Source organism: Algoriphagus sp. SE2, from assembly GCF_039563885.1.
Lineage (GTDB): Bacteria > Bacteroidota > Bacteroidia > Cytophagales > Cyclobacteriaceae > Algoriphagus.
Window position 1 is genome coordinate 1 of record NZ_JBCLWJ010000021.1, and the last position, 57,256, is coordinate 57,256.

Annotated in this window: 33 protein-coding genes; 22 read left to right on the forward strand and 11 right to left on the reverse strand. The window is 33.4% G+C overall.

What is annotated here, in order from left to right; genetic code table 11:
• Positions 1-69 precede the first annotated feature (69 nt).
• From AAGF08_RS18385 to AAGF08_RS18405, 5 genes are all read right to left on the reverse strand, one after another.
• Complete coding sequence (locus AAGF08_RS18385) at positions 70-696, reverse strand: phosphoribosyltransferase family protein (RefSeq protein WP_343512840.1); 627 nt, start codon at positions 694-696, stop codon at positions 70-72.
• A 2-nt stretch (positions 697-698) separates the two neighbouring features.
• Positions 699-1,343 (reverse strand): alpha/beta hydrolase, encoded by a 645-nt coding sequence (locus tag AAGF08_RS18390; RefSeq protein WP_343512841.1) that lies wholly within the window; start codon positions 1,341-1,343, stop codon positions 699-701.
• Between the two features lie 264 nt (positions 1,344-1,607).
• Positions 1,608-1,979, reverse strand: a complete 372-nt coding sequence (locus AAGF08_RS18395) for a VOC family protein (RefSeq protein ID WP_343512842.1) — start codon at positions 1,977-1,979, stop codon at positions 1,608-1,610.
• Between the two features lie 144 nt (positions 1,980-2,123).
• Complete coding sequence (locus AAGF08_RS18400) at positions 2,124-3,254, reverse strand: amidohydrolase family protein (protein WP_343512843.1); 1,131 nt, start codon at positions 3,252-3,254, stop codon at positions 2,124-2,126.
• 9 nt (positions 3,255-3,263) lie between these two features.
• Positions 3,264-3,809, reverse strand: coding sequence for a DUF2911 domain-containing protein (locus AAGF08_RS18405; protein ID WP_343512844.1), 546 nt, complete (start codon positions 3,807-3,809; stop codon positions 3,264-3,266).
• A gap of 303 nt (positions 3,810-4,112) precedes the next feature.
• On the opposite strand from AAGF08_RS18405, the gene AAGF08_RS18410 reads away from it, so the two are divergent.
• Positions 4,113-5,900, forward strand: coding sequence for a glycoside hydrolase family 9 protein (locus tag AAGF08_RS18410; protein WP_343512845.1), 1,788 nt, complete (start codon positions 4,113-4,115; stop codon positions 5,898-5,900).
• On the forward strand, positions 5,893-6,618 hold the full coding sequence (locus tag AAGF08_RS18415; protein ID WP_343512846.1) for a polysaccharide deacetylase family protein: 726 nt from the start codon (positions 5,893-5,895) through the stop codon (positions 6,616-6,618). The genes AAGF08_RS18410 and AAGF08_RS18415 overlap by 8 nt, the downstream gene beginning before the upstream one ends.
• A 26-nt stretch (positions 6,619-6,644) precedes the next feature.
• Here AAGF08_RS18415 and AAGF08_RS18420 read toward each other — a convergent pair whose 3' ends face one another.
• Genes AAGF08_RS18420 through AAGF08_RS18430 form a run of 3 tightly spaced genes read right to left on the reverse strand, consistent with a single transcriptional unit; the run spans position 6,645 to position 11,265 of the window.
• Complete coding sequence (locus tag AAGF08_RS18420) at positions 6,645-9,422, reverse strand: glycosyl hydrolase (RefSeq protein ID WP_343512847.1); 2,778 nt, start codon at positions 9,420-9,422, stop codon at positions 6,645-6,647.
• Between the two features lie 10 nt (positions 9,423-9,432).
• Positions 9,433-9,750: an L-rhamnose mutarotase gene (gene rhaM, locus AAGF08_RS18425; protein WP_343512848.1), complete on the reverse strand. Its 318-nt coding sequence runs from the start codon at positions 9,748-9,750 to the stop codon at positions 9,433-9,435.
• Between the two features lie 3 nt (positions 9,751-9,753).
• Positions 9,754-11,265, reverse strand: coding sequence for a rhamnogalacturonan acetylesterase (locus tag AAGF08_RS18430; RefSeq protein ID WP_343512850.1), 1,512 nt, complete (start codon positions 11,263-11,265; stop codon positions 9,754-9,756).
• Positions 11,266-11,560: 295 nt separating this feature from the next.
• On the opposite strand from AAGF08_RS18430, the gene AAGF08_RS18435 reads away from it, so the two are divergent.
• Complete coding sequence (locus tag AAGF08_RS18435) at positions 11,561-14,290, forward strand: hypothetical protein (RefSeq protein WP_343512851.1); 2,730 nt, start codon at positions 11,561-11,563, stop codon at positions 14,288-14,290.
• Between the two features lie 464 nt (positions 14,291-14,754).
• On the opposite strand, the gene AAGF08_RS18440 is transcribed toward AAGF08_RS18435, so the two are convergent.
• Together AAGF08_RS18440 and AAGF08_RS18445 are read right to left on the reverse strand one after the other, a co-directional pair.
• Positions 14,755-15,444: a sugar transferase gene (locus tag AAGF08_RS18440; protein ID WP_343512853.1), complete on the reverse strand. Its 690-nt coding sequence runs from the start codon at positions 15,442-15,444 to the stop codon at positions 14,755-14,757.
• Positions 15,445-15,456: 12 nt separating this feature from the next.
• Entirely contained in the window at positions 15,457-16,194 is a 738-nt protein-coding gene (locus AAGF08_RS18445; protein ID WP_343512855.1) for a WecB/TagA/CpsF family glycosyltransferase, read from the reverse strand.
• Between the two features lie 955 nt (positions 16,195-17,149).
• On the opposite strand from AAGF08_RS18445, the gene AAGF08_RS18450 reads away from it, so the two are divergent.
• The 17 genes from AAGF08_RS18450 (at position 17,150) to AAGF08_RS18530 (ending at position 49,468) form a co-directional block, all read left to right on the forward strand.
• Positions 17,150-18,109, forward strand: coding sequence for a GDP-L-fucose synthase (locus tag AAGF08_RS18450; protein WP_343512857.1), 960 nt, complete (start codon positions 17,150-17,152; stop codon positions 18,107-18,109).
• A gap of 262 nt (positions 18,110-18,371) precedes the next feature.
• A complete protein-coding gene (locus tag AAGF08_RS18455) occupies positions 18,372-20,270 on the forward strand; it encodes a non-ribosomal peptide synthetase (protein ID WP_343512858.1) in 1,899 nt (632 codons plus the stop codon).
• Between the two features lie 33 nt (positions 20,271-20,303).
• Entirely contained in the window at positions 20,304-24,290 is a 3,987-nt protein-coding gene (locus AAGF08_RS18460) for an amino acid adenylation domain-containing protein (RefSeq protein ID WP_343512859.1), read from the forward strand.
• A 4-nt stretch (positions 24,291-24,294) separates the two neighbouring features.
• Positions 24,295-25,035, forward strand: a complete 741-nt coding sequence (locus AAGF08_RS18465; protein ID WP_343512860.1) for a 4'-phosphopantetheinyl transferase superfamily protein — start codon at positions 24,295-24,297, stop codon at positions 25,033-25,035.
• Positions 25,036-25,119: 84 nt separating this feature from the next.
• Positions 25,120-26,028 (forward strand): alpha-1,2-fucosyltransferase, encoded by a 909-nt coding sequence (locus AAGF08_RS18470; RefSeq protein WP_343512861.1) that lies wholly within the window; start codon positions 25,120-25,122, stop codon positions 26,026-26,028.
• 387 nt (positions 26,029-26,415) lie between these two features.
• Positions 26,416-27,429 (forward strand): sugar phosphate nucleotidyltransferase, encoded by a 1,014-nt coding sequence (locus tag AAGF08_RS18475; protein ID WP_343512862.1) that lies wholly within the window; start codon positions 26,416-26,418, stop codon positions 27,427-27,429.
• 20 nt (positions 27,430-27,449) lie between these two features.
• Positions 27,450-33,806, forward strand: a complete 6,357-nt coding sequence (locus tag AAGF08_RS18480; protein WP_343512863.1) for an amino acid adenylation domain-containing protein — start codon at positions 27,450-27,452, stop codon at positions 33,804-33,806.
• A complete protein-coding gene (locus tag AAGF08_RS18485; RefSeq protein WP_343512864.1) occupies positions 33,803-37,849 on the forward strand; it encodes an amino acid adenylation domain-containing protein in 4,047 nt (1,348 codons plus the stop codon). Before AAGF08_RS18480 ends, AAGF08_RS18485 begins: the two co-directional genes overlap by 4 nt.
• Before the next feature lie 43 nt (positions 37,850-37,892).
• A complete protein-coding gene (locus tag AAGF08_RS18490; protein WP_343512865.1) occupies positions 37,893-38,705 on the forward strand; it encodes a polysaccharide biosynthesis/export family protein in 813 nt (270 codons plus the stop codon).
• 46 nt (positions 38,706-38,751) lie between these two features.
• Positions 38,752-41,079 carry a polysaccharide biosynthesis tyrosine autokinase gene (locus AAGF08_RS18495; RefSeq protein ID WP_343512866.1) on the forward strand — a complete coding sequence of 776 codons (2,328 nt, stop codon included), beginning with the start codon at positions 38,752-38,754 and terminating at the stop codon, positions 41,077-41,079.
• Positions 41,080-41,102: 23 nt separating this feature from the next.
• Positions 41,103-42,470 (forward strand): oligosaccharide flippase family protein, encoded by a 1,368-nt coding sequence (locus AAGF08_RS18500; protein WP_343512868.1) that lies wholly within the window; start codon positions 41,103-41,105, stop codon positions 42,468-42,470.
• A gap of 11 nt (positions 42,471-42,481) precedes the next feature.
• Entirely contained in the window at positions 42,482-43,369 is an 888-nt protein-coding gene (locus tag AAGF08_RS18505) for an alpha-1,2-fucosyltransferase (protein WP_343512869.1), read from the forward strand.
• A 99-nt stretch (positions 43,370-43,468) separates the two neighbouring features.
• Entirely contained in the window at positions 43,469-44,620 is a 1,152-nt protein-coding gene (locus AAGF08_RS18510; protein WP_343512870.1) for a glycosyltransferase, read from the forward strand.
• Positions 44,613-45,953: a hypothetical protein gene (locus tag AAGF08_RS18515; protein WP_343512871.1), complete on the forward strand. Its 1,341-nt coding sequence runs from the start codon at positions 44,613-44,615 to the stop codon at positions 45,951-45,953. The genes AAGF08_RS18510 and AAGF08_RS18515 overlap by 8 nt, the downstream gene beginning before the upstream one ends.
• Complete coding sequence (locus AAGF08_RS18520; RefSeq protein ID WP_343512873.1) at positions 45,946-47,268, forward strand: hypothetical protein; 1,323 nt, start codon at positions 45,946-45,948, stop codon at positions 47,266-47,268. The genes AAGF08_RS18515 and AAGF08_RS18520 overlap by 8 nt, the downstream gene beginning before the upstream one ends.
• A gap of 219 nt (positions 47,269-47,487) precedes the next feature.
• Positions 47,488-48,435 (forward strand): glycosyltransferase, encoded by a 948-nt coding sequence (locus AAGF08_RS18525; RefSeq protein ID WP_343512874.1) that lies wholly within the window; start codon positions 47,488-47,490, stop codon positions 48,433-48,435.
• 10 nt (positions 48,436-48,445) lie between these two features.
• The gene (locus AAGF08_RS18530; RefSeq protein WP_343512875.1) at positions 48,446-49,468 is read left to right on the forward strand and encodes a glycosyltransferase; all 1,023 of its coding nucleotides are present in this window, start codon (positions 48,446-48,448) and stop codon (positions 49,466-49,468) included.
• A 64-nt stretch (positions 49,469-49,532) separates the two neighbouring features.
• Here the strand turns inward: AAGF08_RS18530 and AAGF08_RS18535 are convergent, their stop codons facing one another.
• Complete coding sequence (locus tag AAGF08_RS18535; protein ID WP_343512876.1) at positions 49,533-50,621, reverse strand: glycosyltransferase family 4 protein; 1,089 nt, start codon at positions 50,619-50,621, stop codon at positions 49,533-49,535.
• Between the two features lie 501 nt (positions 50,622-51,122).
• Here AAGF08_RS18535 and AAGF08_RS18540 point away from each other — a divergent pair.
• Positions 51,123-53,597 (forward strand): right-handed parallel beta-helix repeat-containing protein, encoded by a 2,475-nt coding sequence (locus AAGF08_RS18540; RefSeq protein ID WP_343512877.1) that lies wholly within the window; start codon positions 51,123-51,125, stop codon positions 53,595-53,597.
• A 950-nt stretch (positions 53,598-54,547) separates the two neighbouring features.
• The coding region (locus AAGF08_RS18545) for a right-handed parallel beta-helix repeat-containing protein (protein ID WP_343512878.1) at positions 54,548-57,256 on the forward strand (2,709 nt) is incomplete at its 3' end.

The window sequence follows — 57,256 nt, forward strand, 5'->3', positions numbered from 1 at the left end:
TTTTAAATAAGGAGAGGCTTTTTTTGTTTTCAAACCTGAATTATAAGAATACTTAATTCATGGCAATTATTAATTTGCTAATTCTAGGAAATCCTTCACTTGCTCATCATCTACTTCGCTAAAATCCTCATAAAACTGACCAACTGCCCGAAAGTCATTTGGTACTATCAAACAAATGACTTCATCCACAAAAGGTGAATTTTGTAAGTTCTGAAAGGCGTCAGGGGGAGATACAGGAATTGCTATTACAATTTTTTTAGGCTTTTCTTCTCGTAGCATTTCAATAATTGATAATACTGTATTTCCAGTAGCGACTCCATCATCGACTACTAATAGAATTTTGCCATGAAGATTCATCTCTTCTTTATCTCCGCAAAATTTTTGAAACCGTTGCCTAAGATTTTCTTTTATTTTTTTGGTTTCTTCTTCAATATAATCATCAGGAATATCATTGGCTGCAGGGCTGAGAATTCTATTTTTGAGAGTTACAGCACCTATTGCATATTCCTTGTGAAAAGGATGTCCGATTTTTTTTGAGAGCACAATCTCCAATGGTAGGTTTAAAGATTTTGCAATGATATAACCGATGGGTACACCTCCCCTTGGGATGGCTAGGACAACAGCATCTTTGTCTTTATAATCCATTAATTTTTCGACTAATAATAATGCGGCTTCCTTTCTATTCTTAAACTTCATCTTTATTTTTTATTAGTGAAATAATTATCAAACCAATCAATGGTCAATTGTGCAACCTCTTTGAGTTTTCCGGGTTCGCTAAATAGGTGAGTGGCTCCTTCAATAATTTTTAATTTTTTAATGCAATCTAGACGATCAAATGCTTTTTGATTTAATTCAATGACCTCATAATCATTTCCTCCAACAATAAAGAGCGTTGGAACTTCTATTTTTTTTAAAACGGACAAAGCTAAATCTGGTCTTCCTCCTCTAGAAACTATAGCCCCTATCTTTTTCCCTAAAGTTGCTGCTGCAAATAATGAGGAAGCTGCACCTGTGCTGGCTCCAAAATATCCTAAGGGAACCTTTGAAAGATTCTCTTTTTCTATCAGATACTCAGTGACGTCAACCAAACGTCGCGTCAATAAATCTATGTCAAACCTATTTTCATAAATCAGATCTTCTTTTTCTGTAAGGAGATCAAACAATAATGAAGAATAACCGGCCTCCAGTAAAAGATCTGCCACGAAATTATTTCTGGTACTTAGCCTACTACTTCCGCTGCCATGGCAAAAAATAATCATCCCATTTGGGTTTTCGGTTTCCCTTAAAATTCCTTTCAAATTGAGGTCTCTCAAAAGAATTTCTATTTCTGTTTTATTTTTCATTCGACTTAAAAAAATGGATAAACCTTATTCCTCCTTTAGTCTGAGAGCTAATAAAAATAAGACTTCATATTGATAATAAACATGATTTTTATCAATATGAAATCACATAAAACTACGAATCATAGTAAAAAAAATGACGGAAAGTAGGTGTTTAGAGAATATCAAAATAGAAACTAAAAAGCTCAAGGATATTATGAAGAGCTTTTTGGCGGCTTTATAATTCCGTGGATGAGGCTATGAAAAAACAGTCAAATCCCAAGCTATTTAGACATGTTGATCAATCAAAATTGTATTTCCATCAGGATCGAATAAAACAATATTGGCTGGCCCTGAAGTAGTGTCATCCGCTTCGCTTTCAAGTTTTATTCCGTTTGCTTTTAGTGATTTTTGTATTTCTCTCACATCATCAAATTCTTCCAGTGGGTTGGCATTTTCGTCCCATCCTGGATTGAAAGTAAGGATATTGTGAGTAAACATCCCATGAAATAGACCAATCAGGGAATTACCATTTTTCATGATCAAATAGTTCTTATCCATGTCACCTCCAAAATGGGAAAAACCCAATTTCTCGTAAAATTCTTTTGAGGCTTTTAAATCTTTAACAGTTAGGCTGATAGAAAATGCTCCGAGTTCCATAAGTATTTTGATTAATGAAAAATTTGTTCTGGTTTAAGAAGGTGTTTTTTACCCTCTCGAACATTTAAAATACTTTTTTTGAGAGAAATACTCAAATGGTTTGATGAGGTAAAAATAAGAGGTTGATAATTTTAATCTTTGATTTCAATCCTCTAATGGGAATAGACTCTTATCAATTCCCGGAATAATTGAAAGGGCATTTTCAAAATACACCTTCCGGAGGATTGAATCAGGAAGTCCCAAACCATACATTTTCCAATGAGCATGACGCTTTCGGTAATAATCAAAATACTCATCCTCCGTTTCTAATACCCGGAAATAAGTGTAGTATTCTTCCATTTTGTAGGTATCTTTTCCAAAAAGGATACGATCCTGATAATCTATAAAAAAAGAACGCGCAGCTTTTGGCTGCCTTCCTAATTCTGCTAAAACAGCCCCAATCTCCGTGTACATATTTGGAAATTCATCCATAAGTTCGCCGAGCTTTTTAAGATTATTCCCATACCATCCTAAATGAGCATTGATGAATATGGTTTCTGAATGTTTTCTGAAAACTGCGTGTTGCTCCGCCATGATAGAATCAAAAGAAGGAAGTTTCTCTGGATTTCTATATCGACTTGGGTATTGCTTCAATTCTAGCCAACGTTCATTGTACTTGTCTTTGGGTTTCCAAAAAGAATTTGGCTCACCAGAATGAATTAATACAGGAATTCCAAGTTCGCCACATTTAGCCCAGATGGGATCAAGTCTAGAATCATTTACCGGAATTCTATTTCCATTATTATCGGTGTCATTTAAACCAAGTTCTTTGTAAACTTTCAGACCTTTTACTCCTTGTTTTACACCTTCCTCTAACATCCTCAATGGCGTTTCTGGCCAGTCAGGGTCATCGAGATTTTCGAAGTTGAGATTTAAAAATACTACGAATCGGTTAGGGTAATTATTATTTACATTATCCAAAGACCATTCTAAAACTTTGCCACGGAAACCGCTCAAATTGACCATTAGGCCCATATTTAACGAGTCCATTTCAACAATCAATTTTTCTAGATCCTGTACAGGCATAATCCAATGGTGATTATGCACGTCGATGAAAGGGAATTTGGCTTTTGTGAGGCGATGTTCGGGTACTACCAAAGTGGATACCGGTTCGTAATTTTCAACATCCATGACGTTTAGACGGTATTGAATTAGGCCGATGATCCAATAAGTAATTCCAAGAAAAATGAGTATCCCTATAGGTAGGAATACCCATTTTTTTGTTGAAAAAGCCATTATGATTGCTTATTTGGCACTGATTGGAACCTGAATTAGAGTCATGTCCCAAGCCATATTCATTAGGATATTAGCCCCATCTGCTTCGAAACTGATAGTGAATTGTTCAACTTCAGAATCCGGTTTGGCTACTGGGATGTCCACCTTAGCTACATCTAACTCATAATTAGGTTCTGTTACACCGAAATAAACATCGATTTCACTGTTTAAGGAAATTTCGAAAGTATCTGCTCCTGGAACAGCATACATCCTGTATGTTCCGGCTGGAACACTTTTGCCTGCAAATAGAACATCTTGGTTAAACATAATTTCTGTAGCAGCATTTGCACCAAGTCTCCAATATTTTCCATATGGCTGTAGTGCACCTTCTGATTCGGGACCAAATATCAATCTTCCTTTTTTAGAGGGTTGTGAATATTCAACTGTAATATCAAGACCTCCATTGCTAAATGAGGTTGAAGTTGGAGGGCTGACTGGAAAAAGCATTCCATACCCAATAAATGCGATAAAGGCAATTAATAAAATACCTAAACCCAAAAGGATTTTTTTAAACATAAAAGTTGTGGTTAGTTGAAAATGAATAAGTTAAAAATAAGTGAAATCCGAGGAGGAAGCAATAAGGTTAGGGTTTCAAAATTTTAAGAGAGATGCTTTATTTCAATTCTTATTTAACTTTAATACGATTATTTTAGCTTAAAGTATTGAAAGAGACATCAGGAGAAATTTAAATGTTATTTTTAGTTAAGAGTGTTTTTAAATTAATTTGAAAAAATTAAATTCTTTAAAAATTCAAATATCCGTACTTTAAATTTCAATTCATCCAATTGTCAAAATAATTCACTCTTTGATTCTTTTTGTATGGTAAATATTCAATTTTTCAGTTTTTTCCTTGGTTTGTTTTTAAGTCTTTTTTCGATAAATCTCAAAGCGAAAAACGATACTGAAATAAGGGTGAATTTGGCGGCATATCCAGTGGAAATGCCCAAAAAAGCCTTGGTTTTAAGTAAGTCTGACTTGGGTGATATTGTCCTTTTTCTGAAAAATAAAGAGGGAGGTCTTATTCAGAAGTATGATGGCAAATTACTGAAAGAGTCATGGGAGCCATTTTCATTTTACTATGAGATTGATTTCTCTGATTTGAAAGAGGAGGGAGATTATTTTTTGGAGATCCCTAATTCCAATATCAAAAGCAATATATTTTCAATAGGAGCCTATCCAGCATGGCAAGAAGATGTAGTTTCTTTTATCAGAACTCAGCGATGTGGTTTTAATCCTTTTCTTGAAGAATATTGCCATCAGGAGGATGGGCTAAGCTTTTTTGGAATTTGGTCAGATTCCACAAAAATAGATGCAAGAGGAGGTTGGCATGATGCAGGAGATCAATTGAAGTACTTGATTACCAGTAGTAATACTACAGCAAGGTTGCTGATGACTTTTCAAATGAAGCCTGAAAGTTTTACAGATCAGGTCAATGAAATGGGGTTGGAGGGCAAAAATGGATTACCGGATATCTTAGATGAAGCTAAATGGGGCTTAGATTGGATTCTGAAATTACACCCGGGACCAAATGAGCTTTACCATCAGGTGGCAGATGACAGAGATCATAGAGGGTTCAAACTTCCCCATGAAGATAATGCAGATTATGGCTGGGGAGCAAATAGGTATAGACCTGTTTATTTTGCCACTGGAAAGCCACAAGGGCTTTCAAAATATCAAAGTGAAGCGACTGGGATTGGGAATTTAGCAGGTCGGTCTGCTGCAACCTTGGCCTTGGGATATCAGGTTTTTATCTGTTTTGAAGATTATCATGAATTTGCTGAGCAATGCTTAAAAGCTTCAATTGAACTTTATCATATGGGGAAAAACCAAGAAGGATACCAGCAAGGAAACAGTTTTAGTGCTCCCTATAGATATGAAGAAAATACTTGGGCTGATGATATGGAATGGGCTGCTGCTGAGTTATTTAAGGTTTCCAAGGAAAAGCAATATTTGGAAGATGCCAGGAGGTATGCTTCGATTATAAAAGAATGGTCTTGGATGGAACGGGATTCTGCAAGCCATTATGAAATGTATCCTTTTATGAACATGGGACATTATGCACTTTGGCAAGTTGGAAAGGAGGAGGATAAAAAGCGGATGATCGAATATTATGGGCATAACCTAGAGCAAATTCAAAAGAGAGCAGATCGAAACCCTTATGGAGTAGGACATTTGTTTATTTGGTGTTCGAATAACCTGGCAGCGGCTGTTTCAACTCAAGCGATGCTGTATGAAGAAATGACAGGCTCAAAGAAATACAGACCTCTTTTAATCAATCATATGAATTGGCTCCTAGGTCTCAATCCATGGAATACCAGCATGATTACAGGTTTACCAGAAAACGCAGACTTTCCGCTGGATGTACATATGCCATTTTGGAGGCTATTAAATGTTTCAATCAAAGGAAGTTTAGTGGATGGTCCCATATGGTCCATCATCCATGAAAATATGTTGGGAATAGAATTATCTGAACCAGACGAATATGCACATTTGCAGCCAAAACATATCAAATACATGGACGATTGGATGGACTATAGTACCAACGAACCAACTTTAGATGGTTCTGCAGAACTGTTAATGATTCTGACGTATTTGAATAATGACTAGGCTATTCTTTATTTCCTTTTTTGTAGCAATTTCATTTAATCTTAATGCACAAGAAATTTTTGATAGTCAGGGGGCTTTGATCCGATCTGATCAAAGTAAGAAAAGTATTTATTTAATTTTTTCAGGGCACGACTATTTTGAAGGGTTTGAGCATGTCCTTTCTGTTTTAGAAAACAAAAATATTAAGGGGTCATTTTTCCTTACAGGTGATTTTGTTAGGGCACACCCTGATCTGACGAAACGCATCAAGTTAGAAGGACACTTTGTTGGGGCGCATTCTGATAAGCATTTGCTGTATAATTCATGGGAGAACCGAGATAGCTTACTCTATTCGCAAGATGCGATTCAAAAAGATATCTCAGATAATCTGAAAGTACTTGAGGATCTTGGGATAGAACCTAATTATTTTTTACCTCCTTATGAATGGTATAATCAAAAAGTAGTGGAATTAGCTAAGGAGTTGGGTCAGGAAACTATCAACTTTAGTCCAGGATCTCGATCGAATGCAGACTACACTTTTCCTGAAATGAATAATTATATAAGTTCTGAGGAAATCTTGAAAAGTATTTATTCTTATGAATCAAAGTTTGGAATGAATGGGTTTCATTTATTGATTCATCCTGGTACTTCACCCAAAAGAAAGGATAAATTTTATTTCAAATTAGAAAGCCTACTTGAACAATTAATGAAAAATGGATATCGTTTCGAGAGGTTTTAGATTAATAAAAACTGTTTTTTTAGAATTTAATCATATTCACTAATAGTAACTTTCCCCCCGATCCCTGATGCCATTGTTTTCCAATTGCTCGCATCAAAAGGTTTGTAGTCAATATTGACAAAGTTGATTTCATGGTAGTTTCTCCATTCTATCCCATTTCTGTCCAAATATCGGATGCTGTTGGCCATCAGGTTTGCCACTTCTATTTTGATAGTGTTTTGGCCGTTTTTGAGTTGATGCGTAATATCCAGCTGGTAAGGAATACTCCAGACAGCACCTGCGTACTCCCCATTGATCCAGATTTTAGCACTTTCATAGACTTTTTCAAAACTCATTAAATATTGCTTGCCTTCAGTTTTGCTTAGGTTAAATTCAGAGGAATAGATAGCCTGCCCCGAGAAGTCATCCGCTTTTTCATTTTCTCGATCAGTCCAAGGTCCTATCATTTCCATTTGTATTGTTTCCGGTAATGTGGGTTGACCCTGAACAAAGGACAGTTTCCAGCTAGAGGAAATATCTAAGGAATTAGAAGATTTGCTGTAATCTGGCCATCCAGGAATATCCAGATTTGTCTTATCATTGAAAACCTTAATAAATACGGATTCACCGGATTTTAAATAAACTGGAATTGAAGTTTTTCCTTCTGAAAGCTGGGCATTCAGTTTTCCTCTTTTTCCAGTCAAAGGATCTAAAATCATCACCGATTCTGATTCTTTATTCAACAGAATTCTTTGCTGAATATCCGAAGCGCTGTGATTGACTAAGAAGTAATAGGTGCCATCTTCCGCTTTTCTTCGGATAAAACCCAAGCCGGAATCAACCAAGGTTTCCCTTTCAATTTTCATTGCCTCCAATGCATTTAGAATATCACCTGACAGAATTACAGAACCATTTCCATGTGCTGATTTCCCATTTTCAAAATTCAGGCTGTTCCAAAGTTGGTTTAACTCTGCCTGAAATGCCGCAGGTTCAGCATGGTGTCCAGGAATGGATTTGGGTTTGCTCTGAAAAATCACAGAGGCACCATTTTCAGCCAGCTTCAAAATGTTCTTGAGTGTTTCAATAGGCATGAATTCCGTTTCAGGAATGATTAAAACTTTCGCAGAATTGCTTTCTGAAGTTTTGATTTCTCCATTTTCAACTTTGGAATTGGCTATCATGTCATCAGAAATAAAATCCAAAGAATAGCCCGATTCCATCAGGTATTTAGATTGTTTGTAGAATTCGGTTGGGTGTAACCATTCGTCGACCGCATGCACGGTAATCATTTCCATTTTACCTTTTGGTTCTGCCCACACATCGTAAACTGGCCAATAAATCAGCAATTCATTGTCGGGTTTTCCACTTTGTAAAATTGACTGGGATCTTGAAATAAATTTATTGAACTCGTCAAAATGTGGCCAGAGACTGTTTTGTTGAGTCAAATTCAAAGAAGCATAAAACAACCAGCCGGGATAAGGTACATCTTCCGGACTATAAGTAACGCCATGGTAAAAAACATGATTTACGCCAGCCAGAAATGCCTGCTCAACTTCTGGTTTCATCTGAGGAAAAGAGGATTTAAAATGCTCTCCAAGCCAGGTGAATGTCTCGGAGGAAACAAGATTTTTTCCCGTCAGATGGGCTGCTGAAGAAGCAAACTTCAACATTATTGGATCAGGATCAACATTTCTAATATCGGCACTGTCCCTTCGTAATCCTGGAATCGGGAAGTAGCTAGATCCAAAAGTTTCACATTCAGGAATGTCTACCTCTGCATAGAGATCCAATAAATTACCGGGTGAACCATGCGCTTGATTTTTGGTAATCTTAGATTGACTATGTGCCCATTCTGTCCAATTTTTTGTGAAATTGGTTATAAGCAAATCATTAATGGTTTCTCGATAATCAGACTTGATTCGTCTGACTATTTCTGAATTCTCTTCACTTTCAAAATAGGGTAAGTAATTCTTTAAATCATACCCTCTCAATTTTTCAAATTCTTCAAAAAAATCTTCGGTGAAATCTGCTCCATACACCTCAAAACTGTCATTGTAGAAAGCTCGGAAACCATAGTTCTTTCCATTGAAAGCATTTTGAAAATAGGAATCATAGGAATCTACAGCAGTCTTGCTAAAGTGATCTAAAGTAAAGCCAACTCCTCCGGGAGCCGCTCTCTTAACTTTTTGACCAGTTTTATCGAGAAAAATAGCATTGATGTCCCAATTGCCAGGCTCATTCCATTCTAACTTGCCATCCTCGCTGAGAAACTCTGTGATGTCTTTTGCTTCAAGATTTTCGTCATAAGCCATAACCGCAATTAACTTCCCAACAGGTTGATTTTCATTCCTTCTTTGAAAAACAATAGGCGTGTTGAAAGGCTTGCCATCTTCCTTTTTATAATCTTGGATTTTCATGCTGGTTGCCGCATATTCCAAACTTACTTGAGGACCTCCAAAAGGCCAGCCAGTTCCTTGAGTCAAATCAACACCCATACCTATAGAATCAGCTTTATCAATCGTGAAATCCAACATTTCAAGCCATTCATCAGATAAATAATCAATATATCTGTCTTCATAGCCTTTGGCACCATAAATCGGTGCGATTTCTACTCCGCCAAGTCCTGCTTCCTCATATTTCTCTAATAAGGAAGTAATATTTTTTTTATCAACTGCGTTTCCCATCCACCACCATCGAGTCCAAGGTTTGGCCGTCTTCGTGATTTCTGGCCATTCAGTAGATCCTTTTGAAGGTTTTTCCTCGGAATTACATGACAAAAAGAAAATGGAAAAGAATAATAAAATCAGACAGGTTTTGAGATTCATAGCAATGGTTTTATTGCAAATTAAAAACGTTTTCTAACGGAGAAGTAATAGGAGAATTGTCTTCATTTGTTTCCATGATGTCAGCCATATACTTCCACCATCGTTTGACAATTTCTGTATCTCCAAGATCTTGGGAATTGGTATTTCCTTCAATCACTTGAAATGCAAATAAGAAGGAAGTTTCTTTATCCAAAAATATCTGATAATCAATGATTCCGGTTTCTTTTAATAAAGTAACCAATTCGGGCCAAATCTCACGATGTCTCCTTTCGTATTCCTCCTCATTTCCTGGAATTAATTTCATTCGGAAAGCTAGTTTTTGTCTCATGACTTACTTTTTTAAAAATGACTTCAAATCAGTTTCAGATAGATTTCTAATTGCTTTTGCAACGATTTTAGCATTTAATGCGGCACCTTGTTCGATTGTATGCGTATGATCTGTGTCATTGAAATAATGTGTCTTTACATATTTTTCTCCAAGACTGTCATATTCATTTGAAATAAGTGTGTTCAAGTCTATAAATGCAGTGTTGGTGTCCTCCGCCACTTGCTTTGCCCATAGCCCGTAATCCGAATCAGCCCGTACTACCTTTCCATCCTTCCATATATTTCTTGGGATTAACGAACAAACAATCGGGGTGACGCCTTTTGCTTTCGCTGCCACTATCATTTGGCTCAAGTATTGCCCATAGGAATATACAGTTTCCTGTTGTTTGGTAATCGGATTATATATGTTTTGGGCTTCCAGACCAGCACTTTTGATTGTTCCTCTAGCTCTTGCGGTATCATCTAAGGGACTGGAATCATTGTGGCCAAACTGCATTATTAAGAAATCTCCCGGTTCAAATTTGTCCAATACTTTCTGCCAATGACCATATGTTTGAAAAGTTCTGCTACTAGTACCTCCCAAAGCATGGTTTTGCACTTTAATTTTGTTAAGATCAAAAAAGGGAGCTATGAAATCTCCCCAACCCCAAAGGCCACCCGCACCGTCTCCTTGTCCATTTTTGACAGTTGAATCTCCGATTAAGAAAAGAGTTGGTTTATCTTTTTTCAGATAATCTTTTAAATCAATATTGGTAAGGCGGCGGATACCCTCGGTAACTGACCAAGCATTGATTCTTGCTCCAGCTTCATTGGTATGTGTATGGTCTTTTTCGAATAGTCCTTTCACTACAAAAGGACCCCAAATATCATATTGGTCTGCTATAATTGAATTTAAATCTATAAAAGGAACTCCTTGTCTTCTTGCAACTTCTTTGGCCCATTTTCCAAAATCTTGATTTGCTCTTTCCACTTCTCCATCTTTGAACTTGTTTCTAGGAATCATAGAGGCTACAATCGGTGTGGCACCTTTTGATTTTGTTTCCTTAATGAATTTTTCTAGATACCATCCATAGGTATGGACAATTTCTTGGCTACCATCTGGCCAGATTAATTCTTTGGTTTCATCCCCCAGACCTCTTAAAACACCCCGATAACCAGCCCGTGTAGTATCTGGGTTAGATCCTTCATTATGACCGAATTGCATGATCACAAAATCTCCCGGTTTAATTGTGGAAAGTACCTTTTCCCATCTTCCTTCTTTGATGAAAGTTCTTGTACTTCTTCCAGCCATCGCTTGGTTGCTTACAGTTAATCTTTTGCTATCGAAGAATTCCTGAAGGAAATTACCCCAACCTTTTTGTTGGTTTCCTTCTCCACCATTTCTAACTGTAGAATCACCAATCAGGTACAAAGTCTTTTGATCGAAATTTTTATTATAAGATTGAATAAAAGCTGAAATAGATAAAATTATAGGTATAGCCAAAAATAGATTAAAGAAGGATTTCTTAATGGGCATAATTAGAAATAGCTTTAAAAGACGTTTGATAATAAATTTCTAAGGTAGTAAAGAATCTTTTTATGTCTTTACCATTTTTAAGGGTCTATTTAAATCAAATTGTTCCCAAATAGAGCGTACTTATTTTATATCAAGATAAATAAATCAGTTTTTAAGGAGGAAAAATTTGCTTTACTGGAAAAATGTGGGAAGAATTTAAATGTCACATAAAATCAACTCCATTTATATAATTGAATGACCCCTCTTTTGTGATGGTGACTTTTTGGATTAATTTAAGTGCCACAACCTTAATCTTATGATAAAACAAAATCTAATATCAATTAAAGGACTAACAGCATTAACCTTATTGCTTTTAGTAGGTTCTCTGCCTCAGTCCTTTGCGCAAAAAATACCTGATCAGGTAGTAAAAGAAATTAAATTCAGAGAAATCGGTCCAACTCGTCAAGGGGGAAGGTATGTTGATTTTGCGGTAGTAGATAAAAGCCCAAAAATTATATATGCCGCAACAGCTTCCGGAGGTTTATGGAAAACTATCAATAACGGACAGTCTTGGGAATCAATTTTTGATGATCAGCCAGTGATTTCCTTAGGGGCAGTAGCTGTCGACCAAAAGAATCCAAACGTGGTCTGGGTCGGTTCAGGGGAAGCGAATAATTCAAGGAGTTCTTATTGGGGAGATGGTGTTTATAAATCTCTGGATGGGGGCAAAACTTGGGAAAATATGGGATTGCCAGAGTCTCATCACATTGGTAGGATCCTTATTGACCCTAATGATTCTGATGTTGTTTACGTAGCAGCTTTAGGACATCTATATTCTGAAAATGAAGAGAGAGGACTTTATAAAACTACAAATGGAGGTAAATCCTGGAATAAAGTTTTAGAAGTTAAAAGAGAAGATGGAAAATTCATCGGAGTAGTAGATGTGACCATGAGTCCAGATGATCCTAATACATTAATTGCTGCTGCTTATGACAAAATACGTCGTCCTTGGACCTTCAACGAAGGTGGAGAAGGAAGTGGAGTTTACAAATCTACCAATGGTGGTAAATCCTGGGAAAAACTAGGAAATGGATTCCCAGATGGATTTTTAGGAAGAATTGGTTTGGCTTATGCTCCAAACAACTCCAATGTTGTTTATGCCAATGTGGAGAATGTGAACGTTGAAGGGATTTCCAAAGAAGAAAGAAGAAGAATGTTAGAGGTTGGCATACCTTTAGGTAAAGACCAAAAAGTAGTAGGCACTGAAATGTACCGATCTGATGATGGAGGAGAAAGTTGGAGAAAAATCAATCCGGATGGTGAGGATGTAGGAGGGTATCCCTCGTATTATTATCAGCAAGTAATAGTCGACCCAAACGATGCTGATCATGTATATGTTTTGGGAATCAGAGTTTGGGAGACAAAAGATGGAGGTGAAACTTGGGGAACGCCGTTCCGTTTTGGAGGAGATAATCATGCGATGTGGATTGATCCAGCAGATTCGGAACATATGTTATTGGGTTATGACCATGGCATGGGGATTACTTATGATGCTGGAGCAACCTGGTATCACCCCGATGAATTGCCACTCGCACAGTTTTACGCTGTGGATGTTGATATGGCATATCCATATAATGTATATGGAGGCTTGCAAGATAATGGTTCGGTTAGAGGTCCAAGTTCTATGAAGGATGGAAGTTCTATTCCTTTTGAAGCTTGGCAACGAGTAGGTGGAGGAGATGGAATGTATAATGTTGTTGATAGATCGAATAATCGATATCTATATAATGAATCACAGTTTGGTCCAATCCAAAGACTGGATTTAGAAACTGGTGAATCTAAGAGTATTCGATATTCAGGTGCAAGAGATATGCGTTGGAATTGGAATTCGCCTATTGTAGTTTCTCAATTTAATACTGATGTGGTTTATCATGCAGGTAATAAGGTTTTAAAATCCACTTTTAGAGGAGAAAACTGGGAAGAAATTAGCCATGATTTATCTAAAAATGACTCTGTAAAGGCTAATGGAACAGGTAATATCCAATATGGTACTATTACAACCTTAGAAGAGTCTCCTTTAAATCCTGATGAGTTATGGGCAGGAACAGATGATGGAAATCTTCATGTGACTAAAGATGCGGGTAAAACCTGGACACTTTTAAATAGTAATATTCCAAATAATCCCGAATACTGGGTAACAAGGGTTGAGGCTTCAGCACATTTTCCAGGAACTGCCTATGTTTCTTTTAATGGGATGAGGAGAGATGACTTTACCTCCTATTTATATAAGACTACTGATTGGGGAGAAACCTGGACTTCAATCGCAGCTGGAATCCCCGCAGGTGGAGTGAATGTCATTCGAGAGGATCATAAAAACCCTAATCTGCTTTTTGTAGGAACCGAGTTAGGAACTTTTGCTAGTATTGATGGAGGGGTAAACTGGACTAAATTCATGACAGATATGCCTGTTAATCCTGCCTATGATATGGTCATCCATCCTAGAGAAAATGAGTTGGTAGTTGCAACTCACGGTAGAGGGATATTTATAGCTGATATATCTCCACTTCAGGAAATGTCAGATGAAATTTTAAACTCAAATTTGACATTATTCGAAATTCAGCCAGCTGTACAATATGTTGAAGGTCTTAGCAATGTTACTGCTTTCACAAATTTTGATGGGGAAAGCAGAGCGCCTGGTTCTCACATACACTATTATTCAAAAGAGGCTGGTGAAGCTACTATTAAGGTTTATAAAGGTTCAAAAGAGATTTTAAGTAGGAAAGTAAATGCAAATGCTGGTTTGAATTTGTTTAATTGGAGGTTTGAAGAAATCACAGGCGAAAGATCTCAGAAACAATTAGACCAAACCGCTGAAAGATTTAGAAATTTCGGTATGGAAGAAGAAGATATTACACGAAGACTAGAGGATATGAAATATATTACAAGGACAGTTGGGCCAGGTAAGTATAAAGTAGTTATTGAAATGAATGGTGAAACGGATACTGGAGAAGCTGAAGTGATGAAGGATTATTGGAGTGTAAATTAAATTCCCACAACTAGAGCTTTTTAGGTCTGACTTGAAAAAGTCAGGCCTATTTTTTTACCATATTAAAATAGGAATGAAATAAAGAAATTGACCCCAATAAAATGAGTGATTATTTCATTGAAAAGGAGTGGTTTATTCAAACATTAAGACTCTGGCTAATACTTTTCTGTATCAATTTTGCTCAAGAATATGTTTAGTATTCTCATGAATTTTGAATTCAATCTATATAGAAAAATCATTGATTCATTTCTTGTGTAGAACCATTTCCAGGTTGAAAGTTGAAAAAAACTCTTAGGGTTAATATTATCCACACATAGAAAGAATAGATTAGATGAGCCAATTCAAGCTTATTTTGTGGTTTAATCAATGTGTGAGGGTAAAAAAATCCACAAGATTGATTAAATCTTGTGGATTAATTGTTTCAATAATGATTAGTTATCTGAATACCGAATTAAACAGCCTAATTAATATGCATTTTTATTGTTAAACAGAATACATTTAACAGTTAATAATATGATTTTGAAATCTAATAGAACACTCCATTTTTTGATATAGAATAAATCATAAGCTAAGCGAAAATCCATGTCTGATTTATTTATGATCTCACCTCTGTATCCTTTTGCTTGAGCTAAGCCAGTAATTCCAGGTTTTACCATATGTCTACACATGAATCCGCCTATTTTCTCAGAATATTCTCTATTCATAATAAGTGCATGCGGTCTTGGACCTACTAAAGACATTTCTCCCAAAATCACATTGAATATCTGTGGTAGCTCATCTATACTTGTCGATCTTAAGAATGCACCAACTTTCGTAATTCTAGGGTCATTTCTTTGAGCCTGCAAAAATTCTGAATTTATGTTGAACTTCATCGTTCTGAATTTATAGCAGTAAAATGGCCTATTATTTTTTCCATGTCTCAATTGCTTGAAAATAACTGGTCCTTTTGATTCTAGGGAAATAAATAGAGCGACAATTGCAAATAACCACCAACCCACAGTTAATAAGAAAAGCGTGCTTAGCGTTAAATCAACAACTCTTTTTGTAGCCACTTGGATAGAATCCAAGTGATTAATTGAATAGGATTTATAAATAAACTCCTTGTCAATTTTAAAATCCTTTACGGCAATGTAGTTATCAATAGTAAGTGACATCTTTTGAGAAGTTTAATACCTTAAATTGTGATTGATTTTAGATAATAGGATATGTTTTACATAGATTCCGCCATAGAGGACATATCTCCTCCATAACCTTTTAGGCTCTTTTAATAATCTAGCGAACCATTCAAGTCCGTTATTCACCCAAAAATCTGATGGTCTTTCGATTGTACCAGAGAAAAAATCAAAAACAGCTCCGATTGAACATATATAAGTAGCCTGAATTTTGTCTCTGTTCTGATAAACCCATTTTTCCTGTTTTGGGGCAGTCATTCCAACAAAAAGGACATCTGGGGAAAATTCATTGATTTTCTGAATCATGATCTCATTCTCTTCTTCAGAAAATTCATCTCTGAAAGGAGGAGAGTATGTTTCACATGTGACGTTTGGAAATGAAGTTCCCAGCTTGTTCTTAATAGCATCTAAAGTTTCTTCTTTGGAACCTAGATAGAAGCAACTTCCATAGACACTGTTCAAATACTTCAAAACGAATTCGTGAAGATCAGCACCAGCTATCTTATTTAAGTTGTCTCCACTTAATAATTTAGCTGAAAGAACAATAGAGATACCATCTGGTAAAAGGACGTCAGAACTCATAAGAGCATTTTTAAAAACTACATCCTCTTCAGCCAGACAATAGCTGTATTGATTCAAGGTGTTGATGATTGTCTTTCCCTTTTGAAGTACATCAATCAATTGTCCTTTGAACATTGAGTAACCAAGAAACTCCGAACTTAGTGTATTCATAGTGCTGTATTTAATAAAAAGCAGGTATGTCTTTTACTGCTTATTTTGGCACAAGATACAAAAATTATAATGTGTAATGCATTTTTAATAATAAAAAAATATTGAGTTTGATACGCTTTGTTTTAAAAACAATAAAAAATCTTTTAAAAATTATAAAAAATTAGATTTTTCATGGTTTTTGTATTTCCAAAGTCAAATAATTTAGAATGCTTTGAGTAAAAAAAAATTCAAAATTCAATTAAAAAAAATGGGTGTCAGAATTCATGGGTTGTTTCCTAGAAAAAATGAACCTAAAACTTAGGGATTAGGGTTTGTAATTATTGGTGTGACAAATGATTTGAATCTCCTTAATTGCTAATCAAATACCTAAAAGTGCTTATGATATTTTTTTTCCTTCACGTAAATTCTTAAAATTTAATTCTGTCAATCTGAAACTTTTGAAGAAATTTTAAAAAGATTTCAAAACTTCGAGATTTAACGCTTCATGTAAAAGTCATGAATGCTGAAATTTCACCCTTTCAAAATGGAAATCACTTTATTTCCATATCCTAATAGAGTTAATCGATTTTTATTCATCCAGTGTATCCCTTTTAACAAATAATGGTTTTTTAAATAAATTAAAAAGTATTTCAAAACCAATTAAACGCATTTTGTACTTTGTGTTTTAGCTTTCAATAGCTATATTTGATTGAGATGTTGATTTCGATTTTCCAAAAAAACTAGATTCTTCAATGTTTATTTGGATAGAGTCTATCTGGATCTTTAAGTCTGCTAGCTGCTTTTTTTAAGGAGTAGATGCTTTAAAGCCAATAGGGGAATTTCTCAATTTGGATTTATATCTAACTGAAGGCTCAATTTTAATGGTATTGAATTTAACTTTCAAATCACCTTATTAATGTGTTGAGGGGGGAATGTAGAACTGTTAAATGGTATAATTTGTAATAAAAGATTAGTCGTGGATTTTTTAAGAAAAAAAATTTATATAGCCGGCCATAAAGGAATGGTAGGGTCTTCAATTTGGAGATTGCTAAAGGCAAGGGGTGCAGAATCTTTAATTGGAACATCAAGTAGTGATTTGGATTTAAGAAACCAACAAGCTGTATCAGAATTTTTTAAAAAGGAAAAACCTGACATTGTGATAGATGCCGCTGCAAAAGTTGGAGGGATTTTGGCAAATGACACTTTCCCATATGAGTTCTTAATGGAGAATCTTCAGATACAAAATAATCTAATTGATTGTGCCTTGAAGGAGAATGTAGAAAGATTTCTTTTTTTAGGGAGTTCTTGCGTATACCCAAAAAAAGCGATACAGCCAATCAAAGAGGAATACCTTCTTTCTGGGTCCTTAGAGAAGACAAATGAAAGTTATGCCATTGCAAAAATTGCGGGAATTAAAGCTTGTGAGGCAATTTTCTTAAATAAGAAAAAACTATTCACTTCAATTATGCCATCCAATCTCTATGGACCTTTTGATAATTTTGACTTGAATAGTTCTCATGTTTTGCCTGCTATGATTCGAAAATTTCATGAATCTAAAATTAATGGAAACCAACCTGTAAAATTGTGGGGGACAGGAACTCCATTAAGGGAGTTTTTACATGTTGAGGATTTAGCAGATGCTGTGATTTTTCTTTTAGACAAGACGCCAGAGTATCCTCTACTTAATGTTGGAACAGGCTATGATATTGAAATAAAGGATCTTGCAATAATGATTCAAGGAGTCATAGGTCATGAGGGGGAGATTATTTGGGATAGGAATATGCCTGATGGCACACCCAGAAAAGTAATGGATATTAATAAAATAAAAAGTATGGGATGGAAGCCTAGAGTATCATTAATTGAAGGTATTACCCAAACCTATAAATGGTTTCTACAAAATATCGACAAATTAAAAATTGTTGATATGCATATATAGAATTTCCTTTCAAAATATAATTATACGATCTGATGAAAGTCTTTCAAAACCTGATAATAGATTCATGAAATAGTAAATGTTTCCTTTAAAAATTTAATAGGAGTATTCAGAAATCTAGCATCTTTAAAAGTAAAAAGAGACAAATGTCATATTCATAACAATTATGTAATTGCCTCTTTCATAGAATTTTAATTAATTTCAGCTAGTTTTATTGTTAGCATAAAGGCCCCTTCTTTAGGTATTTGAAAAATGAACTCTATTTATGAATAATCAGGTTTATGAACTTTTGAATTTTGCATTTCAAAATCATGAAAAGGAAACGGCAATCATTCATCAAGAAGAGTCTATTAGTTATTCTGAACTAGAAAATCGAATCCATGCAATTGCCAACAAACTCAAAACAAAGGTTCCTTCAGAGAGAATTATTGGTATTTCATGTGATAGATCTATTCAAACAATATTAAACCTACTAGCAATTCTCGCAGCTGGAAAAACTTATTTGCCATTGGATTTTGATTTACCTAAGGTGCGATTAAAAAAAATAGTTGAAGAGGCAGATTTAACCTATTTTTTGCCAGGTAATTCATTGGAACCATTTGAAGAACTAGGACTGAATTCTATTAATTCAAGCAAAAAAGAGGAGAACCAAATTGAAGAGGTTTCAAAGTATGCTTATATCTTGTTTACTTCTGGTTCTACTGGAATTCCTAAAGGTGTCTGTATGCCACATTTGGCTTTAATTAATTTAGTTGAATGGCAAAATAAGAACTCTAAATCGACAATAGGGTTTAATACCCTCCATTTCGCAAAATTGACATTTGATGCTTCTTTTCTTGAAATATTTTGCTCATTGAGTACTGGAGGCACATTACATATTGTTGATAATCAATTAATAAGAGATCCGTATTTACTTTTAAATTATATTGATAGTCAAAGTATCAATCGGTTATTTCTGCCTTTTATTGCTCTGCAAGGGTTATGTAATGCTGCAAAATCATATAAAATATTTCCTTCATGTTTAAAGGAAGTAATGACTGCTGGAGAGCAATTGAAGATTACTGATTCATTGAGAAGATTTTTTTCAGAATTACCAACTTGTAAACTTTTCAACCAATATGGGCCTACTGAAAGTCATGTTGTGACCCAGCTTTATTTGCAGGGTGACCCACAATTTTGGGAAGAATTGCCGACAATAGGAATGCCGATTCAAAATTCGCGCGTTGATATTGTAAGTGAAAGAGGAGAAATCATCTCTAAGGAAGGAGAAATTGGGGAGCTGTATCTTTCAGGAGTTTGTCTAGCTGACGGATACCTGAATCGGGAGGAACTGACAAATGATAAATTCATACAGTTTGCTGGAGATAATAATTCTTCTTACAGAGTTTACAAGTCAGGTGATTTAGGTTATTGGAATAAGAATGGAGAAATAAGCTTTATTGGAAGAACAGATGATCAAATTAAAATCAATGGATTTAGAGTTGAAATAGGTGAAGTTGAGTTAGAAGCATCTAAAATTGTCGGTGTTGACGAATTTGCTATTGTAAAGTCAAAGAATGAAGATGGTCAATTTTCATTAAAATTATTCTATACCTCTCTTATTGAAAAAAATACTGAAGATTTTGTGAGGAAAGAACTTTTGAAAGTTTTACCGGAATACATGGTTCCTACAAAAATCTTAAAACTAGACAAGTTACCCAAAACAACAAGTGGAAAAGTTGACAGGAATCAGCTTGCCTTAATATTGGATGAATTTTTAATTAAAAATAGCACTGAATTTGGCTTCTCTAATTTTGGATTAGAACATGAACTAACTTTAATTTGGAATTCGATTTTACAAGAAAATAGAATCGAAAGCGAAAGTAACTTTTTTGATTTAGGAGGGAGCTCAATTTTGGCTCAAAAATTATCTTCAAAAATCAAGAGTAATTTGGATATTCACTTTCCAGTAACACTTATTTACCAAAACCCGACAATTAAGGACCAAGTGAAATATTTAGCTAATGAAAGTACATTTAACTCAGTTTCCTGCGAGACGGATGAAGAAGAACGATTTAACTTTGAGGAAACTTTGATGGATATTAATAATCCGCCTTTTCCGGGGGCTAAAATAGGTTTAGATAAAGAAGGGATGCCTTGCTGGATTAAAAATCCATACATTTAGAATTGAAATTTTTTAATTATTAAAGACTCAAAAATGTCGATTAAGAAAAATAACTCTTTTACCGAAATGCCAGAAATAGAAAAAGTTTTTTCTACAACTCCAGCACAAATGGAAATATGGCTGGCTTGTAAATTGGGAGGTAAGGAAGCAAATCAAGCTTACAATGAATCTGTTTCCTTGACATTGAATGGGGATTTATCAGTAAAAGTACTGCAAGAAGCTTTTTTGAAAGTAATAGAGAGGCATGATGCCATGCGAGCTGTAGTTAGTCCAAATGGCAAAAGTCTTATCATTTTTGATAAATATTCTCTTCCAATAAGGATGAGAGATGTGAGTGGAATGGAGGCCAGAGAGAAAGAATTATTCCTCAAAAAACATTTAGATCAGACTGGATCATTTAACTTCAATTTAGTTCAGGGGCCGCTCTATGTAATGGATCTAATCAAGTTAGGGGAGAAGGAACATCTTTTAACATTTACCGCACATCATTTAATTTTTGATGGCTGGTCTTTAGGAGTTTTGTTGGAGGAGTTGGGAAAGATTTACTCTGATTTGATTTCAGGAAATGAAATTCAACTCCCTAAAGCCGAATTACTTAGTGACTATGCCAGAGAGTATTTTAGTTTAATGAGAAGTCCGGCTTATAAAAAATCTAAAGAATTCTGGAAGAATTATTTAAGCAATCCGGTTCCTAGGCTTGATTTGCCAATAGATAAAGCTAGGTCTAAAATAAGGACATATAATTCTGAAGTTCACAAAAAATGGTTAAAAGAAGAGACTTTAAATAAGATTAAGACTGTTGGGACAAAATTAAATGCTAGCTTCAACCTAACTTTATTAGCAGTTTTTGAAATTTTCCTCAGTGATTGGTCAAAGCAAAAGGATATAATAGTAGGATTACCAGTTGCTGGTCAAATAAATACGAATAGACATTATTTAATAGGGCATTGTGTGAGCTTACTTCCATTAAGGAGTAAAATTGATACGGAACTGTCTTTTTCTGAATATTTAAAAATCAGGAAGGACGATTATTTTAAAGCTTTGGCCCATAGTTCTATCTCTTTTGGAGACATGATTAAGAATATCAATCTTCAAAGAGATCCTTCAAGAATCCCTTTAGTCCCAGTCACTTTTAATATTGACACTGGAATGGAGGATGATCTTGAATTCAAAGGGTTGAAACATCATTTAATGACAAACCCAAAGCTATTTGCAAATTTTGAATTGATTTTAAACCTCTTTGAATCCTCAAATAAGCATGCGCTAGATTGGACATTCAATAAGAATCTGTTCAATAGATCGACGATTGAAAAAGCCTCAGATAAATATTTTGAGATGATTGATTTATTTCTAGATAATCCTGATGAAAAGATTTCTAAATTATTGCAGTCGCCCATCTCAGAACCTGAAAATTCTAATCTGGATTTCGAAACGCTTGGTAGCTTAATATCAAAACAACTCTCTTCAAAAAAGGATAAAGTAGCCGTTCGAATAGGAGATCAGGAATTTACCTACGAAGATTTGTATCATAGGTCAAGTGCTATTTCAAAGCATTTGATTTTAAAAGGTGCAGGTCCGGGAAAGATAGTTGGGGTACATTTAGAAAGGACTTTTGATCTTGTTGCAAGTGCGTTGGCAGTTACCCAAATAGGAGCAGGTTATATGCCAATTGATGCGGAATTTCCAGAAGAACGGGTGAAATTCATGCTTGGTGATGTGGATGTAGCCGCATTCATTACTGATAATGATTCGTATTCATGGAGCGAATTGGGGGATCGGAAAATTATTTTGGAAGAAAGTATTTTTCAAGATAAATCCCCAGCTATTAAATTAAGCTTGCCTGAACCAAATGATCCAATTTTTATTGTATATACCTCTGGCTCAACAGGTAAACCTAAAGGAGTAGCCTTATCACAACAGAACCTCGCTGATTTTATTAAGCATTTTGAGAAAGCTCCTGGCTTAGTTGAGGATGATATAGTAATCGGGTTGACATCAACCTCATTTGATATGTCATTTCTAGAAATAGTACTTCCTTTTGTATTTGGGGCATCCTTGCATTTGTTTGACAAATTTGAAAGGAGAGATCCAAGAGAAATTGTAAAGGCTGTAAAGACTGGTGGGATTACTAAATTATTTGCCACACCATCTCATCTTAAATCTATAGTAGAATATGGGCTCAATGATAAACACGAGAATTTAACAGTTATATCTGCTGGTGAACCTTTACAATATTCATTGGCCCAATCACTAATAAAATCAGCAGCTAAGGTTTTTAATATATATGGTCCAACTGAAACTACAATTTTTACAAACATTAAGGAAATCTTACCTAGTACAGAGGTTATTACTATAGGAAAACCAGTTGAAGGAACAGATGCCTTTTTATTAAATGCCGAAGGTGAATTAGTGACAAAAACTGGAGAGCCAGGTGAATTATATATTGGTGGAAAGGGAGTAGGAATAGGTTATATAAATAGAGAAGAACTTACAAAGGAAAGATTTATAGAGAATCCTATTGTAGGTAAAGAAGGTAGATACTATAAAACAGGAGACCTTGCTGTTTGGACGGATGATGGAGAACTAATCTGTAAAGGGAGGATTGACTATCAAGTAAAAATCAGAGGACAAAGAGTAGAATTAGGTGAGATTGAGAATATGATAGCTAACAATAGTGATGTTAAAAACGTCATTGTTGAAAAGGTTATTGATGAAAACGGGGATGATAGTTTAGTTGCATTTGTGTCTTTCAAGAATAATAAAAAAGATGAAATAGATTCATCAAGTTGGATTGATTCATGCAAAGAAAATCTATCAAAAGTTTTGTCTGGTTATATGATACCAGGTCATTTTATTGTTGTTGATCGTTTCGAATTGAATCCAAATGGTAAGATTGATAGAATTGCTGCAAGAAAGTTATTGATCAAACCAGAAAAAGAAATAGAGCATAAAGCTTCAGAAGTAGATGATGTGAAAATTGGGGAGACTGTTTTAAAAGTAAAAGAACTATGGGAAGAAGTTTTAATTTCTCAAGATTCTAGGTTAGACGCTGATTTCTTCCAAGTTGGAGGACATTCTTTGCTTGCAGTTGATTTGATTTCAAAAATTGAAAAGCAGTTTGGATTGAACTTGCCACTCTCTTTACTATTCGAACATTCAACAATAAATTCTATTTCCAGAAAGCTTGACGAGCTCCTTTCTCAGGACCAGGAGGAAAGCGGAGTTTTAGTCAAAATAAAGGATGGAGATCCTAGAAAGGTATTATTTTTTGTTCATGGTGTAGGTCTTAACCCGTTGGAGATAAGTACTTTGAATAAGTATATGGATGAAGATCAAACCATTTGGGGCCTTCAGTCTCCTACGATTTTCAATAGTGAAATAGACCCTATCGATACAATTGAAGGGATTGCCAAACTATATATAGCTGAAATAAAGAAACAGGGATTTAATGGTCCATACAAATTATTAGGCAACTCAATTGGCGGGCAAATTGCATTTGAAATGGCAAAGCAATGGTTAAAGGAAGGAGAAAAAATAGCCTTTCTAGGAATGATTGATACAATTGCTTCAATTTCAAATGATATCCCTAAAACCTTTACTGGAAAATTGAAGATGTTTGCCAGAAAGATTCTTTTTGAGTTTAAATTTCTTCTTGAAGACCCTATTTTCTATTTGAAGTATAGAATAAGCTATCTAAAAGAAAAGATAGGTAAGTTTAAAAATCCGATACCAAAAGAAGATTCTGGTAGTTTAAAGGCTCGTATTAGTCAAATTGAAGACGTAAATATGATTGCTTGGAAAAAATATAAGCATGAATATATTGATGCCGATGTGACTGTCTTTTTAGCAAAGAAAAGGACCTTTTTTGTATCTGATTTCAAAACATTTGGTTGGTCACCATATGTGAGAACGTTGAAGACAATTCATATGCCTGGAGAACATGCAAATATGCTAAAGCCCCCTCATGGCGCTGAGTTTTCTAAAGCACTTCAAGATATTCTAAACTCCACTACAAGTTGATTTTATGGTTTTTAGTAGGCTTTTATGTTCAGAGATTAAAGTATTTGAATGGAGGTCTGAATGTGATTTCCAGTTAAATAATAATTTTGATATATGGAGAGTTTATATTCCAGACTTTTTAAATAAAATTATAGAAGAAGATTATTTACTAGATGATTTCGAGAAAGATAAAAGTAATTCTTTTCTCAAAGAAGAAGATAGAAATCGCTATGTCTTAGGAAAAATTATTCTGAAAAAATTAGCATCAAAGTATTTAAATATAGCTCCGAGTGATGTAAAGTTTAAGACCTTGGAGTTTAATAAGCCTGTATTAGCTAGTCATTCAAACTTAGAGTTCAATATATCCCATTCAGGAAGCTTTATTATTTTGGGTTTTGCAAAAAAATATTCTATTGGTGTAGATATTGAATTTATGGATTCAAAAGTTGATTTATACAACTTAATTTATAATACAATGTCCAGTGTTGAAGTTAGCTCAATTTTGAATAGTGGGACTCCAAGAGAAAATTTTTACAAACTTTGGACTAGGAAAGAATCCTTACTTAAGGGCATTGGTATAGGCTTGACTGATAGATTAAAAGATATAAATTGCTGTGATGGGAAAAATCTAGTTCCTGCAGACTTATCTAGCTTCGCGTCTTCCTGGGATATAAGAAATTTTGTTATGGAAAATGAATATTCTGTAAGTCTTGCTTATGATACAGCTATTCGGGTCCTTAGGTTTTTTGAATACAGAGACAATTAATTATCAAAATGGAGATTCATTAGGTTGGTAAAAAACTAATTCAATTGAATGATAATGAGTTAATTAACTTAGACTAATACTGGTATGAATAAAGTTGCTATTTATGGGGGATTAGGAAATCAGATGTTCCAATATGCTTTGGCAATTGCTATGGATGCAAGTGGAATTCCAACAAAGATTTCAATTAATGATTATTTCATAAATAGGCATTATCAGGGGTTTGAACTACTTAGAGCATTTAATGTACCCATGCCAATCCAAGATAAATTGAAGGTTTTTGCTATGAAACAAGTTAGACCTTTATTTGTAGACATAAATACAACCTATTTCAAAAGTTTCATGTCTAATCTCTTGTTGGACACAAGTAAAGTTTACAAAGAAAAGCAAGAGTGTATTTACGATGCGGAAGTTTTCCAACAAACATCTTCAATTTTAGTCGGAAATTGGCAATCTATAAAATACTTTGATTCTCAGTCTGATTTGATTAGAGAAGTTTTTAATTTTAATAAACCAAAAGACTTAATCAATATCAAAATAGCCAATGATATCTTGAACACCAATGCAGTTGCTGTTCATGTGCGGAGAGGAGATTTTATGAATCCCTTAAATGCTAAAAGTAAGATGGTTATTGATTCTTGTGATTATTATTTTAAGTCTTTTGAAATTATCCGAGAACACGTATCTAAACCAATTTTCTATATCTTTTCAGATGATATTTTTTGGGCAAAAGAGCACTTCAAGGGGCCTGATTTTGTTTTTGTATCACACAATAAAGGTGTAAATAGCTATCTTGATATGTATTTGATGAGCCTTAGTAAACACTTTATAATTGCGAATAGCAGCTTTAGTTGGTGGGCTGCTTGGCTAGCAGAGTTTAAAGAGAAAAAAATCATTATGCCAAAGCCTTGGATTAATAATGTGAATTGTTCTGATATTTATCCCAAGGATTGGATTGCACTAGATGTAAATCAACTTGCTGCTCAAATAGCTTAGCAAAAAGTTTACATCAATTAAAAATATTCATTTTTTAGCCATTTTTAAGCCAATTACTTTTTAAAGTAAATTTGTATTTAAAACGTTCATCAATTTTAATTTCCGAAAATTAAGTCAAACCCTCATCACTTTCTAGATACTCTTAAGCGGTTCATCATTTAATTGATCTTTGACCAACCAATTAGTTTTAATTTTTCAGTTTGAGTACAACTTAATTTCTTAGATCCAAATCAGATAATGATTTTAAACCATAAAAAATGTTATACAAATATAAAAAAATGAAGTTTGTATTATTTAATCTATTTTATTCTTAAATTGCAGCTGCAAAAAAATAGATTTATAAAGTCTTGAATTATTTCTGGGCCACATTCAATTAAAAAATTTGATATGAAAAGTGTTACTAAGATTAAGCATGTTGTTCTTTCAGGTGGAGTAGGAAGCCGACTTTGGCCTCTTTCAAGGAAAACAAAACCTAAGCAGTATCTGGATTTATTTTCTGGTAAATCCCTTTTTCAGCTTTGCGTAGAAAGAAATGAATTTTTAAATCCAGAATTGATTATTGTTGGCAATGAAGATAATTATCAGCTTTCTCGTGATATATTAGATCGAATGGGAAAAGAAAAGTATCTGGAAGTAATTGAGGCCATGCCTAAGAATACAGCACCTGCAATTGCTTTTGCTGCGCTATTATCTGAACCGGATGATATTCTTATGGTCACTCCTTCGGATCATTTAATTGAAAATGCAGAAGAGTATCATAACTGTGTTTATCGAGCTATCGAACTTGCTAAAGAAAATAGGCTTGTCACCTTTGGAATTAAACCAACTAGACCGGAGTCAGCATATGGATATATTGAAAGTTTTGGAGAGTCAGTTGTTGGTTTTCGCGAAAAACCTTCAAAGGAAAAAGCTAAAGAGTTTCTTTTAAAAGGAAATTTTCTATGGAATAGTGGAATGTTTTGCTTTAAAGCATCAGCTTTTTTAAAGGAATTAACTGAATTCCAACCGGAGATGATGAAATCAGTTAAAATTGCTTTAAAAGATATGAGGGAAGGTTTTTTACAAAAAGAAACAAATTCATTAATTTCCTCAATCAGTGTAGATTATGCCGTAATGGAGAAATCAAAAAATATAACTGTTATTCCATCTGACATTAGATGGTCTGATATGGGATCATTTGACGCTTTAGCAGACCATCTTGCAGAAAAGAAAGCACTTAAACTTGATGATAAAGGAAATTTCACAATTGGTTGCAATAGATTTGTTTCTTTTATTGGTGTTTCTAATGTTATTTTGGTGGAGACTCCCGATGCAATGTTAGTTTTGGATAAAGAGTCATCACAAGATGTTAAAGGGATTTTTGAGAAATTGGATAAAGAAGATTCAGTTTTGGTTAGATAGTGTCATAATTTTATTAAAAAATGAGTAAAGACTTTTCTTATAATTCTATCATTGACTTAGTCAAAGAATCTTGGAGTAAATACTCCGATAAGGTTGCTATTGACACAGGGGTAGAACAAATTACTTTTCAAAAGTTAGAGGAAAATGTCACCTCCTTGAGCCGTTTAATTTTGTCTGAGGCTGCCGATGAGGAAATTATTGCGCTTACTACAACAAGAGGTGCTCAACTCATCATTAACATATTGGCTATCTTAAATGCTGGAAAGACTTATTTACCTATTGACCCAAGTTTTCCTGAAAATAGAATAAAACAGATTGTAGAAGATTGTGGGGTAAAATTTTATCTAAAAAGTAATCCAAATGATTTTCTTAATCTGGAATCAATTGATTTGGATGGAACATCTGATATCGACGAGTTTGAAATAAAATACAATGATTTAGCATATATATTATATACTTCAGGTTCAACAGGTAAGCCAAAAGGAGTCTGTGTACCTCATGAAGGTATAATTAATTTGATTCAGTGGCAGGTGAGAAATTCTTTTTCTAAGCCTGGAGTTAAAACTCTTCAGTTTACCAGATTAACTTTTGATATATCTGTTCAAGAGATTTTCAGCACTTTATGCTCAGGAGGAACTTTGCAGATAGTCGATGCTGAAATATTGAGGGACAATAGCGCCCTTATCAATGTTTTGAATGAACAGAAGGTTCAACGATTGTTCCTTCCTTTCGTGGCTCTTCAGGGAATAGCAAATGAAGCAGAAAATTCCTCTGTTTATCCTGAGTATTTAGAAGAGGTGATGACTTGTGGTGAACAATTAAAGTCCACTAAGGCAGTCAAAGCTCTCTTTTCCAAAATCAATAAAGCCAAACTTTTTAATCAATATGGACCAACTGAATGTACTTGTATAGTAACCCAACTGGAATTACCAAGTGATCCATCAAAATGGGATGACCTACCTACCATAGGAAAAGCAATTGACGGAGTCGAAAGCTTGATATTGGACAAAAATTTAAATGTAATTACAGAGGCTGGAGTAGAAGGAGAAATTTATTTTTCTGGAGTATGCATGGCCAGAGGATATCTTAATCAGCCTGAGTTAACTAAAAAGTCATTTTTCCCTCTTACATTAAAAGATGGTACCAGCCAGATGGTATACAAAACAGGTGATTTGGGGTACTATACTGAAAATCAGGAGATTTTCTTTTTGGGAAGAATTGATGATCAGGTTAAAATTAGTGGTTTCAGGGTTGAAACAGGTGAAATTGAGTCAGTAGCAACTGAGCTTCCAGGCGTTGAGCAAGCAGCTATTATAGTCAATGAATATGAAGATGGTCAAAAGTATTTATCTCTCTTTTACGTAAGTGCCGCTAATCAAGTAAGGGAATCAGAGATGTTGTCTTATTTAAAAGAAAGGCTTCCTATTTACATGATCCCTGCTAATTGTATTAGGAAAGATAGCTTCCCAAAAACTTCAAATGGTAAAATTGATAGGAAAGGTCTATCTCAAAATTTAATTACAGAGAATCCATTCAAAGAAAATTATGTAAAACCAAGGGGAAAAGTAGAATCTGATTTAGCCAATATTTGGAAAAGAATTTTGAATCTTGATCAAGTTGGAAGAGATGATCATTTTTTTGAACTAGGGGGGTCTTCATTTCTAGCTCAAAGAATGGCAATTGAGATAAAAAAGACCTTTGGAAAAGAATTTACAGTTACCAAAATTTACCAATATCCTAAGCTTAAAGCTCAGGCAGCATATTTACAGGAAAAGGATCGTACTTTAAAGCATAGTGCTCATAAAAAGAAAGATAATAGCGAAAATAACAGAGATGTTGCTGTAATTGCTACAGCTAGCAGGTTCCCTGGAGCTAATAATAGCTATGAATTTTGGGAAATGATAAAAAATGGAAAAGAGACAATCCATTTTTTTGAGATAGATGAGTTAGACCCTTCTGAGCAGAAAAAAGCAAAAGAGGAGAAGAATTATATCAAAGCAAGAGGAATAATTAAGGATATTAAAGACTTTGATAATGAGTTTTTTGGGTTCAATCCAAAGCTGGCATCAGCTATGGATCCTCAGCAGCGTCTTTTTTTGGAGGTAGCTTTTGAAGCTTTGGATTCAGTTGGATATATCGCTAATACACCTGATTTCGAAATAGGAGTTTTTGCTGGGTGTAGTACCAATTATTATTTCTCAAGGAATTTAGTTTTTGACAGAGATTTAAGAGAGTCACTTGGGAATTTGCAAATCAATTCGGTTAATGAAAAAGACTACCTCGCTACTAGAGTTGCTTATATTTTTGATTTGAAAGGTCCAGCTGTTAGTGTGAATACTGCTTGCTCTACAGCGCTTGTGGCCGTAGCAAATGCCGTGAAAAGTATCAGATCAGGTGAATGCACTGCAGCTATAGCTGGAGCTAGTTCTGTAGCTTATCCAGTAAATAGTGGCCATATTTATGAAGAAGGATCTATTTTAACTAAAGATGGACATTGTAGACCTTTCGATGCAGATGCATCGGGGACCTTATTTAGTGATGGTGGCGGTGCTGTACTCTTAAAAGATTACGAACAAGCTATGCTTGATGGGGATCCTATTTTGGCGGTTATAAAAGGGGTAGGAATTAATAATGATGGAGCAAATAAAAGTAGTTTCTCGGCTCCAAGTGTAGAAGGTCAAGCAGGGTCTATTATGATGGCTCTTCAGGATGCTGAGGTGAATCCCTCAGAAATAGGCTATGTCGAAACACATGGGACAGCCACTCCAATTGGCGACCCAATTGAAATTGAAGGGTTGAAACTTGCATTTGGTGATAATGTAAGAAATCAAAGTTGTGCCATTGGTTCAGTAAAAGGGAACGTTGGTCATTTGAATGCAGCTGCAGGAATTGTAGGCCTTATTAAGACGATTCATTCACTTCATGAGAAAACACTTCCTAAATCAATAGGTTTTGAGAAACCTAACCCTTCAATTGATTTTGAAAATTCTCCATTTTTTGTACAAAACGAAACGAAAGAATGGGCTTCCGAAGGTCCTAGAAAAGCTGGAGTTAGTTCATTTGGAATAGGTGGAACAAACTGCCATATTATTTTGGAAGAATTTGTTTCAACCCTTCCAAAAAAGATTCCGACAACTGAAATTGAACAAACAATTTATTTTTCTGCAAATACTGAAAATAGTCTGAAAAAATATGCGGAAAGACTTTCCGATTTTGTTGTTCAAAATCCCTTGATCTCGCTTGGTCAGTTTGGTTATAATGTCAATAAAAATAATGCTGCTTACAAACTAAGTTCATTTGTTACATTTAAAAATCAACAAGAATTGTTGGCAGGTCTTGAAGAGGTTATTTCAGGAAAAAAATCCATAACCAGGCGAAAAGGCACGTTTAATTTTCCTGTTTTCTTATTTCCCGGACAAGGGGCGCAATATGTCTCAATGGGAAAAGAATTGTATGAAAAAGAACCAATATTCAGGAATGAATTAGACCTGTGCGATAGTCTTTTTGCAAAATATACAAGGACCTCATTATTTGAGTTGTTATTTCCAAATCAAATTTCAATATCAGCAGAAGAGAATCTGGCCAATACGCGTAATACGCAACCAGTGATTTTTGCTATTTCTTACTCTCTGGCAAAATTATGGGAAAGTAAAGGAATTAAACCTTCCGCATTTATTGGTCACAGTATAGGTGAATTCGTTGCTGCTTGTCTTTCAGGTGTAATGGGTTTAGAGGATGCTGTGAAAATTGTAGCTAAGCGAGGAAAACTTATCAGCGACCTTAGCCCGGGGTCCATGCTTTCTATTCGTTCATCAGCTGAAGTTATTCTCCCTATTTTACCACAAGGGATTACAATAGCAGCCGATAATGCACCTAATTTATGTGTAGCATCAGGACCTACAAATTTGATCGAATCTTTTGAGATTGATTTAAAGCAAAAAGGGATTGCATCAAAAATTTTACAAACAAGCCATGCGTTTCATTCAGAAATGATGGATCCTGCTTTAGATGAATTTAAGAAACTATTGAACAGTATTGAGCTTAGAAATCCAAAAATTCCAATCATGTCCACTGTAACGGGAAATTGGATGAAAGATTCTGAAGCAACTTCCTCAGATTATTGGACTCAGCATATGAGACTACCTGTTCAGTTTAATAATGCCATTAAAAACTTACTCAATGAGCTTCCTGAAGCTGCAATGGTTGAAGTAGGTCCGGGTAAAAGTTTAGGTACTTTTTTGATGCAACATGAAGCAGCAAAAAATGTGGCATTTGTGAATAGCTTAAACAAAACATCTAATATTTCAGAATTTGAATATTTCCAAGAGCAGGTATGTGCTTTAGTCGGACAAGGCTTAATCCTTAATTGGGATGAGATTTATGATGAAGCGTTTCAAGAGAAAATCTTGTTGCCAACATATGCGTTCGATAAGAAAAGGTGTTGGATAGATGTTAAAATTGAAAATGTAAAAGATAGTAAAGAACTTCCAAATTATAGTGAGGATCAAGTAATCAAGGAAGTTGAAGAATTAGGAAACACCAATTCAGCAAAAGAAATATTTGAATCAAAATTATCTCAAATATTGAAAGATGCGTGTGGGGTAACTGTATCAGTTGAAAACTTTGGCATGACTTATTTTGAAATAGGATTGGACTCTTTGAGCATGACTCAATTGGCCTTTTCAATTAAGAAGGAGTTTAAAGTAGATGTCTCGTTTCTTCAATTAAATAATGAATTTAATACACCTGGTTCTTTAGTAGAATATTGTTTAGCTAATTCAGATTTAGCCAAAAAGATAATTTCTGCTGCTAATAAGAATAAAACTGCACAGCCTGTACTTCACAAAGATGATGATGAGACATCAGATGTAGAAGAAACAATAGTTCCGGAACTTTCTGAAAAAGCTAAGATATTTATTAATAATCTATCCGAAACTATCCAGAATAAAACATTAAAGAATAAAAAGTTACCAGAGGAAAGTTCAAGTATAAATCTAGAAACAGAAAAAGGTTTTGGGCTTAAAAGTTTTGTGAGCAAGTTAAACTATCCGATTATCACAAAAACTAGCAAAGGTTCTCAACTGATTGATTTAGAAGGTAATAAATATTTAGACTGGTCTAGTGGTTTAGCAAGTAACTTGTTTGGATATCAGCCGGACTTTATAAATAAAGCGATTATAGAACAAGTTCAAAGTGGGCTTGAAAATGCTGTCCAAGGAAATTTGATAGAAACTGTATCAAAAAATATCGCTCAAATTACTCAAAGTGATACCGTAGCAATATTTGAAAATAGTAGTGATGCAAAATATGTGGGCATTGATGCAGCAAGGGAGGTTTCTAAAAAAAATCTCGTTATCATGTTTTCACATAGAGATTTTGAGGCCAGTGATAAAGAATTGTCTTCTCGAAAATTGATGAAGAGTGATCTTAATCAAAATGAGATTCAAGAAGATATTTTAATTCTTGAATACGGTACCTCCGAAAGTTTAGAAATAATTGAAAGTAGATCCAGCGATATTGCTGCTGTTTTGGTAGAGCCAATCCAGCTTAACCGCCTCGAATTTATTCCTTTAGATTTCTTAAAGGAATTAAGAGAAATTTCATCTAAACATAGAATCTGTTTGATTTTCGACGAAATAAATACGGGCTTTAGGAGCCATATCAATGGATTTCAAGGGCTTTATTCCATAAAATCAGATATGGCTATTTATGGGGATATCTTAGGAGGAGGCTTTTCTATTGGTATTCTTACTGGAAGTGAAGAATGGTTGGGTAATAAAAGAAGCACAAATTTAAATTCACCTAATAATCCAAAAGAAGGAAATGGAATATCTTATTTCACAAATTCTTTTTCTGGGCATCCACTTTCCCTCATTACCACTAACGCTATTTTAGAAAAACTAGAGAAAATGGGTGGTGATTTTCAAAAAAGATTAATAGAACTTTGCCAAAAACTAGTAAAAGGCCTTAATGCCATCTTTGAAAAGTATAATGCACCTTATATGGCTGAGGGTTTCAGTTCAATTTGGAGAATTCAAAGCAAGGAGGATTTTCAAACTTCTGAAATTGTATTTATTTTATTAAGGGAAAATGGCATTAATATCTTAGAAAATCTCCCATGTTATGTTTCTGATGCTCATACCGAAAGTGATGTTTTATTTACTTTAGCAAAGGTTGATGAAATTATTAAGGTTTTAGTGGAAAATGAGGTTATATACGGTGACCTCCTATTAGCATCAGAGAATTGGATGAGTATTGATAATCCACCATTTGAAGGGGCTAAAATATCATTAAATGAAGAAGGATTTCCTATTTGGGTGACTTCCGAGCAATATAAAGAATCAAAATCGATAATACTCCAGTCTTTCTTTCTATGAAAAATGCTCAAGAAAAGATTTTAGATCCGTTATCTACTAAAGAAGAGCAGTTAAAAGTTTCTAAAGTTATTTCTAGTACTCCTTCACAAATGGAGATTTGGCTCCAATGTCATTTAGGTGGCGAAAAGGCAAGCTTGGCTTATAACGAGTCTTATTCTCTAAAATTGTTTGGAGACGTCAATTTAGAATTACTAGAGGAGGCTTATCAATTCCTTATTACGAATCATGAGGGAATGCGAGCTATTTTTTCTTTAGATGGAACCCAAATTCATATTTTGGAATCTATAAAGACCTCTATATCCTATAAAGACATCTCAGATTTATCGGAAACTGAAAAAAATACATACATAGAAAAATTCAGAATAGATACTGGATTCTACGAATTTGATTTACAAAAAGGTCCTTTATACATCTTAGAACTTATTAAACTAAGTGATTCTGAATATAGACTTACCTTCACATCTCATCATATCATGTTTGATGGTTGGTCTATTGTTTTATTTTTCTCCCATTTGGGTTTAGTATATGGTCAATTGGTGGAAGGAAAGGAAGCGTTCCTACCTGAACTGCAAACATTGTCTGATTATACAAAAAAAATAGAAAAATTTTCTGAAGGAGAAGAATATAAAAGCAATTTAAAATTTTGGTTAAAGAGACTCTCTAATCCCGTTCCCAATTTTGAATTACCTATTGATTTTGAGAGACCTCCTATAAGAAAACTAGAGGCTGATCGAGTTGATTTTAAAGCTTCTAAAGAATTAATAATTAAGGTAAAACAATACGGAATCAAAAAAAAGGTCAGCGTTTATTTAATCCTTTTTTCTATTTATGAATTATTCCTTTCATTATGGAGTAAAAGTAGTGACATAATTCTGGGGATGCCTATCGCGGGGCAACCAAGGATGGGATCATTAAACTTGATTGGTCATAGTGTATTTTTACTTCCTGTTAAATCCAAAGTTGACTTTCAACTTACTTTTGAAGATTATCTGGATGAAAGGAGTAAATCATTTTCGGAGATTTTGGAGCACGGTGCTATTTCATTTGGGGAATTAATTCAAAATTTAAAAATCAAAAGAGATTTATCCAGAACCCCTCTTGTACCTCTGATATGCAGTAATATCATAGGAGTGGAGCGAAGAATGAAGTTCGGAAATCTTGAGCGGAAGCTTTTGTCCAATCCAAAGGCATTTACAAACTTTGAAATTATTCTTGCACTATTCGGAACAATTGATGACTTGAACTATGAGTGGACTTATAATACAAGTCTATTTAGTCGAGAAACTATTCTCGAAGCTGCTGAAAAATATGATCAATTAGTACAACTAATAATAGAAACGCCTAGCTTAAAGTTATCTGAGATAAGACATTTTTTAGATGGTGATGAAGCTTCACCTGACCTGCAAACAGAGCAAAAATTGGCGAGGGAAGAACCTATTGAGGAAGAAATTACTATTCCATATATTATAGAGAAATTTCAAGAAACAGCCTCGGTTCTTGCTGAGAAAACAGCAGTTGTCACAAATAATAATTCAATTTCTTATAAAGAATTAAATATTCAATCAAATCAACTTGCCGGTTTTCTAAAAGACAAAGGAGTTAAACCTGGTGACTTTATTGGGATTTATTTAGAGAGGTCTAATGCTACTATAATTAGTATAATGGCCATATTGAAAGCAGGAGCAGCATGTTTACCTATTGATGTTGAAATTCCAAGGGAACGTGTTATTTACATGCTGGAAAATAGTGGGGCGAAATTCTTCTTTACAGATCAACCGGATTTCGAAAATGGAGTTCTGGAAGAAAAGCGACTAGTGTTAGATCAAATTCTAAAATCAAGCCTTAATTTCCCCCCTGAAAATAATCCTGTAAAGACAAGTTTAGAAAGTCCTATGTATATCATTTATACATCTGGCTCAACAGGTAATCCGAAGGGCGTCATATTAACCCACAAAAACCTTAACTACTTTAGTAAAGTATCAATACGGGATTTTAATTTTAGTTCAGATGATCAGGTTGCGGGTGTCACATCAGTTTCCTTTGATGTGGCAACTTTTGAACTTCTTATTCCTTATATGTTTGGGTCGACCGTATATATGTTGGATAAGTATGAAAGAAAAGATCCGAAGCAAATTTTGTCATTGCTTGAAGCAAAAGGAATAACCAAAATGTTTGCCACTCCGACACACTGGCAAATGATGGTTAATTCTGGTTGGTCTACTCCGATGACTTCACTTACTGCTTTTTCCGGTGGTGAGCCTTTGAAAAAATCATTAGTTGATCAACTTTCTCCTCTTTTAAAAGGAATCTTTAATCATTATGGTCCTTCAGAAACAACTGTTTTATGTACTGTTAAAAAAATTGATCCATCAGAAGCAGGTGTTACCATTGGAAAAGAATTAAGTGGCACCAAAATTTATATAGTAGATAAATCTGGGAATTTAATTACCCAACCAAATATTTCCGGCGAACTCTGGATTGGGGGAGATGGTGTAGGAAAGTCTTATTTAGGCTTGAATGAGCTTTCACAGGAGAAATTTATTAAAAACCCTTTTGAAGAAATTCCAGAAAGACTTTATAAATCAGGTGATTTAGGATATAGGTTGCCAAATGGAGAAATTCAATGTGAAGGTCGTGTAGATAATCAAGTAAAAGTACGAGGTCACAGGATCGAGCTAGGTGAGATTGAAGAAAAGATTTTGCAATCAGATGAAGTTGCGAATGCTGTAGTAGGAACGGATGATTCTAAAGGGTTTTTGTCCTTGATAGGATATGTTGCTTTAAAGAAAGAGTTAAAAGATAAATTAGATCTTCAAGAGTTTGAAGCAAAATTAAGAGAGCGGCTATCCATTATGTTGCCAGAATATATGGTGCCAAGCGACTTTTGTTTTGTTGATGATTTTAAATTAACCACCACTGATAAAATTGACAGAAAGCAATTACCAAAAATCAAAAGACGTGAAACTGGTAGAACCGTTGATAAGGATCACAAGGAAGATAAAACTGAGAGATTTACTGAAGTAGAGCGACGAGTTTTTAGGGTATGGAGTTCGGTTTTAGAAAATTCAAATTTTGATTTAGATACTGATTTTTTCCTAGCGGGAGGACATTCATTGTTGGGGGTAAAGTTGATTTCATTATTGGAAAAGGAGTTTGATCTAAAATTGACCTTAGTTACACTATTCAAGTATCCTACTGTCAAATCTTTTTCTTTGTTTATTGAAAATGAAAAGAAAGATTTGAGTTTAGAATCGTTGGTTTTAATTAAGAAAGGCTCTCCCAATAAAGTGGTTTGTTTTGTTCATGGTGTTGGTTTAAACCCTATTGAAGTTAATACTTTAATAGAAAATATGGATGACGATCAAACTATCTACGGTCTGCAATCGCCAGCAATTTCAGGTAACGCGGAACCCTTTAAAACAATTCCTGAAATGGCTAAACACTTTATTGGGGAATTGGAAAAAAGTGAAATCAAAGGACCTTATAACTTAATAGGCAATTCAATTGGTGGCTTAATAGCTTTTGAAATGGCTAAGCAGTTGATTGAGAAGAATAAGAAAATTGGATTTTTGGCAATGATTGATACGATTGCCAATTATAATTTTGAAAAGCCGAAAAAATTACTGCCCAGAATTAAAAGGTTTATAAATAAACTAGGGTTTGAATTTGAATTTTTATCTGATGATTTAAATTTTTATATTAATTATAGAAAAAATTATATTAAAGAAAAATGGTTCAATTATAAGCAAAAAACTATAATAAATAACGATCTTTCTAGTAGAATTAGGCGAATAGAAATAATTAATGTAGATGCATGGAAGGATTATGACATTCAACCTCTTGACATCGATATTACTTTGTTTATAGCCCAAAAGAGGACCTTTTACGTGCAAGATTTCGAAACTCTTGGATGGAGTCGATATGTTAGAAGTATTGAGAAATTGATCATGCCTGGAGAGCATGCAAATATGCTTAAGCCTCCTCATGGCTCCGAATTCACAAGGGTTCTTCAAGAAAAGTTAAACCTTTTCATGGAAAATTGAAGTAAAAGTTGTCTATCAAAAAATTGAAATAAAGTTTATCAAAATGTGGAAACAAAGAGTAAATAGAAATACTTTAATTATACCTCTCCTTCTTATTGGTATGGTTTTTATGAATTCTTGTGCAAAGAGGAATTTAACCTATTTTCAAGATATAGGGGATGAACAAGATTACGTGCTCAATAACGGACCTTTCGAGGAACCTAAAATTGTTCCTGGTGATTTATTAGATATAAGAGTAAGTACACTTAGTCCAGAATCGAACGTATTATTTAATTATGGTATTGTTTCTACTGATGAAAGCGGAGAGGCCCAATTATCTCGGGATCCCATTGTAAGAGGTTATATGGTTGATCCAGATGGAAATATAGAATTTCCTACACTGGGGTCTGTAAAGTTAGGAGGCCTTACTAGGGAGGAAGCTAAGGTTTATTTGAAAAGTGAGTTAGCTTCTTTGGTTATTGAGCCAAAAATCGAAATTAGGTTTTTGAATTTTAAGGTAACGGTAATTGGAGAAGTAAACCGCCCTTCATCTTTTGTGGTGCCTACAGAGCGAATTACAATTCTAGAAGCTCTTGGAATGGCAGGCGATATGACAGCTTATGCATTACGGGAAAATGTATTATTGATCCGTGAAACCCCAGAAGGTAAAGTTATCCATAGGTTTGATATAGGTAAAAAAGAAATTTTAAGTTCTCCTTATTATTACTTGAAGCAAAATGATGTAATCTACGTTGAAGCTGATAAAAAGAAACTCAATCAAGCTAATGTAAATCCGACTACAATTGCTGCAGCTACAATCGCCTCATCACTTATTGTAGCTTTAATATTTAATTTCAATGATATATTCGTTAGGTAATATGGTAGTGGCTGGTTACATGTGTTAATGATATTTCCGAAAAAATATGAAACTTTCAAATATAATTTTGGAGGAGAATGTAGAATCTTCTTCAAGCAAAATTGATTTTAAATTTAAATTAAGGAAGCTACTAAAAGCTTGGCCATTATTTGTGTCTTCAATAGTTTTGGTTCTTTCTATAGTTTACGTATACATCTATTATTCTATACCCTATTATTCTGTTAATAATAGTATAATGCTCCGCGATGTTACAAAAGGAGCTGATTTTTTAGAAAACCCAGTATTTGAAGGATTAAATGAGTTCAAATCCTCCAACACAGTGGATAATGAGGTCGATGTAATTCAATCCGGGCTATTAATGAGGGAAGTAGTAAATGACCTTAATTTATATAATAATTATTTTTATGTAAACTCTTTAAATAAGAAGACTCCTGTTTTCTTTAAGCATTTACCTTTCACAGTGGAGATGATTGAGGTCTATTCGTTAGGTGCTAATGCATCTGATGAAAAGAGAGAGATGCGAGTATTAGAAATTAAGGAAAACTATATAATAGCTGACATTAATGACGAATCAATTTTGATTCGACCAGACGAAGTCACAGATACCAGATACGCAAAGTTTAAACTACTCTTTAACGAAAGAACTAAAGTAGGTGAGCTAGAAGAACCTATTCTCGTTGAATTTAAAAGTCCCGATGAACTCGCAGGGATTTTCTCTGGTAGATTAGATGTTGAAACCAAAGATAAAAATTCAAGTATCTTATATATTTCTTTGCTTGAAACAGCACCTGAGCGAGGTGTCATGGTTCTTGATAAATTAGTTGATGAGTATAACGAACAGCTTTCAGAAGATAAAAAAGAAGTTGCTAGAAAATCATTGGAGTTTATTAATAGTCAAATTGATTTGACTCTCGCCGAGCTTAATGAAATGGAGCAGGATATCGAGCAATTCAAAAACACTAGAAATATTATTGATGTCCAATCTGATACTAAAGTATATCAGGAAAATTTCATAAGAAATAATCGTGAAATTTCTGATTTAGAAAATCAAATAGATATTTACAATAGTGTTCAATCTGTTGTTTCCAGCAATTCTAACGGAGATATTTCCGGTTTAAGTTCTTTAATTAAGGATGATCCGTATTTATCGACTACAATGATTGAATACCAAGATGCAAAAGCAAAAGTTGCAGAGTATCAAAAATCAATTATGCCTGATAATCCTTTGATGATTAAGCAAATGTCGATTTTAAATGCAGCAAGGGATAATATCATTGATCATATTAATACAAATAAGAAACAGCTTGAAATTACGCTCCAAAATCTTCGAGATCAAAATCAGCAGTTTCAAAATAAATCAACTTCTGCTCCACAAATAGAAAGGCAATATGAAGCCATCAGTAGAGATGTTGGGATAAAGAAAGATCATTATTTGTATTTGATCCAAAAGAAAGAAGAAACAGCTTTGTTTTTGGCTTCAGTTCCATCGAATCAAGCTAAAGTAATCGAAAGCGCTTCATTTGGTTATGTTCCAACTAAGCCTTACCCCCCAGTTCTTTATTTGGCGGGTATGTTTTTCGGTTTTACCATTCCGTTTTTATATGTATTTGGTGGCTCATTACTAAGTGATAAAATTGTAGTTCGATCGGATTTAGCAAGTGTTTCACAAATAGATGTTCTTGGAGAGATTTCATATTTGAAAAGTAAAGAATTGTTCGTAATTAATTATAAAAACAATACTCCTGTCTCGGAACAGTTTAGATTAATTAGGTCTAATTTTAATTATAAGTTAGATGATAATGTATCTAAAGTGGTTATGGTGACCTCTTCAGTATCAGGAGAAGGGAAAACTTTCTTTTCAATAAATTTCGCAAAGTCACTCTCTATGGTGGGGAAAAGTGTTGCTGTTCTAGAATATGACTTGAGAAAAAAGGGGTTGAAAGATGAATTTAAATTTAAATCAAATAAAGGGATTTCAAATTACCTTTCCACATCAGATTTCAGCTTAAAGGATCTATTGGATTCAAGGAATGAAGTTAATGGTATAACAATTTTTCAAGTTGGAAATATTCCTGAAAATCCTTCTGAAATTATGCATTCAGAAAAAAATGAAAAACTAATTGAAAAACTTAAAGAGGAGTTTGATTATATAATTATTGATACTGCCCCTATGGGACTAGTGGCAGATGCACTTGCAATTGCTGACATAGTTGATTATTCCATATTCATAGTGAGGTATGATTACACAAGTAAAAAGAATCTAGATTATTTTAGTGACGTTCTGAAGTCAAATCGTCTGAAAAATCCTATGATAGTCATTAATGGCTCAAAAAGCAGTGTTAAATATGCTTATGGAAATTACGCATATAAATAGAATGAATACGATTTGATAAAATTATGAATATTAGTTATGCTCTAAGTGAGTTTTTCAATAAAGGTAGTGCTCGTACACTTGCAGCAAAAAAAAATGTAGCTTTAAGTTTTATAGTAAAGGTTTTGAGTATGGCTATTTCTTTTATAATAGTCCCTCTCACAATTAACTATATTAACCCAACTCAATATGGTATTTGGCTTACTTTGACATCTATTGTCGGTTGGGTGTCATTATTTGATGTTGGTTTAACACAAGGGTTAAGAAATAAATTTGCTGAAGCAAAAGCGAAGCATAATATAAAACTTGCTAGAATTTATGTTAGTACAACATATTTTTATATTTCAATTTTATTCCTTTCGGTATGGGCAATATTAGTAGTAGTCAATAGCTTTGTTGATTGGAGTTCGCTTATCAATGTTCCAATTGTCATGGACTCTGAGATAAGGATGTTAACTTCAATAATAATTACTTATTTCTGCCTCCAATTTATTTTTCAAGTAATTAAAACGATTTTAATTTCTGATCAAAAACCAGCAAAGGCTTCTTTTATTGATCTAATTGGACAAGCAGCATCTTTATTGATTATTTGGTTATTGACCTTATTTACAGATGGTTCCTTGATATTATTAGGTTTAGGAATTGGAGTTTTTCCAGTTGTTATATTGATAATTGCAAATATTTATTTGTTTTCTACTACTTACAAAGATGTAATACCCAGTATTAAATTAATTCAAAAAGAGTATAGGAATCAATTAATGGGGCTAGGGTTGAAATTTTTCATTTTGCAAATAGCTGCAATGATTCAATATAGTACTTCTTTGTTCTTAATTGCCCGTTATTTTACTCCGGTTGATGTAACTGCTTATAATATTGCCTTTAAATATTTTTTAACTCTTCAAGGCATTTATATGATTATTCTGTCCCCTTTATGGAGTAGTAGTACGGATGCGTATTATTCAGGTGATTATGACTGGATTATTAGAGCTGTTAAAAAATACCTCTTAATACTTCTTCCATTTTTATTATTAGGTTTAATAATGTTGCTTTTTAGTAATCAATTTTATGATTTTTGGCTAGGAGAAGGTGTTGTTGATATTGATTTCAGAATATCATTTTTATGTTTTGTTTTCTTCGCTCTTGGAATGTTTGCAAGTATTTTTGTGAACGTCATTAATGGTATTGGTGCATTGCGAGTTCAGTTTTATGTTTCGATAGTTACTGCTATTGGCTTTATAATTCTCTCTTTAATTTTTATAAAGATTTTTGAGTGGGGAGTATGGTCTATTATTCTAGCTTCTATTATTTCAAACGTATATGGTTATTTATTTGCACCTATACAGCTATATAATATTTTGATTGTTAGAAATACTAAAAGCATTTGGTTTAAGTAATTATGGCAAGGATGAATAAGGTTAGTGTTTATGGTGGATTAGGTAATCAAATGTTTCAATATGCACTTTCCTGTGTTTTAAACTCTAAAGGTGTTGCGAGTAGGATCAGTTTTCGAGATTTCTTTTTCTATAAGCACCACAATGGATTTGATTTATCTAGGGCATTTTACCTTGACCTGGACGCATTTGGGAGATTAAAATTACATGTTTTGAATTTTGGATCTGCTTTTTGGAGTTTATCAATAGTTCAAAAAATTCTTTTTAAATCTTTTCAATTGTATTCTTTCCTCTTTGAAAATATCAAAAAAGAGAAAAAAGAGTTCTCTTTTGATGAGGAAATATTTAATGTTTCTAATTCCAGACTTGTTGGCACTTGGCAATCTATTAAGTACTTTGAAGGTCATGAAGAACTCTTGAGAGATAAATTTAAATTTAAGGACCCTTTAGACTCTATTAATAAGAATCTTTCAGAGGAAATAAAAAATAACAATTCAGTTGCTGTTCATATAAGAAGGGGAGATTATACGAAATCTGAATGGCGAAATTCACATCTGGTTATTGATGGCCCAGAATATTATTTAAATGCTATTCGCGAGTTGACATTAGAATTAAGTAATCCAGTGTTCTATTTTTTCTCCGATGATATTGATTGGGCAAAATCCAATTTTAAAGACTCGAATTTTAAATTTATTGAACATAATAATAATGATAAAAGCTATTTGGATATGTATTTAATGAGTTTATGCTCAAATTTTATTATCGCAAATAGCACATTTAGTTGGTGGGCAGCTTGGCTTGCTTCAAATCCAAAAAAAATTGTATTTGTTCCAAAGCCCTGGATCAAAGGCCTTAATACTCCCGAAATTTACCCTGATAACTGGAGGACAGTTAAACTTTAGTTGAATAATAATACCTCTTTCCCATTGTTGAAAATAGTACAAATTCAATTTTCCAATAAATCAGCAGGTTCTTGTGCCCGTAGGTTACACGAGGGCTTTATGAATTCAAGTTTAGTCCAATCCAACTGTATTTCTTTATTTGAGGATGGTGAAGCCTATGAAGGAATTACATATCTCTCTCAAATCCCGAGGTTAAAAGCTTTTATCAATAATTGGATTGAAAGAAAAATTCATAAATACGATAGCTCTAAATTTGGTTTATACACCTATGGTTATCTTGGAACAGATGTTTCTAGGATGAAAGTAATTCAAGATGCTGATGTAATTTATATCCACTGGGTTCAACTTGGATTTTTTAATAATAGATCATTTGAAAAGTTATTTGAAACTGATAAAAAGATATTTATTGTTTTACATGATATGTGGTTTATGACAGGAGGTTGTCATTATGCTGTTGATTGTGAGCAGTTTATCGATGGTTGTTTGAATTGCCCGATCTTTAAGGATAAATCAATAGCATCATCTCAGCATCGAAAAAAGGAAAAGTTGATTTCTAAATATAAAGGTAGATTTGAATTTATTACTCCTAGTTTATGGTTAAAAAATCTTGGTGGAAAATCCAGTTTACTTAAGGATTCAATTATTCATTTTATCCCAAATTACTTTGAATCTCCAAATTTTAAGCCTTCATCTCAAAGTCAAGCCAGATCAATTTTATCAATTGATCCAAAAAAGTTAGTTGTTTGTTTTGGAGCTGTCAATATTTCAAGTGTATATAAAGGCTGGATGTTTATAAATGAGGCATTTAAATACTTAAAGAATTCTTATTCCTACGATGAACTAGAGGTTGTAATCTTTGGTAATGGAGACCTATCAGAATTTGAAAAAGCTATCGATTTTAAAATCCATTACTTAGGGTATTTAGAAGATGAAAAAGAAATTTCATTAGCCTATAAATGTGCTGACGTTTTCGTCATTCCGAGTATTTTAGATAATCAACCTACTACAATAGTCGAAAGTCTTCATTGCGGAATCCCTGTGGTAGGGTTTGATTTATGTGGTATTCCTGAGATGATTGAGCATAAAAAAACTGGATATATTGCTGAAGCATATAATTCTGTTGACTTGGCTGATGGCATTAAATTTTGTTTGGAAAACAAGCTTCAGGTTACATTGAAAGAGGAATATAAAAGTGAAAATGTACTTAAATCCCACTTTAAGTTGTTAAACATCAGAGATTCAAATGGTTGAAGCATCTTATATAAAAAGTTCAAATGAAATTGGAATTGAAAGATATGTTTTCCCAACGAAATCCTATGCTTTATACATTTCAATTTTTTATTTGTCTTTAATAGGCTTAAGTGTAGGGTTTGTAATGAGTTTAACCTCATTCTCATTCAACTCTCTCTATCAGGCATTAGAGTTATTTAGTTATATATTACTTGTTTTCTCCTTAACTAAGTTAATTAAAGTAAATGCCGAATTATCCTATTTTAGAATGATGGTCGTCATTTATATGATTTGGCAAGTATTGATTTTAGTCAGGGGTGATTATTCTACATTTGATTACTTTGAATTAAAGCAATTTATTTTTGACTTAAACTATGGAGGTTCTTTATATTTTATACCTCTTTTAGTTTTCATTAATTTTAATATGTATTTAATAAAAAGGTTATTTGATACTGCTATTATATTATCGGTAATTTATTTTTTATTCTTTTTTCTGAATTTCGGAGTTTTGTTTGACAGTGATCTATCAAATTTAATAAGTCAAGGAGCAGCAGAAACTTATTTTAAATACTTAGCCATTCCAATTGGTATTTTAGTTTTAAATTTCAATTTATTAAATGATAAAGTTAAACCACTTATTCTAGTAGTTTTACTAATGGTTTTTGCAGTTGCGATATTTAGAGCGAGGAGAGGAATGATTTTTATGGCGGCTTTGATTACCTTTTTTGGGGGATTAAATTTTTTTATTACATCGGAAAGAAAATTTAGTATTTTATTTTATCTTACTTATGGTCTTTTTGGAGTATTTCTTTTATTCTTTTATTCAATTGGTGAAGATTTAGGAAGTAATTTCTTCTTTAAGAATGTTGCATCTCGCGGTTTGGAAGATACCAGAGGATATGTAGAGAATTGTTTTTTCAACGATATGTCTTCATATGATTGGTTTTTCGGCAAGGGATTCAATGGAGGGTATAAATGTCCTGGTATTGACGAAAGTATTTTTGAAGGTGGTTTGAGGAGAGTGATTGAAACAGATGTTCTTCAATTAATAATGAATGGAGGAATAGTTAACATTTTCTTGTTGTTGGCAATAATTTTGCCTGCTATTATTTTGGGTTTATTCTACTCAAATAATAATTTGGTCAAGACTTTAGCAATTTGGATCTTATTATGGTTGATTTTCCTATACCCTGCGAATGTTTATAGTTTTAGTATATTTCATATTTCAATTTGGCTAAGTGCAGGGATTTGTTTCACTTCTCCCATCAGAAATTTGCCTAATTCTTTTGTAAAAAAATATTTTCTGAGCGAATTCACTATGAAGCCAGAATTAAACAAGAAAAATAATGCCTAAAGTATTGGTTTTCGGTCAGTCTTTTAACTCTAATACTGGAGGTGGTGTTACTTTATCTAATCTTTTTCGAGGGTGGAATAAAGATGATTTGGCCGTTATTTGTACCAGTCACTCCAATGGAAATATTTCACCTGAAATTTGTGATAACTATTATTTTATTGGATCAGATGAATTCCATTGGAAATATCCATTTAAGTATTTTCAAAGAGAGCTCCCCTCTGGTAAATTACCTATAAGAACCACTCCTAATGTAGATGCTTTTTCATTTAAACCCACATATAGAGAAATAGCGATTCATAAATTTCTTTATCCATTTTTGAATTGGACTGGGCTAATGCATACCATTTCAATCATGGAAGTGAGTGACAACTTACTTAAATGGGTAGATGAATTTTCTCCGGATATTCTCTATATACAAGCATCCACTAGAGAATCTTTGCTTTTTGCGATAAGTTTATCTGACAAGTTAGATGTGCCTGTTGTGATTCACCAAATGGATGATTGGGTAAGTTCTGTTGGATATAATGGTCTTGCTGGTAATTATTGGAATAAAAAGGTTGGAGATGAATTTAAACAGCTAGTTCAGAAAGCCGATTTATGCCTAAGTATTTGTGATTTGATGGGTTCGGAGTATGAAAAACGCTACGGTGCAAAATTCATTACCTATCACAATCCAGTTGATCTAAAAATGTGGTTGCCTAAAGAGGAAAAAAAGGTTAATAATGGTAAAGAGATCTCCATATTGTATGCAGGTCGTACTGGGTTTGGAATCTATGATTCTTTAATATCTTTTGCTGACGCGGTTGAATTATTTAATTCGAAAAGCGAGATAAAAATTAAGTTCTATGTGCAAACTGCTGAAAAGTTAGCTTGGACTAAAAAATATAAGTACACTTTTCACAAAGACTTAATTCCTTATAATAAATTACCTCAATTGTTTCAAAGCATGGATTTCTTGTTATTGCCCTGCGATTTTTCCAAGAAGGCGATTAAGTTCCTTAAATATTCTATGCCGACTAAAGCACCTGAATATATGATAACAGGTACTCCTATTATTATTTTGGCACCTGAAGAAACTGCCATATACCAATATGGAGAAGAGGGGAAATGGGCCTTCACAATAAATAGCGATGATCAAGAAATAATCTCTACTAGATTAAATGAAATAATTTCAAACGATCAACTAAAACAGACTTATACCCAAAATGCGATTAAACTAGCTAAAGAAAGACATTCATATGAACTTGTTACAAAAGATTTTGCGAATCAATTTCACGCACTTTTGGAAAGTCAAGTTCAAAATGACCCTCACTAAATTTAATTAAAGTCATACATGAATATTTTGGTATTTGGAATTTCTTTGCGGGAAGGAATGGCTGGATCTGTTAGGGTTAGAAATCTTTTGTATCCTCTAGTTGAAAATCATTCAGTAAAGCTTAATAATTTATATTTTTCAAACCAGGCAGATAGTATAGATGATACTGGAAGAACTGATGAATTGAAGGTGGATCTGGATTTTAAGAATCCCGCTTCAATGACTTCCTATTTATTCAAATCTTTAAGATTTATCCGCAACAAATACAATAAGAGACAGAAGAACATATTTTACCTTTATGATACTCCCGATATCAAAACAGTAATTCCTTTGATTTACGCTAAAATGTTAGGGTATAAAATAGTTTTGGATATTGTAGAGGATAGTACTCACGCATACAGTTTTGGTGGTTTTGTTAATAAGTTTAGAGTTAAAAGCGGTGTTTATATTCTTAAAAACTTTCAATTTTTAATTGATTTGAATATCGCAATCTCTTCTCATTTAGAGCGTCTGTTGCTCTCTTACACTTCCCGAGAGAAAGTATTATTCATTCCTGTCACTATGGATATATCAAAATTTAAAAAAAGTGAGTTTACTAAAAGCAAGGCTACCACTTTATTCTATGGGGGTTCTTTTGGTAAAAAGGATGGACTTGATTTGTTGCTTAAAGCTTTTGAAGAAGTTTGTAAAGAGAATGAAGATCTTAAATTGATTTTAACTGGAAAAGGGGAATCAGTTCATGATTTTAATGAATTCATGAGTTTGGTTAAAGCTTCTGAATTTTCGGATCGAATTTTTTATAAAGGATTCATTCCTTCAAATGAATATCAGGATTTGCTTAATTCTTGTGATATTTTTTGTGTTATTAGAGATAATTCGGGTGCGGCAAACGCAGGGTTTCCTTCTAAATTAGCAGAATATCTTGCAACTGGTAGAGCAGTAATTGTTACAAATGTTGGTGATGTTTCGCAGCACTTAATTCATAAAAAAAATGCTCTTATAGTGGAGCCGGAATCACTAACATCGCTAGTTGATGCCATAAATTTTTTAATTGATAATCCTGAAAAAATTACTGCCATAGGAAGGGAAGGACGATTAGTAGCTCAGGAAAAATTTAACAATATTAAGGAAAGCGATAAGTTACTCAATAGTTTAAAGGCTATTTAAATCTAATAAAATGACTAAAGTTTTGGTTTTAGTAACAAATTCTATCAGTACTTCTTATGGGGGGATAGGTCCATTTGTTAAGAATTTAGATGTTCATCTATCGGAATATTATGATTTAGAATATATCACTCTTCCAGATTACTTTGATAATATAACTGTTGTCCCACATCGGTTTTTATACTTGATGTATATGTTTTTGAATTACTTTAAACTCAGAAAGTATGACATGGTGATTTCGCATTCGCATGAAGGAGCTTATGCTTGTGCTTTATTTGGTCTTCCATTTATCCATGTTTTTCATGGCAATGATAATCCAGTATCTGTATCTAGATTTTGGTATGGCAAATACTTTACTTCTCTATTCAACCATGCAACAAAAATGATTTCTGAAAAAAGCTTGATTGGCTATACAGTTGGGAAGGAAGAACCTGGAAGGAAGAAGATTTTAAATCCTATTTCTCATGATGTCACGAAAAAACCCTTTTCAGAAAGGTCAGGTTTTATTTTTGCAGGTAGACTAGAAAAAGGAAAAAGAATTGAGTTAATATTAGAGTCATACGCTCTTTTGCCTTCCGATATAAAAAACTCAAATAAATTGAAAATAGCGGGTAAGGGCTCTCAACTAGAATTTCTTCAGGAAAAAGTAAATGAATTGAAGTTAAATGACAATGTTGAATTCTTAGGAATTCTTGATAATCGATCTTTGATAGATCAAATATCAAAGAGCAAAATATTTTTAATGGCCTCTGGATTTGAAGGTTTCCCTATGGTGATTGCTGAAGCTTTCTCAGTAGGAGTTCCTTCCGTTTCTACTAATGTTGGTGATATACCAAGCTTTCTTAAGTCTGGCGAGAATGGAATGTTAGTGGAAAAAGAATTTGAGTTTATTGATTTTGCAAATGCAATCCAGAAAGTGTTGGAAAATTATGAACATTTTTCATCTAAGGCTTTTGAGGCAGGTAAACAATTTGATGCAAAAAAGATTGCTCAGGATTTAGTGAAAGATATCAATACCTTGATAAAAGCAGAATAGTTTTTCCCATCGCTGATGTGAAGCAGGGTTATTTACTGAGATGATTAAGAGACTAATTTTCAATTCATTCCAGGCTGGATAAAGTGGAAATTAACCTGTTTTCAAAAATAGATAATGTATAGTTTTCTTTAAATCTTTGAAAACCACGTTTACCCATTAGAATCCTTTTATCTGGGTGGTTTTTTAGATAAGTGACTGCCTCTGCCAATTCTTTAGGGGATCCTCTTTCCACAATTATTCCTGTCTCATAATTTTTAATGATTTCAGGTATAGCACCCTCAAAAGTTGAAATAATTGGTAAACTGTATTGCATCGCCTCTAATAGGACTAAAGGGAAGCAATCTTCCTGTGTTGGATGAATAAAAATATCTGCAGTCTCTAAGATTGCCTTCTTTTCCTCTCCTGAAACTTTGCCTACATACTTTATTTCTTCTGCTAACCCATTATCGTTGACAAAAGTATTCAAATCCTCTGCGGTTACATCTCCTTCCGCCCCTGCAATAATACATTGGAATTTAATCCCACTTTCCTTTAAAACAACGCAGGTTTTTAAAAGGTCCCAAATGCCTTTAGACTTAAGCAAATTTGATAGAAACAATAAATTGATTTTATCTTCTTTTGAATGAGTTGAGGGATTTTTTATACCTATAATTTCCTCTATTCCATTGCCACAATATTTCACACGTTCTGCGGCAACAAACTTTGCAATGTCCTCATATAGGTGAGGGGATAAAAGTATCACATCACTGTTTTTAAATATCCAGGGATACAAACGTTTTTCAATAAATTTCTCGCTGTTTTTTTTCACACCTTTATTGTGCAAGTGATATACTAATCGAAAACCTAACAATTTGGCAATGAACACAACAAAAGCATCTTTATATAGACCTGGGGCTGTGGTGCTCAATGTCATATAAACCAGATCGGGCTTTTGCTTAAGACATTTGGAAACAGTTTTTGATAGAATCCCAGCATACCTCCTCCATTTTAAAAAGCCTCCTTTCCCGATTTCATCAATGGAATGTGAAGTGCTTAAATTGATGAATTCGGAATCAAAAGTTGAATTAATCTTTTTGCTGGACATAATATATTTCCCAACTACCGCTGCACCATGAATTGGTGGTGGGTAATGAAGGATAAAAAGAATTTTCATAGTAGTTTATTATGTACCTCTTGAAAAGATAGGAGATGAGCTGATTTTAAGAAAGTCTTATCAAACAGACATCTTTACATTCAAATATTATTGGTTTTTGACGACATGCCTAAGATAATCGATCTTATCAAAAGTTGAGTAAATTTTTAAACGGTTCGATGTTCAATTTTTTGAGGACAGTGATTTATTAACTTTCATTTTTACCTTAAAACATTTGGCCATGATTTTCAATAGTCATAATTCATACTAATCTAATCACCAAAGAATACTCCTTATCACTCTGTAATTTCCAAGTCAAAATCTATTGAATCAAATTTTGGTATGGAATAACTCATAATTCCTTTATTTTTTAAAAATAAAACCTCTATTTAGATATCTAGTTTTCAGCTTAATAATTTTGCCTGGATAGTTAGACTGTTAATCAAATTATTCCTTGAACACTATTCTTTCCTGTGAGAAATTAGGTTGGAAAACCGTATAATTTTATTTCAATTTTGATTCATGAAGTTTTTTAAATTTAGTAGATCAAAAACAAGAATTTTAAGATTCATTTTTGGAATAGGTGTTTTTATTTTTTCGATAGAAAGAAGTTTTGGTATAGATTATTATTTTTCTTCTTCTAATGGGGATGATAGTCGTTCTTTCGAGTTAGCCCAATCAGCTGATACTCCCTGGAAATCCATCCAAAAACTGAATGAAATAGCTTCCTCTTTAAAAGGCGGTGATAGAATTTTTTTTAAAAGAGGAGATGAATTTCATGGCACAATCCGACTTTCAAAAGGTGGTATGATAGATGATCCTATCTTATTTGATGCTTATGGAACAGGTGATTTACCGGTTATAACCTCTTTAGTAAAAGTAAATAACCTGGAAAATTTAGGAAATGGCATTTATCAAACCAAAATCCCGAATATCAATTCTAAAGAATTAAAAATAGTAATATTAGATAAAGAGATTAAGCCTTTTGGGAGGTATCCAAATAGTGATGATAAGAATGGTGGATACCTTACTATTCAGTCTATTAATAATGATTTCAGTATTAATGGAAGTTTAATTCCTTTCGATGGTAAGGAAGGAGAGATAGTTCTCCGTAAAAACAATTGGATTATCGATAGTTATCCAATCTCAAATATAGATGGGAAAAGAATCGATTTTCTAAATAGGGGTAGTTCTGGGTATAAACCAACTAAAGGATTTGGCTATTTTATTCAAAATCACATTGGAGCATTAGATCAAATAGGAGAGTGGGCCTACTCTAAAGATGAAAAGTTATTATCAATTTATCTGGGGGTTGAGAAGCCGTCCGAAAGAACCATTGAATACGCAACAAATGATTATCTGGTTATAACAAATTTCTTAGTTCGGAATTTATCTTTTAGGAATTTGCATCTAAAAGGAGGGAATAAGAACATTATCAATATTGAAAGATCTTCAAATATTCTAATTGAAGATTGTGTTTTAGAATTTGCTGGAGAAAATGCCATTTATAGTTACAGTACTCCGGATTTTACTATTAAAAAAAATATTATCCGAAATGCTTTAAGTGGGGGAGTATTCTTCTGGCATAGTACTCCCAGGGCAGTTATTTCTGATAATTTAATTGAGAACACGATGCCATTTCAGGGTATGGCAAAAAACAGTGATTTAAATGGTATTGGGATTTATTTGGCTGGGAATGCAAATGAGTCAAAGGTTATAAGAAATCGAATAATAAAATCCGGTTATAACGGGATCCACTTTGGCGGAAACAATTCAATAGTAAAAAATAATTTGATAGATAATTACTGCCTTTGGAAGCAAGATGGAGGTGGTATTTATATGAATTCCGACGGTTTAGTCAATGCAAATAATAAGGGGAGAGAGATAATAGGTAATATTATTTTGAACGGGTTGGGTGCCAAAGAGGGGACTAATCAAGATAATAATATGGCTGAGGGCATTTATTTGGATGATAATACTTCAGGAGTCTTTGTTTCAAAGAATACCATAGCTCACATTAATGGTAAAGGAATTTACCTACATAATGCCAACAATATTGAAATTTTTGAAAATCTGATTTATGATTGTGATGTTCAGCTTAAACTAAATCATGATCCCTTGGGTGGACCTTTAAGAAATATACAAATTGAAAATAACCAATTTATAATTTTGAATAAAAATGAAATTGCTTTTTCAATTTCGTCTATTGAGAATGATTTAGATAAGTTAGGTATAAGTCGAAATAATTATTTTCTAGTCCCTTTTGCAAATGAATTTATTTTTGAATCAAAGAAACCAGGTGATGGAGCTTATTCTGTCAGAAAAAATTTTAGAGAATGGAGGGCTACTTTTGGGTATGAAAGTTCTTCTAAAATTGATGTTGGTGGTATTGAAAGATTTATCGTAAAAGAACAAAATATTTTAAGGCAAAGTAATTTCAATTTGGATCTCAATGTGGTTTCAGGTGTTTATCATGCACTTTCTCAAAGAGTAGGGTCTGGAATCAATGAAGGGACCTGGGAGATATTACCTGATGGAACAGAAAAAGCACTTGCTTATATTCAGATGGGTCCAATAAGTAAAGAGGATATGATTTTGATAGAAATGGATGTCAAAAGCGATCAAATCCCGCAGAAAATTGAATTTTTTTTAGAAAATTCGTTTAACCAAAACTCCTCTGCTGCCATTTCGTATTTCGAGGCTTCAAATGAAATAAGAAAAGCTAAGATTTTTTTGAATTCATTGACTAACTCTAAAAATGAAAGCTTGGTAATCCGTACAGGAATTAGTCCTGTTTCTTTACAAATCGATAATTTGAAAATCTCGAAAGTTAAAACTGAAAAAAAAGAAGGAAATACATTTTTTCAATTCAATTTTTCAGATAAAGCTCATAACTATTCTTTATCTGGCGTTTATAAAAATCCGAAAGGCGAAATTGTTGAAAATACAGTGGCTGTTCCTCCTTATGGCTCAGTCTTTTTGATACGAATAGAATGATATCAACTTTGATTATTTAAAATCCTAAATTGCTTTGAATTCAAATATTGTTTTAAATTTTTTCACTATTGATTTAAGGATTGGCATTAGAATGGCATATAAAAATTAAAAGTTTAAGAAATATTGTTTAGTTATTTATTATGAAAATTGGAGCTTACAATCCATAATATTTTTAATTATCAACCACTTATCTGTTGTCTAATTGGATAGGTTTTTCTTTTTCAATTTTACTTTGAAAAATTCTGATGTTGAAAAGTATGTAAAATCTCCACTAATTGTGGAATTATTCCACAGCTTTAATAAAATCGGGTTGTTATGCTAAAATAATTTATTTTTGAAATAATTGAAACAGGATTTATTTCAAAAATTTATTTGAATTTTTTTATTATTTCCACTATTTATATTCATTATTTAAAATAATAATTGTAATAGTAACTTTGATAACTCTTATTCCTCAATTTCTAGTTGGACAATTGGGCAGATTTTATTTAACATAAAAATTAGTTTAAAGGATTGAGTTCATTAATAATTTTATTTATTAAAACTTTTTAATGAAATAAAATATTTTTTACTGCGTAAATTTTTAAAAATTTAAGTAAATGTAAAATACAGAAACATTGTTATAAAATGTTTTAAAAGACATTTAAAATACATTTTTTAGTTTATTTATATTATGGATAAATCTAAGGTTTTAACCTGTTTTGTAATCATGTTTCCCAAAGGTATATTAGCATAATACGTAATAAATCACTTTTTTATTTCTTTTCAACAATTTTTTTTATCAAAAAATAAGTTTTTTAAAAAATATTATTCTGTATAAAAAACTGTATTTAAACTTATTTTTTTATTGTTTGAACAAAAGAATTGGCAAGGAAGTTGAAATTTGAAATTGATTGCCCAGTAAATTGAAGCTTTCAAACCACCTGACCAAAAAATCACCGAATTACCTTATGAAATCAAATTATCTTGATGAGCTAAACTACTTGCTCTTTAGAAATGCCAAACTAGTTAAAAGAGTATTATTGATTATTGTTTTTTCAGTTGTTTCTATTTCCTTTTCATGGGCAACTGATTATTATTTCTCTAGTTCATCTGGAGATGATAATCGATCCGCTGCCCAGGCGCAAAATGCATCAACTCCTTGGAGAAGTATTGATAAGTTAAATTCCTTCGCTGATCAGTTGAGATCTGGAGATAGAATTTTATTTAAAAGTGGAGATACTTTTTATGGAACAATACAGATTTCTAGAGGTGGTAGTTCAGGGAATCCTATAATTTATACTTCTTATGGTTCAGGGGCAAAACCTGTAATAACCTCAATGGTTAGAGTCACTAATTGGGTTTCTCGTGGAAATGGCACCTATGAAGCAACTCTTTCCAGTATGGACGGCGGTAAAGTCCAAATCTTTAGTGTTAATAATCAATTAAGAGAAGTTGGAAGATATCCAAATGCTGGGACAGCGAATGAAGGATTTCTCACTGTGACTTCTGTTAATAATGCTTTGAGTATTCAAGGCGCGAATATGCCGGCTAATTATGTAGGTGGAGAAATTGTAATTAGGAAAAATGATTGGATTACTGATCGACATGAAATTTCCTATAATGCTGGAAGCACAATTAGTTTTTTAACAACTCCAGAAACAGGGTATACTCCAAAAGTTGGTTTTGGCTATTTTGTTCAAAATCATTTAAACACGTTAGATCAATTTGGTGAGTGGGCTTATTATAAATCCAATAAAAAGCTTTACGGCTATTTTGGAGGTCAGAATCCAAATAACTTAAATGTAGAAGTCGCAACTCGAGATTATTTGATTAAGACGAATAGATACATCCAAAACCTTACTTTTAGTAATTTAAATCTTAAAGGTGCCAATGCTGATCTAATTAATATTCAAAATTCAGCAAACATTCAAATTACTAATTGTGAATTAAACTTTGCAGGTCAAAATGCCATTTATTCGCATACTACTCCTGATTTAATTATTAGAGGCAATTCCTTTAATTATTCTCTGAGCGGAGGAGTTTTCCTTCCTTTTAGTACTCCAAGAGCAATTATTCAAGATAACACTATAAACAATACAATGCCGTTTCAGGGAATGGCAAATAGTAGCGATTTGAAAGGAATTGCAATTTATATTGCTGGAGATGCAAATAATTCTCAAGTAACCAGAAATGAAGTTTTGAATACTGGTTTTAATGGAATTCATTTTGGAGGGAATTATACAGTCATTAAAAATAATTTTATTGATAATTATTGTCTTTTTAAGCATGATGGTGGTGGTATTTATACCAATTCGGATGGGATTACTTGGGGTAATAATGAAGGTAGAGAAATAGTAGGAAACATTATAAGAAGAGGGATAGGTGCTATTGCGGGTACACCAGTAGATGACGAGCTAGCTGAAGGTATTTATATTGATGATAATGCAAATGGAATTAAAATTTCCGGTAATACTATTTCCGATGTTACCGGGAAAGGCTTATATCTTCACAATGCTAAAAATCTTGAGGTTTTAAACAATACTTTTTATAAAACTCCAATTCAATTGCACGTAGGTGATGATGTGATGGGGAATCCTGTACGGAATGTTAGAGTAGAAGGGAATCAATTTTCTTGGGTCTACCCAGATGAAGTTCCTTATAGTATATCTTCTGATGCAAATGATATTGATCAAATAGGAACATCTAATAATAATTACTTCCTAGATCCCTATGGAGTTGAGGTCCTATTTAAAAGTCAAAGCCCAAACGATGGGCCAGGCGGAAGAAAATGGAATATGGAAAACTGGACCAATCAATATGGCTATGAGAGAAATTCCTTGAGACCTATTTTTGACTTAGAAAAATATACGGTTACTAGTTCCAATACTATTAAAGAAAGTAATTTCAATTCGAATTTGAATATTGTTTCGGCAGTATACAATGGTAGTTCAGAATTGTCAACAGGTATTGACGGAGGAGTATGGAAAGTAAATTTCAACCAAACTACCAATGCTTCCGCTTTTATTCAGATTGGAGCAGTATCTCAAGGAGATGAAATATTGGTTGAATTTGATACTAAAAGTTCAACGCCTAATCAAACCGTAGGATTGTTGTTAGAAAAAACATTTAATCAAAATCAAGAAGGTACGGTGTTCAATTTTGTTACTTCTACAGAAACCAAAAGAGTGAAAATCCTTCTAAAGGCAAATGTGGGTACAGGAAACGAAAGTATTGTTTTTAAATTCCCAAAAACACTCCCCAGTATTTTGATAGATAATTTTAAAGTATCTAAGGTCAAGACTAATCCGATAAATGTAGAACAGCAGGTTTTTTTCCAGTATAATTTCTCAAACCAAACTGTGAGTTATCCGCTTTCCGGAGTTTATAAAAATGCTAAAGGAGAAATATTTAATGGTTCAGTGAGTATTCCTGCCTATGGTTCCGCTTTATTGGCCAAAATAGAAGAGGGATCTACCGTGGATAATCAACCACCGGTAACTAACATTGTGACTCCTACGCAAAATCAGTCATTTGATGAAGGTACTTCAATCTTAATCCAAGCATATGTAGCGGATCCTGAGAATCAAATTTCAAAAGTTGAGTTTTTTAGAGGGAATACATTGATAGAAACTGTTACAAAAGCTCCTTATGAGATAAACTGGAATAACGCACCAGCG

Excerpts from the sequence above, each read along its gene's own strand:
- AAGF08_RS18400 (WP_343512843.1), bottom strand. The coding sequence starts at position 3,254 with ATGGCTTTTTCAACAAAAAAATGGGTATTCCTACCTATAGGGATACTC.
- AAGF08_RS18510 (WP_343512870.1), top strand. The coding sequence starts at position 43,469 with ATGAATTCAAGTTTAGTCCAATCCAACTGTATTTCTTTATTTGAGGAT.
- AAGF08_RS18420 (WP_343512847.1), bottom strand. The coding sequence starts at position 9,422 with ATGAATCTCAAAACCTGTCTGATTTTATTATTCTTTTCCATTTTCTTT.
- AAGF08_RS18490 (WP_343512865.1), top strand. The coding sequence starts at position 37,893 with ATGTGGAAACAAAGAGTAAATAGAAATACTTTAATTATACCTCTCCTT.
- AAGF08_RS18465 (WP_343512860.1), top strand. The coding sequence starts at position 24,295 with ATGGTTTTTAGTAGGCTTTTATGTTCAGAGATTAAAGTATTTGAATGG.
- AAGF08_RS18390 (WP_343512841.1), bottom strand. The coding sequence starts at position 1,343 with ATGAAAAATAAAACAGAAATAGAAATTCTTTTGAGAGACCTCAATTTG.
- AAGF08_RS18495 (WP_343512866.1), top strand. The coding sequence starts at position 38,752 with ATGAAACTTTCAAATATAATTTTGGAGGAGAATGTAGAATCTTCTTCA.
- AAGF08_RS18460 (WP_343512859.1), top strand. The coding sequence starts at position 20,304 with ATGTCGATTAAGAAAAATAACTCTTTTACCGAAATGCCAGAAATAGAA.
- AAGF08_RS18415 (WP_343512846.1), top strand. The coding sequence starts at position 5,893 with ATGACTAGGCTATTCTTTATTTCCTTTTTTGTAGCAATTTCATTTAAT.
- AAGF08_RS18540 (WP_343512877.1), top strand. The coding sequence starts at position 51,123 with ATGAAGTTTTTTAAATTTAGTAGATCAAAAACAAGAATTTTAAGATTC.
- AAGF08_RS18485 (WP_343512864.1), top strand. The coding sequence starts at position 33,803 with ATGAAAAATGCTCAAGAAAAGATTTTAGATCCGTTATCTACTAAAGAA.
- AAGF08_RS18520 (WP_343512873.1), top strand. The coding sequence starts at position 45,946 with ATGCCTAAAGTATTGGTTTTCGGTCAGTCTTTTAACTCTAATACTGGA.
- AAGF08_RS18500 (WP_343512868.1), top strand. The coding sequence starts at position 41,103 with ATGAATATTAGTTATGCTCTAAGTGAGTTTTTCAATAAAGGTAGTGCT.
- AAGF08_RS18535 (WP_343512876.1), bottom strand. The coding sequence starts at position 50,621 with ATGAAAATTCTTTTTATCCTTCATTACCCACCACCAATTCATGGTGCA.
- AAGF08_RS18440 (WP_343512853.1), bottom strand. The coding sequence starts at position 15,444 with ATGTCACTTACTATTGATAACTACATTGCCGTAAAGGATTTTAAAATT.
- AAGF08_RS18530 (WP_343512875.1), top strand. The coding sequence starts at position 48,446 with ATGACTAAAGTTTTGGTTTTAGTAACAAATTCTATCAGTACTTCTTAT.
- AAGF08_RS18435 (WP_343512851.1), top strand. The coding sequence starts at position 11,561 with ATGATAAAACAAAATCTAATATCAATTAAAGGACTAACAGCATTAACC.
- AAGF08_RS18445 (WP_343512855.1), bottom strand. The coding sequence starts at position 16,194 with ATGAATACACTAAGTTCGGAGTTTCTTGGTTACTCAATGTTCAAAGGA.
- AAGF08_RS18525 (WP_343512874.1), top strand. The coding sequence starts at position 47,488 with ATGACTTCCTATTTATTCAAATCTTTAAGATTTATCCGCAACAAATAC.
- AAGF08_RS18470 (WP_343512861.1), top strand. The coding sequence starts at position 25,120 with ATGAATAAAGTTGCTATTTATGGGGGATTAGGAAATCAGATGTTCCAA.
- AAGF08_RS18475 (WP_343512862.1), top strand. The coding sequence starts at position 26,416 with ATGAAAAGTGTTACTAAGATTAAGCATGTTGTTCTTTCAGGTGGAGTA.
- AAGF08_RS18410 (WP_343512845.1), top strand. The coding sequence starts at position 4,113 with ATGGTAAATATTCAATTTTTCAGTTTTTTCCTTGGTTTGTTTTTAAGT.
- AAGF08_RS18515 (WP_343512871.1), top strand. The coding sequence starts at position 44,613 with ATGGTTGAAGCATCTTATATAAAAAGTTCAAATGAAATTGGAATTGAA.
- AAGF08_RS18480 (WP_343512863.1), top strand. The coding sequence starts at position 27,450 with ATGAGTAAAGACTTTTCTTATAATTCTATCATTGACTTAGTCAAAGAA.
- AAGF08_RS18505 (WP_343512869.1), top strand. The coding sequence starts at position 42,482 with ATGAATAAGGTTAGTGTTTATGGTGGATTAGGTAATCAAATGTTTCAA.
- rhaM (WP_343512848.1), bottom strand. The coding sequence starts at position 9,750 with ATGAGACAAAAACTAGCTTTCCGAATGAAATTAATTCCAGGAAATGAG.
- AAGF08_RS18395 (WP_343512842.1), bottom strand. The coding sequence starts at position 1,979 with ATGGAACTCGGAGCATTTTCTATCAGCCTAACTGTTAAAGATTTAAAA.
- AAGF08_RS18385 (WP_343512840.1), bottom strand. The coding sequence starts at position 696 with ATGAAGTTTAAGAATAGAAAGGAAGCCGCATTATTATTAGTCGAAAAA.
- AAGF08_RS18405 (WP_343512844.1), bottom strand. The coding sequence starts at position 3,809 with ATGTTTAAAAAAATCCTTTTGGGTTTAGGTATTTTATTAATTGCCTTT.
- AAGF08_RS18455 (WP_343512858.1), top strand. The coding sequence starts at position 18,372 with ATGAATAATCAGGTTTATGAACTTTTGAATTTTGCATTTCAAAATCAT.
- AAGF08_RS18430 (WP_343512850.1), bottom strand. The coding sequence starts at position 11,265 with ATGCCCATTAAGAAATCCTTCTTTAATCTATTTTTGGCTATACCTATA.